This is a genomic window from Neorhizobium huautlense, from assembly GCF_002968575.1.
GTDB lineage: Bacteria > Pseudomonadota > Alphaproteobacteria > Rhizobiales > Rhizobiaceae > Neorhizobium > Neorhizobium huautlense.
This window is the reverse complement of the sequence record NZ_PVBM01000003.1, coordinates 228,577-286,247: the sequence shown is the minus strand read 5'-3', so window position 1 is coordinate 286,247 and position 57,671 is coordinate 228,577. Positions and strand designations below refer to the sequence as shown.

At 59.2% G+C, this 57,671-nt stretch carries 48 protein-coding genes and 1 pseudogene (2 of these 49 only partly in view); 20 read left to right on the top strand and 29 right to left on the bottom strand.

Annotation, left to right across the window (positions count from 1 at the left end; all coding sequences use genetic code 11):
* From C5L12_RS05330 to tssH, 13 genes are all read right to left on the bottom strand, one after another.
* A protein-coding gene (locus tag C5L12_RS05330; RefSeq protein ID WP_105370976.1) for a tetratricopeptide repeat protein crosses the window boundary here: on the bottom strand, positions 1–125 show its 5' end (the start). It extends 307 nt beyond the left edge of the window; only the first 125 of its 432 coding nucleotides appear in the window; it begins with the start codon at positions 123–125; its stop codon lies off the left edge, out of view.
* Position 126: 1 nt separating this feature from the next.
* Positions 127–576, bottom strand: coding sequence for a hypothetical protein (locus C5L12_RS05325; RefSeq protein WP_105370975.1), 450 nt, complete (start codon positions 574–576; stop codon positions 127–129).
* 257 nt (positions 577–833) lie between these two features.
* A complete protein-coding gene (locus tag C5L12_RS05320) occupies positions 834–1,280 on the bottom strand; it encodes a hypothetical protein (RefSeq protein ID WP_105370974.1) in 447 nt (148 codons plus the stop codon).
* A gap of 79 nt (positions 1,281–1,359) precedes the next feature.
* Positions 1,360–1,758, bottom strand: a complete 399-nt coding sequence (locus C5L12_RS05315; RefSeq protein ID WP_105370973.1) for a hypothetical protein — start codon at positions 1,756–1,758, stop codon at positions 1,360–1,362.
* Between the two features lie 96 nt (positions 1,759–1,854).
* Positions 1,855–2,244: a hypothetical protein gene (locus C5L12_RS05310; protein ID WP_105370972.1), complete on the bottom strand. Its 390-nt coding sequence runs from the start codon at positions 2,242–2,244 to the stop codon at positions 1,855–1,857.
* A 523-nt stretch (positions 2,245–2,767) separates the two neighbouring features.
* A complete protein-coding gene (locus tag C5L12_RS05305; RefSeq protein WP_245422772.1) occupies positions 2,768–3,505 on the bottom strand; it encodes a GAD-like domain-containing protein in 738 nt (245 codons plus the stop codon).
* Positions 3,489–5,255: a PAAR-like domain-containing protein gene (locus C5L12_RS05300; protein WP_105370970.1), complete on the bottom strand. Its 1,767-nt coding sequence runs from the start codon at positions 5,253–5,255 to the stop codon at positions 3,489–3,491. The genes C5L12_RS05305 and C5L12_RS05300 overlap by 17 nt, the downstream gene beginning before the upstream one ends.
* Entirely contained in the window at positions 5,255–6,325 is a 1,071-nt protein-coding gene (locus tag C5L12_RS05295) for a DUF2169 family type VI secretion system accessory protein (RefSeq protein WP_105370969.1), read from the bottom strand. The genes C5L12_RS05300 and C5L12_RS05295 overlap by 1 nt, the downstream gene beginning before the upstream one ends.
* A 7-nt stretch (positions 6,326–6,332) precedes the next feature.
* The gene (gene tssI, locus C5L12_RS05290) at positions 6,333–8,660 is read right to left on the bottom strand and encodes a type VI secretion system tip protein TssI/VgrG (RefSeq protein WP_105370968.1); all 2,328 of its coding nucleotides are present in this window, start codon (positions 8,658–8,660) and stop codon (positions 6,333–6,335) included.
* A 59-nt stretch (positions 8,661–8,719) separates the two neighbouring features.
* Positions 8,720–9,034, bottom strand: a complete 315-nt coding sequence (locus tag C5L12_RS05285) for a contact-dependent growth inhibition system immunity protein (protein WP_105370967.1) — start codon at positions 9,032–9,034, stop codon at positions 8,720–8,722.
* A gap of 1 nt (position 9,035) precedes the next feature.
* Entirely contained in the window at positions 9,036–9,911 is an 876-nt protein-coding gene (locus C5L12_RS05280; protein WP_157948994.1) for an RNase A-like domain-containing protein, read from the bottom strand.
* Between the two features lie 73 nt (positions 9,912–9,984).
* Positions 9,985–10,461 carry an Hcp family type VI secretion system effector gene (locus C5L12_RS05275; RefSeq protein ID WP_105370965.1) on the bottom strand — a complete coding sequence of 159 codons (477 nt, stop codon included), beginning with the start codon at positions 10,459–10,461 and terminating at the stop codon, positions 9,985–9,987.
* A gap of 36 nt (positions 10,462–10,497) precedes the next feature.
* Positions 10,498–13,275 (bottom strand): type VI secretion system ATPase TssH, encoded by a 2,778-nt coding sequence (gene tssH / locus C5L12_RS05270; protein ID WP_105370964.1) that lies wholly within the window; start codon positions 13,273–13,275, stop codon positions 10,498–10,500.
* 289 nt (positions 13,276–13,564) lie between these two features.
* Here tssH and tssA point away from each other — a divergent pair, with 289 nt between their 5' ends.
* The 14 genes and pseudogenes from tssA (at position 13,565) to C5L12_RS05200 (ending at position 32,234) form a co-directional block, all read left to right on the top strand.
* Positions 13,565–14,569, top strand: a complete 1,005-nt coding sequence (tssA, locus tag C5L12_RS05265; RefSeq protein WP_245422777.1) for a type VI secretion system protein TssA — start codon at positions 13,565–13,567, stop codon at positions 14,567–14,569.
* Positions 14,570–14,656: 87 nt separating this feature from the next.
* Positions 14,657–15,181: a type VI secretion system contractile sheath small subunit gene (gene tssB / locus C5L12_RS05260; RefSeq protein WP_105370962.1), complete on the top strand. Its 525-nt coding sequence runs from the start codon at positions 14,657–14,659 to the stop codon at positions 15,179–15,181.
* Positions 15,182–15,307: 126 nt separating this feature from the next.
* Positions 15,308–16,789 carry a type VI secretion system contractile sheath large subunit gene (gene tssC / locus C5L12_RS05255; protein ID WP_105370961.1) on the top strand — a complete coding sequence of 494 codons (1,482 nt, stop codon included), beginning with the start codon at positions 15,308–15,310 and terminating at the stop codon, positions 16,787–16,789.
* Positions 16,790–16,863: 74 nt separating this feature from the next.
* The gene (tssC, locus tag C5L12_RS05250; RefSeq protein WP_105370960.1) at positions 16,864–18,252 is read left to right on the top strand and encodes a type VI secretion system contractile sheath large subunit; all 1,389 of its coding nucleotides are present in this window, start codon (positions 16,864–16,866) and stop codon (positions 18,250–18,252) included.
* Positions 18,249–19,079 carry a type VI secretion system accessory protein TagJ gene (locus tag C5L12_RS05245; protein ID WP_105370959.1) on the top strand — a complete coding sequence of 277 codons (831 nt, stop codon included), beginning with the start codon at positions 18,249–18,251 and terminating at the stop codon, positions 19,077–19,079. Before tssC (C5L12_RS05250) ends, C5L12_RS05245 begins: the two co-directional genes overlap by 4 nt.
* Entirely contained in the window at positions 19,072–19,581 is a 510-nt protein-coding gene (tssE, locus tag C5L12_RS05240; protein WP_105370958.1) for a type VI secretion system baseplate subunit TssE, read from the top strand. Before C5L12_RS05245 ends, tssE begins: the two co-directional genes overlap by 8 nt.
* On the top strand, positions 19,574–21,358 hold the full coding sequence (gene tssF / locus C5L12_RS05235) for a type VI secretion system baseplate subunit TssF (protein ID WP_105370957.1): 1,785 nt from the start codon (positions 19,574–19,576) through the stop codon (positions 21,356–21,358). The genes tssE and tssF overlap by 8 nt, the downstream gene beginning before the upstream one ends.
* Before the next feature lie 10 nt (positions 21,359–21,368).
* Positions 21,369–22,400, top strand: a complete 1,032-nt coding sequence (gene tssG / locus C5L12_RS05230; RefSeq protein WP_105370956.1) for a type VI secretion system baseplate subunit TssG — start codon at positions 21,369–21,371, stop codon at positions 22,398–22,400.
* Positions 22,390–23,586: an FHA domain-containing protein gene (locus tag C5L12_RS05225; RefSeq protein ID WP_105370955.1), complete on the top strand. Its 1,197-nt coding sequence runs from the start codon at positions 22,390–22,392 to the stop codon at positions 23,584–23,586. The genes tssG and C5L12_RS05225 overlap by 11 nt, the downstream gene beginning before the upstream one ends.
* Positions 23,576–24,916, top strand: a complete 1,341-nt coding sequence (tssK, locus tag C5L12_RS05220) for a type VI secretion system baseplate subunit TssK (RefSeq protein WP_105370954.1) — start codon at positions 23,576–23,578, stop codon at positions 24,914–24,916. The genes C5L12_RS05225 and tssK overlap by 11 nt, the downstream gene beginning before the upstream one ends.
* Positions 24,913–26,461: pseudogene (gene tssL / locus C5L12_RS05215) on the top strand (type VI secretion system protein TssL, long form). The gene tssK and the pseudogene tssL overlap by 4 nt, the downstream one beginning before the upstream one ends.
* On the top strand, positions 26,458–29,937 hold the full coding sequence (gene tssM, locus C5L12_RS05210; RefSeq protein ID WP_105370953.1) for a type VI secretion system membrane subunit TssM: 3,480 nt from the start codon (positions 26,458–26,460) through the stop codon (positions 29,935–29,937). Before tssL ends, tssM begins: the two are co-directional and overlap by 4 nt.
* Positions 29,938–29,977: 40 nt before the next feature.
* Positions 29,978–31,330 carry a type VI secretion system-associated protein TagF gene (gene tagF, locus C5L12_RS05205; RefSeq protein WP_245422771.1) on the top strand — a complete coding sequence of 451 codons (1,353 nt, stop codon included), beginning with the start codon at positions 29,978–29,980 and terminating at the stop codon, positions 31,328–31,330.
* Positions 31,320–32,234 (top strand): serine/threonine-protein kinase, encoded by a 915-nt coding sequence (locus C5L12_RS05200; protein WP_105370951.1) that lies wholly within the window; start codon positions 31,320–31,322, stop codon positions 32,232–32,234. The genes tagF and C5L12_RS05200 overlap by 11 nt, the downstream gene beginning before the upstream one ends.
* Before the next feature lie 6 nt (positions 32,235–32,240).
* Here the strand turns inward: C5L12_RS05200 and C5L12_RS05195 are convergent, their stop codons facing one another.
* The 9 genes from C5L12_RS05195 to C5L12_RS05155 form a co-directional block, all read right to left on the bottom strand.
* Complete coding sequence (locus tag C5L12_RS05195; protein WP_105370950.1) at positions 32,241–33,377, bottom strand: polysaccharide biosynthesis/export family protein; 1,137 nt, start codon at positions 33,375–33,377, stop codon at positions 32,241–32,243.
* Between the two features lie 154 nt (positions 33,378–33,531).
* Entirely contained in the window at positions 33,532–35,025 is a 1,494-nt protein-coding gene (gene scpC / locus C5L12_RS05190; RefSeq protein WP_105370949.1) for a succinyl-CoA:acetate CoA-transferase ScpC, read from the bottom strand.
* Positions 35,026–35,129: 104 nt separating this feature from the next.
* Positions 35,130–35,852 carry an ABC transporter ATP-binding protein gene (locus C5L12_RS05185; protein WP_105370948.1) on the bottom strand — a complete coding sequence of 241 codons (723 nt, stop codon included), beginning with the start codon at positions 35,850–35,852 and terminating at the stop codon, positions 35,130–35,132.
* Entirely contained in the window at positions 35,849–36,598 is a 750-nt protein-coding gene (locus tag C5L12_RS05180; RefSeq protein WP_105370947.1) for an ABC transporter ATP-binding protein, read from the bottom strand. Before C5L12_RS05180 ends, C5L12_RS05185 begins: the two co-directional genes overlap by 4 nt.
* Positions 36,595–37,611, bottom strand: a complete 1,017-nt coding sequence (locus C5L12_RS05175; protein ID WP_245422770.1) for a branched-chain amino acid ABC transporter permease — start codon at positions 37,609–37,611, stop codon at positions 36,595–36,597. Before C5L12_RS05175 ends, C5L12_RS05180 begins: the two co-directional genes overlap by 4 nt.
* A gap of 23 nt (positions 37,612–37,634) precedes the next feature.
* Entirely contained in the window at positions 37,635–38,492 is an 858-nt protein-coding gene (locus tag C5L12_RS05170; protein ID WP_105370945.1) for a branched-chain amino acid ABC transporter permease, read from the bottom strand.
* Between the two features lie 177 nt (positions 38,493–38,669).
* The gene (locus tag C5L12_RS05165) at positions 38,670–39,848 is read right to left on the bottom strand and encodes an ABC transporter substrate-binding protein (RefSeq protein ID WP_105370944.1); all 1,179 of its coding nucleotides are present in this window, start codon (positions 39,846–39,848) and stop codon (positions 38,670–38,672) included.
* Between the two features lie 288 nt (positions 39,849–40,136).
* Complete coding sequence (locus C5L12_RS05160; RefSeq protein WP_245422769.1) at positions 40,137–41,348, bottom strand: LysR family transcriptional regulator; 1,212 nt, start codon at positions 41,346–41,348, stop codon at positions 40,137–40,139.
* A gap of 100 nt (positions 41,349–41,448) precedes the next feature.
* Positions 41,449–42,624, bottom strand: a complete 1,176-nt coding sequence (locus tag C5L12_RS05155) for an ABC transporter substrate-binding protein (protein ID WP_105370943.1) — start codon at positions 42,622–42,624, stop codon at positions 41,449–41,451.
* A gap of 713 nt (positions 42,625–43,337) precedes the next feature.
* Here C5L12_RS05155 and C5L12_RS05150 point away from each other — a divergent pair.
* Positions 43,338–44,069 (top strand): alpha/beta hydrolase, encoded by a 732-nt coding sequence (locus C5L12_RS05150; RefSeq protein ID WP_245422768.1) that lies wholly within the window; start codon positions 43,338–43,340, stop codon positions 44,067–44,069.
* 61 nt (positions 44,070–44,130) lie between these two features.
* On the opposite strand, the gene C5L12_RS05145 is transcribed toward C5L12_RS05150, so the two are convergent.
* The 7 genes from C5L12_RS05145 to panC all read right to left on the bottom strand — a co-directional run bounded on the left by C5L12_RS05145 (position 44,131) and on the right by panC (position 52,363).
* Positions 44,131–45,948, bottom strand: a complete 1,818-nt coding sequence (locus C5L12_RS05145) for a DEAD/DEAH box helicase (protein ID WP_105370941.1) — start codon at positions 45,946–45,948, stop codon at positions 44,131–44,133.
* Between the two features lie 250 nt (positions 45,949–46,198).
* Positions 46,199–47,053, bottom strand: coding sequence for a carboxylating nicotinate-nucleotide diphosphorylase (gene nadC, locus C5L12_RS05140; RefSeq protein ID WP_105370940.1), 855 nt, complete (start codon positions 47,051–47,053; stop codon positions 46,199–46,201).
* Between the two features lies 1 nt (position 47,054).
* The gene (locus C5L12_RS05135; protein ID WP_105370939.1) at positions 47,055–48,596 is read right to left on the bottom strand and encodes an L-aspartate oxidase; all 1,542 of its coding nucleotides are present in this window, start codon (positions 48,594–48,596) and stop codon (positions 47,055–47,057) included.
* A complete protein-coding gene (nadA, locus tag C5L12_RS05130) occupies positions 48,593–49,564 on the bottom strand; it encodes a quinolinate synthase NadA (RefSeq protein ID WP_105370938.1) in 972 nt (323 codons plus the stop codon). Before nadA ends, C5L12_RS05135 begins: the two co-directional genes overlap by 4 nt.
* Positions 49,565–49,631: 67 nt before the next feature.
* The gene (locus tag C5L12_RS05125) at positions 49,632–50,546 is read right to left on the bottom strand and encodes an NUDIX hydrolase (protein WP_105370937.1); all 915 of its coding nucleotides are present in this window, start codon (positions 50,544–50,546) and stop codon (positions 49,632–49,634) included.
* 123 nt (positions 50,547–50,669) lie between these two features.
* On the bottom strand, positions 50,670–51,491 hold the full coding sequence (gene panB, locus C5L12_RS05120) for a 3-methyl-2-oxobutanoate hydroxymethyltransferase (protein WP_105370936.1): 822 nt from the start codon (positions 51,489–51,491) through the stop codon (positions 50,670–50,672).
* A complete protein-coding gene (panC, locus tag C5L12_RS05115; protein WP_105370935.1) occupies positions 51,488–52,363 on the bottom strand; it encodes a pantoate--beta-alanine ligase in 876 nt (291 codons plus the stop codon). The genes panB and panC overlap by 4 nt, the downstream gene beginning before the upstream one ends.
* Positions 52,364–52,683: 320 nt before the next feature.
* Between panC and C5L12_RS05110 the strand changes: the two genes are divergently transcribed.
* From C5L12_RS05110 to C5L12_RS05090, 5 genes are all read left to right on the top strand, one after another.
* Positions 52,684–54,288: an ABC transporter substrate-binding protein gene (locus C5L12_RS05110; protein WP_105370934.1), complete on the top strand. Its 1,605-nt coding sequence runs from the start codon at positions 52,684–52,686 to the stop codon at positions 54,286–54,288.
* Between the two features lie 61 nt (positions 54,289–54,349).
* Entirely contained in the window at positions 54,350–55,366 is a 1,017-nt protein-coding gene (locus C5L12_RS05105; RefSeq protein WP_105370933.1) for an ABC transporter permease, read from the top strand.
* Between the two features lie 22 nt (positions 55,367–55,388).
* The gene (locus C5L12_RS05100) at positions 55,389–56,273 is read left to right on the top strand and encodes an ABC transporter permease (RefSeq protein WP_425350741.1); all 885 of its coding nucleotides are present in this window, start codon (positions 55,389–55,391) and stop codon (positions 56,271–56,273) included.
* Between the two features lie 28 nt (positions 56,274–56,301).
* A complete protein-coding gene (locus C5L12_RS05095; protein WP_105370932.1) occupies positions 56,302–57,159 on the top strand; it encodes an ABC transporter ATP-binding protein in 858 nt (285 codons plus the stop codon).
* Positions 57,156–57,671: the 5' portion of an ABC transporter ATP-binding protein gene (locus C5L12_RS05090; RefSeq protein ID WP_105370931.1), read on the top strand. Its footprint extends 243 nt past the window's final position; 516 of the gene's 759 nt are visible here — the first part of the coding sequence; the start codon lies at positions 57,156–57,158; its stop codon lies beyond the right edge, outside the window. Before C5L12_RS05095 ends, C5L12_RS05090 begins: the two co-directional genes overlap by 4 nt.

Here is a 57,671-nt window from a genome sequence, read left to right as displayed (position 1 = left end):
AGAGCAAGTGCCGATCGCCACACCGTAATCGCCTCGTCGTATTGATCTGCATCGAGAAAATCGTTCCCCCGCTCCGATAGATCGGAAACGCGATCGTAAATCTCGTCCGGAAGCTCGTCTTCCATGTTATTTCTGCCTCGCCGCACGCTCTTTAAGGTAGAATTCAAGATAGGGCGCGTCGTCGCCGGAAAAACCCTGACGGCCGAAGAGCTCGTGGATCCGGGAGAAAACCTCGTAGGCTTCATCGATCAAGCCAAGCTGGTAAAGTGCACGCCCCTCCAGCATCAGGACGAAATGGTCCTTGCGCTCAATATCCTCATACACGCGGTAGGTCGTCGCGATCCATTCCTTGGCAGAGGCGGCATCGCCGATCGCGGCATACTTCGTGACCATGCTGCGCGCCATGATCTGCGGATAGAAATCCCATTCTTCTTGTGGCGGCGGCAGGAGGGCCCACGCCGACTGGCCGAGCGTTATGGATTCCTCAATCTTACCTTCGCGGTTCTTGGCCCCCGCTTCCCTCAGCAAGCCATCAATCCTCTCGGAAATATCGGTGGGCAAGGTCTTTTTTTCCATCATCTCCTCACTGTTTGACTGGCGTTAGGTAACCGAACCCTACACCGTCTCACAATCTGCAGTTGGGCCATACGGCTGATAGTTTGTCGCTGATCAAGCAAGAGTAGTTTTCTCAACTCCTAATGCTCGCTACGAATCCTTCCGCTGGCGGTTGCAAAACGCATTGGTTCCACGCTGACAAAGAATATGATTTTCCAATACATTACGCGGTATCGCTTTTATGAATCCACGGCTTGGAGGAGGATTGAACTACGCCGTCACTTGAAGCTGATACTCTCGAAATCGCCCATCTTGCCGTCCCAGGTGCCGGATGAGAAAGCCGTAACCGAGTGTCCGGTACGCGGACCTTCATCCAGGCGACCCGCAGTCAGGCCGAGCTTGTCGAAAATGATGATGCCAACGGACAATCTCGCATCGCCATTCAATTCTTCTAGCCGGCGAAGAACCTCAACTCCGTTGGTCTGGAAAAGATCAATCCCCTGAAAAGTGACCGACTCCAGATCGTAGAAGGCCTCGATTTCCCTGACGCGATTTTTGTTGTAGCGCACGATCGGCGCTTTGGTACCGCGAAACTCATTGAAGGTGCCGGGCCGCAAGCCTCGCCTGGATCGATCAGGTGGACCGACAATGCCTGCGACTTCCTCAGGCGACATCCCGAAACGGATTGGCCCCATCCCTTCAAAGGACACAATTTCCCATTCCATGTTTACCGCTGCTCCTCCTGTCAGTGCCTAAGAGAAACGGACGGTTTGCATGGTCGACTTTTTTTCGATCCACTGATGATCACGCCCGAAGATCGTAATTGCTTTTTGCTCTCGCATTCCGTCCGTGGAAACCTGTCAATGCCAAGCCAAGACCGAAAAAGATGATGAACCCATGAGATTCGCGAACGTCAGAATCGTCTTCTTCCAATCGCCTCAAAACTTCGTCTTCAGGCATGACAAAAAGATTCATACCCTTATATTCGAACGGCTCGGAAACGTCCGGCAACAAGTTCATTTCGATAAACTTTCCATGCGAGAACAAGAATGGCGGCATTGACATGCTGTATTCCAGCCGCGTTTTACCGGTGTATGTTTGCTTCACCTTTCTCGGCTGACCGAGGACGCTCTCGACATCCTCGCGCTCCTGCCCAAATCGAACATTTGATATCCCGTCATAGGGAGTGAAAACCCATGGCATTTATTGTGCCTTTTTGAAGGGGCCAGCCTAAGCCCTTCCGAGAGTTCAAAGGAATGTCAGTTCTTTGAAGCGGTCGAGCCTGTCGTCCCAAAGACCTTAGGCGAAGGCGGTAATCGAATGATCGCCACGTGTTCTTTGGTCTATACAACCAGACGTGATGCCGATATTCCTAAAAAGGACGGTTCCGACGTTCATTCGGGCGCCGCCGTTCTCTTGTTCAAGGAACTGGATAATCGCCAACCCCGGCTCATCGAATATACGTCTGCCACGAAAGGACACGTTCTCCACCTCATAGAACGCCTCAATTTCGGTCACGACATTATCCTCGTATGACACGATCGGTACGTCGATCGCACGATATTCACGACGAGACTCGTCGTCTTCGTCAGCGGATTCGGGCGGCCCGATAATAGCAGCGACCTCCGCCGGCGACATCCCGAAACGGATTGGCCCCATCCCTTCGAACGAAACGATTTCCCACTCCATCTTCTGCCAATTCACCGTTCAGCCGCGCCGCGGATGGCTAGACGCCGTCTAATAAATGCGATCTCCTTGAACCGAGCGAGTCCGCTGCTAGATCATCACATCCCGCGAACCGACCGGTTTGCAGATTTCAGCGACTGTCATCGATCTCTCAACCGATTAACTTTCGTTTGCGAAGATAACCGAGATACATCGGATCGGATTCCTCAAAAATTTCCTCACCTTCGCCCATATAGGCGCGCAACAGAGGATCAGTGCTTTCTTCGTACCGACCAAGATCATAAAGGCAGATGCCTATACCGAGTTGGACGAAGCTGTTGGCATAGCCGTCGCCGCTCGCCGCAGCGTGGCGGCGACAATTTTATCTACATCGTCCCTACTCATTGGAAATCACCTCTCTACTTCGCCAGTATTGCCGAAACCAAATCCTGAAAGCTCCGCGATCTATAGGGGGGCGGAACGGGGCGATCTTCATCAGGCTGAATTCGGAAAGTCGAGCAAGGTGCTACTTATCCGAACGCATATTTCAACCGATTGGACGCACCGCCGTATATTGTCCTCGCTCCAGCCTCATCAAATGGAAGGTGCCCAGCTGGGCCAGAATGGCAAAATGCTCACGTGCTGCCACCCGCCTGATGTTTTCGACCCGCCTCGCGGGGCTATCCAGACCGACTGTCGCAATCGCAGGGAAGTAGCCGTAGCATTCGTTCCGCTCGAGATCCCCATGCATGGCACGGCAGCGCGCAAACATGGGCTGGTCCTGAGCGTCGAATTCCTCATAGTCCCGTTGATCCGCAACCAATAGCGAGCGCGCCAGCACATTCGGGTCGGTGCTTCGTTCGCGCTTCATTGTTCCCGGCGGCAGGATGAATTGCGTTGGTGCGAGCTTTCGGGATGTTATCCGCAGATCAACGAGGTCAATTTCGAATTGATCGTGCCGTTGCGACCAGCAGATCAACCGGCCAAAAGCAGAATAACCGACGACGAAGCAGTCTCTGTGGCTAAAATCGGGATCGGCTGCAAACACGAGTGAAAGAATGGGGGAAAAATCCGCCGGGTCGCAATATTGGACCTTTCGATCGAAATAATCGCCGAAGCCGTATTGAAAAAGAAACGCCATGAAGCTTGCCGGCAACTGCTTCGAAAGACGATTTTCCTGCTCGGGGGTCATCGGGACGCAGCGCTGCGGCGGACCAATTTCAGCAATCGTATCCTCAAAAAAGGAGTCTAACATTGATAGCTGCCTTTCAATGCTCTTCGCCACATATATTCAACTCGACATCCATGAGTTGGTCCGCCTGACCATTTCTCCGCATTTGGTCTGCCTCCGCACGCAATGCTTCAGCCCTGCCTTCTTGAGTCCACATCGGGCCAATTCTCTGGTTCTCCGCTCCACCACCTATACCCAACTCGCGTGGATCGCCGCCAGCAATTATATCAAGATAGTGCGTTGCGTTGACCGACGCCATCTGTTCGCGGATTTCGGCCTTCGAATAACCCGCTTCCCTCAAGGATGCCTCGAAATCGGCACGGGCTGCCTCCTGTGCCTTTCCGTCGCGCAGCAAATTGGTGAAGGAGCCTTTCTTGCCGCTTCCCGCCCACGCCTCACGAGCGTGATCGAGAACCGTATGAGCGTAGGCCATGTCGTCGGCCGTCATGTTTTTAATAGTTGCCTGCTGTTCTTTCAGCTGACGTCGGAACTCGTCGCGATTGACCCCTCGCGGCAGATCGAAACACCGCACCCTCAGTTTCCGTGTGCTTCTCGCACCGTGCGTGCCATCCTCGACCTTCGATTCGATTTTCCGCGCATCGTGGACGGTTTCCGTGACCTCTTCGGCTTTGTGCGCCTTGGCCGCGACGCCCGCGCCGATAGTCGCTGTCTTTCCGGCGGCAGTTGCCGCCCCCTTGGTTGCCAGGGCTTCGACAGCGAGTTTTACCACATCGAAGGTACCGTGACCTATGGCTTGGGACAAGCCGCCTTTCTCATAGGCTTCGCTGTAGGGATCAGCGACCGCGTGCCAGATCGAACTGGCCGTATTTTGGGTATTTTCCCATCCGCGACCGAGTGTTGCCCCGGGATCGTCATAGAGATTTTGTGCAACCTCCGCGGTCCAGTTCGCCGCACCAACTGCGCCATCCTTGACGCTTTCGGCACCGGCCGCGATCGTTCCCGTGGGATCATTCCAGAGGTCGGAAGCCAGATTTTTGGTGCCCTCCAGGACATCCGAGCCGACCTTTTTCAGCCCCTCCAATGTCTCGTTGGCATTCTCCGTGAAGCCGTCTGAAAATTTCTGCCCCTCGCTGCGGGTATCTTCAGCCTCGCCGCCGCTCTGATCTTGTTTATCTGTTCCCTCGGGAGCCTTGTGAGAGTCGGTAGCCTCCACATGGACGTATTCGCCCTCGGTATTACCTTTGTTCAAGGTGCAGCGATCGCCATGGCGCTGCACCCAAATGCCATTGGCGCGAACGATTTGCGACGAGGTGACAGGTTCGACGACATCACCGACCGTGTTGGATTTGCAGCCCAGTCCGACACCCGGCTCATCGCCATAACAGCAGGAAAACTTGGAATCCTGTCGCTTTATGATCTTGCCGTTCGAGCGCACGTCCGGAGAATAGTTCTGGTCGTCCGAAGCCTGCCCCCAGGACATGTAGGGGACCGGCTTGTCCGGCGATTTGCAGACGTCGGGCGACAGGCAAACCGCAATCGCCTTGCTCTCGTCCGGGATAAGCTCGGGCGGAGCCGGGTTCGCACTTGTCGGAGATTGTATCTTTTTCTCTTTTTCCCTCTTTTGCTCGTCTTCCTTCACCCGTTTCGCAAGCAGTTCGTCAGTGAATTCCTTCGGCGGATTGAGGCTTGTCGGGCTGTCATATTGATAGAAGTAGTCCCCCGCCTTGTTCCACATCACCGGCTGCGCTGGATCGAGCCCATGTCTGGCGATGGCGCCGGTCTCGGAAGCGGCCGCGCTGACATTGCGGACATGGCTGCCGTCAATGGCAATTTCCAATCCCATCAAGCAAGCTCCATGGCGGATCGTGCAAAGATGAGTTTAGGAATCCCGATCCTCTGAGGCCATGGAAAGCCGCAGCGCCACGTCAGGAAGACACGGCCGACACCTGGACGCATGTCGAAATGAACACCATCGAGCTTCATCTCTCCCTTCGCTAGACCCGCACCGCGGTCAATCTCGATCTCCAGCCTAATGCCAGGTAGAGCCCCCTCCAGGCGCGGATATTGCGGCAACAGATTCTCCAAGGCGAATTTCTCATCGCCTTTAAGCCAGGTCTCGGTGACGAGATGCGGATGAGCAGCCTGCCAAAAACGGAAGTCGAAATCGCTTGGCAGAAGCGGGTGGCGTTCATTCAGCCAAGCGTCGTCATATGTCCCCGCGCGCGCCACCCTATCCTCCCAAAAGGGCGATAGCAGGCCAAAACCGGCCGGGTCGGGCCTGTCGTTCACATCACGGATAGGGTGTTTCTCATCCTCGATCTGCGGCGCGGGCCATTGTGGCCGTTCCCGGAAAAGAACCTCATCGACAAGGCCGATGCCGATCGGGTTCTTCTCGACAACCTCCTTTTTGCCGGAGGTTTCAAGCCGCCCACCGAAGGCAAGTCGCCAATCCAGCGGAACATGCGTAACCGGCTCCGGATCTGTCAGGTCCCAACCGTCAAGCGCATCCTCTTGCGCCCGATCGATCAAACCTCTCCAGGTCTTGCGGGTGCGGGCCCGCCAGGCGCGCGGTCCATAGACGCGCAACCGTTTTTCGACCGGCCCGACCTGCAACCCGCACGACCAGGATCGCTCGGCTTTGCCCCCCGGCGCGCAGGCGGCGCCGAGAAATGTCACATCGGTGCCGGGCTTGAATGGAGCAAGATCGGTGCAGGCCGTTTGCGGCGTCTGGTGCGGGTCACCGTCATAGGTGTCCGACATAACCAAAGAACGCTGGACATCATCCGGAACGAGAGGGCCGCCATTGCTAAGGCGAAACGTACCGCGCGCCACCACGACGCCGAGCAAATCCCCGGCGAGATTGTATTGCCGAAAAGCCAGCGCCGGAAAGGGCGTGCGGTTGTCGACCGACATCGATCGTTCATCCTTTCGCTGTCGTGTCTGACGATGTCGGCGATGCTTCCGAGAACCCTCCACCCGGCTTGTTCAGATCCACGACCACGCCGTTGATCTGTGTCGGGCCGGATGCGGTGAAGTTGAAATGCGTGCCCAGGATGATGACGGTGCCGTCCTTGCGCATAATGAACTTGGACGCGCCGCATTCGATGACGAATTCTTCGCCAACGATCAATTTCTTGAATTTACCGACCTTCTCGAGAGAGGTCTGGCCGACATTGGTGACCTTGCTGACGCCGATCTGTTCAACCCTTGCAACACCCACCGTGTCGGATTTGAAAGAACCGACAATGGTGTTCATAATCCCGGGCAGCGGGAACAGGCTCGAGGCATCGGAGCCGACACCACTGCCGGAGCCCGCCAGCGCCGTGCCGGCGTCAGCCCGCGGGCTCGTGCCCGAAACGACGCCTTGGCGACTGCCGAGACCGGCGGCGCTGAGGAAGCCGAGTGCTGAGGAAGCAAGCGTACCGGCGAATGCGGCAAGGCCCGGTCCGCCGCCGCCCGCGATCTGGCCTGCCTGGCCGAGAAGCGTGGCCGTCTGTCCTGCCAGTCCCTGCACGGCAGACATCAGCGCCATCGCCGCCGGCCCCGTCCCGCCGACAACGGTATTCATCGATCCACCGACTTCATGCTTCTGATTGCCGCTGACCTCTACCGCCCGATTGCCGCCGACTGCTGCAACCTCGTGACGATCAACCCGCTTTATGCGGTCGTTCAGCACCCGCGTCGTCTGATCCTTCTGGGCATGGAAGAACATGTTCTCCCGGCCCGCCTCGTCCTCGAATGACATCTCGTTGAAGCCGGTGCCCTTGTGGGTGTTGGAGCGCATTACCATGCGCGTCTTGTTGGCGGGCAGGTCGTAGGGCACGGCATTGGCCGGGTTCGGCACCACGCCGGTCACCAGCGGCCGGTCGGGATCGCCGTCGACGAAGGCGACCATCACCTCCATGCCGATGCGCGGAATGGTCTGGCCGCCCCAGGTGGAGCCCGCCCAGTTCTGCGCCACCCGCACCCAGCAGGTGTCAGAACCGTCCTTCTTCGCCTTGCGGTCCCAGGGGAACCACAGCTTGATGCGGCCATACTGGTCGGGATGGATTTCCTCACCGGCCGGGCCTGCGACGATCGCTACCTGAGTGCCCTCGATCCTCGGCCGCTTCGTCTGACGATGCGGCGTCATCGGCACCCGGGATGGAATTGCCTCGAAGCTGTTCCTGTATTCCGGTTCGTTGGAATTGGTCTCGTAGGAGCGGTCGACGACGATATGCACCGCCTTGACCAGCACATGCTCTTCGTAGTGATGCTCCGGATGGGCCACTTCGTATGGCGTGAAGCGACGACCAGTTTCGAGGATGCGGGAGGTCGAGGCCCCGAAAACCCGGTCGTGATCAGCCTCGGATGCCTGCATCCTCAGCTTTTCCGCCCGCTCGGCTTCCGCCACGGTGGAGATGCGTGCCGGATATTCGTAAAGCTCGCGCTTTATGGCGTCTGGCATCTGCACGAGCGAGGGCGTCATGGTGCCGGGCACCATGCGCGGCGTTTCGAAATTCCAGTCGGCGCCTGCCCTTTGTCCGGGCACATAGGAATAGCGCCGGCTCCAGTCATTGATGTGGTTGCGATCCGACGATCCCTGCGCCAACCGGACCTTTGCCTCTCCTTGCGCCGATGGTGAGGGGCCAAGCCATCCGGAGGCGGCGTCTGCCACATGCAGCTTGTGTTTGCCGTCCTCGTGGCTGAACCAATAGAACAGCCCGTCCTCCTCGAAACGGCGGGTGAGGTATGCAAGATCCGTCTCGTTCCACTGCACCGAATAATGCTGCGGCGGTGGCGGCGTAATGATGCCCGAGGTATCCGGGGCCGGAATGCCGTGTTCGGAAAACAGCGTCTCGACGATATCGACAGAAGTTTTGTCCATCCAGATGCGGCAGTCGGAGCGGCGCGACAAAAGCCACATCTGGGGCCTCAGCACCATGGAATAGGAGCGCAGGCCGCGGGTGATCGGCGGGCCTTCGTTGAGCTCGGTCACCAGACCGTTGAACGGCCGACGCACCGCGCTGCCCTCCTCGCCATCGCCCTGCTGGACTTCGATCGACACATCCATCAGCCGGCCGATCAGTTCCTCCGGCTTGACAATCGGCTTCTTGGCCCGCGCCGAAACCCTGATCTCGAAGAGCGACGAAACACCCTCCTCGATCGTTACCCGTTCGGCCAATAGCTGATCTTGCCCAAGCGGCGAGACGATCTTCAGAATGCGGCTCGCCTGGATGAAATCGGCGGAGGATGGCTGATCATTCATGTTTCTATCCGGATCATCTCATTCATCGGAAAGATAAAGTCGGCGGCGAGGTTTTTGCTTCAGAGAAACTGCTGATAAGAATCTGGATCGATCAGAATGGCGTTCACCATTTCAAAGAATTCTCCCACCGATTGGCCAATTTCGTCGGGTGTGAAATCGCGGCCAAACCGCTGCGCAAATTCATCGGCTGCGCGGTTGTGGTACTGTTGCATGAATGATTGCATGTCCGCGACGACGCCCTCGCGCATCGGTGCGTCCGCGTGCCTTGCAAAAACGGCAATTGCCTCCGGCACGCTATCTGCCTCCAAGTCCATGTCCTGGTGTAGATAGCCGCCGATCATCTGCCGAAGAAATTCGAATTCGTCATTTGCCATGTCAGATCGGATACGCGGTCAAAATGTAATAAGGCATGCCGTTATAGGTTTCCTTTTTCAGTACGATCTTTATGCGGTTGAGACGCTGCACCTGTCCTGACGCCCGTTCAATGCCGAATCCCACCTCGCGTCCGGCGGAATATTCCAACGGTAGGTTGGTCCTGGCTCCGGATCGAGCCCAGGACTGAATAGCCACCTTATGCGCCTGCAGCCCGCGGCTGATTGTCCGCTCGGCCATTGCAAGGTCGTCGAAAGTCGAAATCATCTGCGGCGGACGCCGCATATTAGCCGTCTCCGCCAGTCGCTGCCGTAACTGCGCTTCGGTCCAGCCAACATGTTTTCTGATCGTATGTCCACCGATGCTGGACGCTTCACTCACGGCTTCATGCCGCATCAAGGAGATGCGTCCGGCCCTGATAGCGCCTGTGCGTACCGCATTGGCAAGAATGGCTCCGCTGACCGGGACCAGGATTTCTGCTGCCAGGCCCACATTGCGCGCCGCGCCCGGAGACGCTCCCAAGCTTTCTGCGAGCGAACTTGCGCCGCGGTCGGCAAATGAACGGACATCGCGACCCGTCCATATCTGCCTGCCCCCGGCAATACATTGATCAACCCCATGGGCGCCAAGTGCGACCCCGCCTGCCTTCGTGAGCATTGTAGGCTCGGGCGCCGCCAGCAGTGCGCCGGCTCCAACCAGCTCGGCTCCACAACCCAAAAGGCGCAGGCCTCCGATGAGGCGATTGCCGATTGTCCCTTCCGGCTCGATGGTTTCATTTTCCAGAACCGCAGCAAGCTGTGTGGCCGACAGAGCGATCCTCAGGCCTTCTTCCTCGTTCTCGATCATTCGCCCATCGGGGCTCACTGCCAGTCCAGCCATCGTCAGCTCCGTTTCCTCGATGAATGTTGACGGGGGCGCCGGCGAATCCGCCAGCGCCCAGCTCACATGGCAGTTAAGCCGCCTTGGTGGTGGCGAGGTCGTAGGAGGCGATCATCGGCGACTGCGGCGAATGCATGTCGTCGTATGGCGTGTACTTCACTTCCATCTTGGTGAAGTTCAGCTTCAACGTTTCGACTGGACGATCGCCGTTGGAATCGATCGAATAGCTGGCAATCAGCGTATTGGTCAGCGTATACTCGATATAGGTGTCGCCGGGGTTGCCCGTGGTCACCAGATGGATGGTCGCACGCTTGCCGGTGCGGCCCGAGCAGGCTTCCTGGAAGAGTTTGGTCGACGAGGAATCGCTGACCTTGGTCAAAATGACTTCCGAAACAGTCGGCTCGGAAGCTTCACGGTTTGCCGCGGAACCGGCAGACGTGTTCATGTTGCGGGAAACGTTCCAGTGAATGGCTTCGATATCCATCCACTTGCGATGCTGCTCGTGGGTCGCGTCGCCCTGAATACCGTCGATCTGCAGATAAATCGGCATGCTATCAGCTCTCCTGTAATGATTGCCTAGTTGCTGCTAAGGCGCATTGGCCTTTCTTGCTGCTCCTCCCCGAGAGCGCTTTCGCTTCGGGGCTTCTTCATCCGCCTGCCGGTCTTTTGCTGGGTCGGCGAATTGGGGACGAACCGCCGCGTTTTCGGCGCGAATGCCGAAACCTTGGCCGTCGTAACTGATGATCACGTCTGTGATCTTGCGGTTTTCTGCAATCGCGTCGAGGAACACGGTCGAAAGCATCGGCAAGAGGTCGCGTGCGATCATGACCTCGATCATACGCGCGCCCATCTCGCTCATCTTCGCCCGGGAAATAAGCGCTTCGCGTGCTTCCGGCGAAAGCATCAGGCCCGAGCCGTAAGCCAATCTTACGCGCTCGCGGATGCGGTCAATCTGGATGTCTACAATGCCCGACAAAGTTTCGCGGCCGAGCGGCATAAACGGCAGTACGGTGGTCCGTCCGAGAAATGCAGGTTTGAAGTGGTTTTGCAGTTCCGGCAACAGCAACGCTTCCAGCGCTTCACCCTCGGGCATCGTTTCAGGATCAGCCGAGAGGGCTGCCATAAGTTCAGACCCCGTATTCGCCGTCATGAAGATCGTCGTATTCTTGAAATCGATGTCGCGGCCTTCGCCGTCTCGAAGCGTGCCCTTGTCGAAGACCTGGTAGAAGATCTCCTGGACGCCGGGATGCGCCTTGTCGACCTCGTCCAGCAGCAGCACTCCATAGGGACGCCGGCGCACGGCTTCGGTCAGAACGCCCCCCTCTCCGTATCCGACGTAACCCGGCGGCGAGCCGAGCAACATGGAGATCTTATGCTCTTCCTTGAACTCGGACATGTTGATGGTCGTCAGATACTGGCTGCCGCCATAGAGGATATCTGCGAGCGAAAGCGCCGTTTCGGTCTTGCCTGTGCCTGACATGCCAACCAGCAGGAAGACGGCCGGCGGCCGGCGCGGATCGGAAAGACCGGCCCGGGCGGCGCGCATGGCAGATGCGATCCGATCGATCACATAGTCCTGGCCAAGCACCCGCTCCTTGAGCCGCGCATCCAGCGTCTTCACCGTCTCGATCTGGTCCGACAGGAGCTTTCCGACCGGGATTCCGGTCCATCGGGCAAGAATTGTCGCCACCACATCTTTGTCGACCACACGCGGAACAAGCGGGGTCTCCCCAGCAGCGGCAGCAAGGCCTCTCTCGGCCGCGGTCAATGCGGCTCGCGCACCCTCCAGCGTCATGGCATGCGACGGAAAGGAGGCAACGTTTGTGTTCTTCGTTTCGTCTTCGGATGCGGCGAGCGGCAGGACGGCAGCGTCCGAGGAGAAAGCTTCTTCGAGGCGGTCGGCTTCGCGCACGAGCCGCAGTTCTTCGTCGAATTTCGCCTGCGCGGCGCCAATCCTGTTCGCGATCTCGTCGCGAGCTCCGGCAATTTCTGTGAGCCGGGCGACGGTCTGGGGTGTCTGCGGCTCCCCCGCCAGCCAGTCCGCCTCGGCATCCAGCAGATCACGCTCATTCAAGAGCAGCTGCAGCGCCTCCGGCCTGGTCTGTCGAGCAAGTGCAACCGCCGCCGCAGCCGTATCCAGCAGGCTGATTGCCTTGTCGGGAAGCTGCCGGGCCGGCAGATAACGAGCCGAAAGCCGTACGGCCGCGACCACCGCCTCGTCGCGGATGCGCACTCGATGGTGCGCCTTGAGCTTTGCCGCGACCCCGCGCAGCATGCGGATCGCGGTTTCCTCGTCCGGCTCCTGCACATGCACCGTCTGGAATCGTCGGGTCAGCGCTGCATCCTTCTCGATGAAACGCTTGTATTCGCCCCAGGTGGTCGCTGCGATCGTGCGCAGTTCGCCGCGGGCCAGCGCCGGTTTCAAGATATTGGCCGCATCACCGTGACCGGCCTGCCCTCCGGCCCCAATCAATCCATGCGCTTCGTCGATAAACAGAATGATCGGCTCCGGTGACGCCTTGACGGCGTCGACCACACCATGCAGGCGCCGCTCGAATTCACCTTTGACCCCCGCGCCCGCTTGCAACAGACTGAGATCGAGCAAAAGGAGCCTGACATTCCGGAGCCGGTCGGGCACGTTCCCAGCCGCGATTTCCAGAGCCAGGGCTTCCGCCACCGCGGTCTTGCCGACGCCGGCCTCGCCGACCAGAATAGGATTGTTTTGGCGTCTCCGCGTCAGAATGTCGATGATCTGACGCAGCTCACGATCTCGGCCGATGACCGGGTCGATCCGTCCGGCGCCGGCATCTCCCGTCATGTCGCGCGTGTAGAGCCGCAGGAACTCGTTCTCGTCGGATGAAAAAACCGGCGTACTCAACGCCGGCTCCGTCACATCCGGATTGGGGGCACTCGCCTTCCGCATCTGGTCCTCGAGCATGGCTCGATTGAGACCACGCAAGGACGGAGCCACGCCGCGTATAATGGTACGCAAGGTCTGGTCGTCGACCAGCGCAAACAGCAGGTCGGGCAACGTCACCACGTTGCGGCCCCATTGAAGCGACGCAATCAGCCAAGCTTCACGCCCCAGCAACAGCAAATTCTGAGATAGCGCAAGCGAACCTCCGGCGTCACGGGCAATGTCGGCAACCGCCATATCCAGCTCTTGCCGCAGTGCGGTGCAGGAGAGTCCGAGGTCCTCAAAAAAGGTCGAAAACGCAGGAAGATCAAGCATCGCCCGGAGCCAGTGGGCAATATCGACCACGGCATGCTGCTGCCTGGCCGCAAGCGAAGCGGCTGTCTCAAGACCGACACGCAGATTTGGCTCAAGCGTTCTGATGAGACGATTGAGGTCGATGTTTGACATCCGCCAAGCCCTGTCTTTTGCGTCGAAATTCAGCGTTCTCTTAGATGCGAGGCAACAACTAGGGCGGTAACCAGGGCTTGTCCAGATCAAAAATCGCGCTATTTGCAAAATTGCTGGAATCGGGAGAAGTCATAAATTTGTCATGCTTCCAGCACGGTTGACAAGCCAGTATAGGCGCAACAAGATACCGCATAACGTACTGGACCCGGTGATTTTAGGGGGAAAATGAAGAGTGAATGTCCTCGCAATAGTAGATCCACTTGCGGAAGACAGACCTTGCGGAGAAAATCTGCGCAATAATACTTCTTTGCGGCAAATATACTATAGAATTAAGGACGCGAGGAGCGCTGCAAGGACCGCAGAACGCGGCATGGCGCCAGGGGAAATTATTGGTGTTTCTCCTGAATGGAGTGAGGTTAGCAATCTGGGATTGCACATTCTTTCTTCTCAGAGTAAAGATATCGAAGTATTGGCTTGGCTTGCAGAGGCCCAATTGAGGCTCCGGGGCTTTGAAGGATTGCGCGATGTCTACATCGCGATGATGTCGCTTTTAGACAACTATTTTGATGCACTTCATTCGATCGGAGACGAGGACCTTGACGAGCGCTTCGCCCCGCTCGCCGGCCTCAATGGTGTCGGTGGAGAAGGCACGATTATTCAGGCGATCCGACTGACTTCATTGGTTCCGGGCGGAAAATTCGGGCAACTGTCGCTTTGGGATTTTCAGCTGTCACAACGCGCAGGTGAAGAGTCCCGCCGGGAGCAACTCCAGCAGGCCGCAGCAGACGCCGGTGTCGCACGAATGTCTGCCCAGTTGAATGTTCTCATGGAATGCATCGCTGCTTTCGATCGCCTGGTCGAAATACTTGACACTCGCTGCGGCGAGCATGCCCCGCCTAGCTCGAATACACGCAGAGTGTTACATGAGGCCGCGTCCGCAATCAGGGTCATTGCAGGTCTCAGCGCCCCAGACGAGGCGGAGCCGTTCACGGCAGGTCCCGACTTGAAGGCGGCGAATGCCAATCAGGCTGAAGAATCATCAATCCCGATGCGTATTCCCCCTGCGGAGTCGATCCGCTCACGCGAGGAAGCGCTGGAGCTTCTGACGTCCATTGCCCGCTATTTTCGTCGGACCGAGCCACATTCTCCGATCTCGATGTCGATAGAGACGCTCGTCCGCCGGGCCCGGATGGATTTTTCGGAGCTTCTTGCTGAATTGCTTCCGGAACAGCAGGCGCGCAATGCCGTCCTCTCGGCGGCCGGCATCAAGCCTCTGGCTGAACGGGGAGGCTGAACGTTCTCCCAATCATGAGGGCATGGCCCGCTCATCAGTTTTACAGTCCTAAATCGCGATCCGCCGACGGCATTAAGGAGAATTCTAATGGCAAGTGTGCATGAAAAATTGGAACGGGTGCGCAAACCGCGGGTCCACATCAAATATGAGGTGGAAACCGAAGGCGCGATGGTGGTCAAGGAATTACCCTTCGTCGTAGGGGTTCTCGGCGACTTTTCCGGAAATCCGACGCAGCCCCTCAAGCCGTTCGGCGAACGCAAGTTCGTGCAGATCGACCGTGACAACTTCGATGATGTCATGCGCCGCATGACACCCGGCCTTACCATCTCGGTTGACAACACATTGCAAAACGACGGAACCCAGCTGCCGGTTTCGTTGAAATTCGAAAGCATGGAAGATTTCGAGCCTGGCTCGATCGTCAATCAGGTGCCGGCGCTGAAAGCGCTCCTGGATGCGCGAAACGAATTGCGGGACCTGATGAGCAAGGCCGATCGCTCCGAGGAGCTGGAGCGGCTCCTTGAGGACATTCTCCAGAACAAGGCGGATCTTTCTCAACTCGTTGCTCAGCTTGGCGGCAACAAAGCCGATGAAAAAAAGAACCCGGTCAATTGAATGGGGGATGTGCGGGCCGGAAACCCGGGCATCTTCAAATTCTTGCTTCTCTTTGGTTGAGCAACGGATTTCTCGGGAAAGGACCTCGTCCTTCAAAACCGCGGCTCTCAAAAAAAGGATCACGACATGAGCGCTGACACGCAATTGCAGACGAAGGAAGAGGTCGGATTCGCTCCGGATCAGGATCTGCTTTCAAAGGTCGTCGCTGCCACCCGGCAGACAGAACCCAACCGAGCCCAGGACTTGCTGCGTACCCTGACGGACCAGGCCCTCAAGGGCACCGTCACCTATGATCGCAATCTGACGATCACCCTGAACAACGCCATTGCGGAGATCGACAAGAAAATCTCCGAGCAACTTGCCGCCATCATGCAGGCGCCCGGATTCCTCAAGCTGGAAGGCACCTGGCGGGGCTTGAACTATCTCGTCAAAAACAGCGAGACGAGCGCCAACTTGAAGATCCGGGTTTTGAATGCCTCGAAGCGGGAGATCTCCAAAGATCTGGCCAAGGCGGTTGAATTCGATCAGTCACGGCTTTTCAAATCAGTCTACGAGGACGAATTCGGAACGCCTGGCGGCGAGCCCATGGGCGCACTCGTCGGCGACTATGAATTCGACAATTCGTTCGAGGATGTCCAGCTTCTGCAGGGCATCTCTTCGATTGCCGCGGCAGCCTTCGCGCCCTTTATCTCGGCGGCAAGCCCACGCATGTTCGGCTTTGAGGATTTCAGGGGGCTTGCCAAACCTCGCGACCTCGAGAAAATCTTCGAAACAGCCGAATATGCAAAGTGGCGCGGCCTGCGCGACAGCGACGATTCCCGCTTCGTAACTCTGGCCCTGCCGCGTGTTCTTGCCCGCATGCCCTACGGCCCGAAGACCAGCCCGATCGACGAATTCAACTACGACGAGACGAACGGATCGAAGACCGGTGAGTTGCCGCACGGTTCCTATTGCTGGATGAACGCTGCCTACGTGATGGGAACGCGACTGACGGAGGCTTTCGCCAAGAGCGGTTGGTGCACGGCAATCCGCGGTGCCGAAAACGGGGGCAAGGTCGAAGGCCTGCCGATGCACATCTTCTCCAGTGATGATGGCGATCTCGATCTCAAGTGCCCGACGGAAGTCGGCATTACGGACCGTCGCGATGCCGAACTAGGCAAACTCGGCTTCCTGCCGCTCTGCCACTACAAGAACACCGATTATGCTGTGTTCTTTGGGGCCCAGACCACGCATAAGCCCAAACTCTACGACCGGCCGGAGGCAACTGCAAACGCTGCCGTTTCTGCCCGCCTGCCGTATATGATGGCGACCTCGCGCTTTGCTCACTACCTGAAGGTCATGGGCCGCGACAAGATCGGTTCCTTCATGGAAGCAGAAGATTGTGAAGCCTGGCTCAACCGCTGGATTTCGAACTATGTCAACGCGAACGATGACGCGGGCGAAGAATCGAGAGCCAAGTACCCTCTAAGGGAGGCCAAAGTCACCGTGCAGGAGGTTCCCGGAAAACCCGGAGCCTACAATGCGGTGGCCTGGATGCGCCCCTGGCTGCAGATGGAGGAGTTGACCACCTCGCTTCGCATGGTCGCTCGGATCCCCTCCAAATCCTGATGTGACCGCACGCGCGGCGCCATCCCCTGCGCCGCGCGTGACCTCTCGATTCACGGATTGACCACAGGACGGCTATGGCTTCGAGCAGCACATGGCAGCGCCGCGCAGATCAGGTAATCGCCTTGATCGATGAAGCGCTTAACCAGCAAATCAACATGATCCTGCATCATCCGGACTTCCAGGCGATGGAAGCACGGTGGCGGGCGCTTGCCATGCTGGTGCGACAGGCCGGCCGCGGTGGTGACGTCAAAATCAAACTCTTAAGCGTCGGCTGGCGAGACCTTGCACGCAGTATGGAGCGCGCCGCAGAATTCGATCAGAGCCATCTCTTCGAACTCGTCTACAGCCGCGAATTCGGCATGCCCGGCGGTGAGCCTTTCGGCCTGCTGGTCGGAGACTACTATTTCTCCCCTGACGAACCGGAGGGCGCCGATGCAATCAGCACGCTCTCGCAGCTTGGCATGGTAGCAGCAGCAGCTTTCTGCCCCTTCGTAGCAGGCGCCTCGCCCGGAGCGATCGGGCTTGAAAGTTTCGACGAACTGAACCGTGTCCACGATTTTTCATGGCTCGCGAACGATCCTCGCCGAATCCGCTGGAACGGGCTTCGATCCCGCGAAGATTCCCGTTTCCTTGGGCTTGTGGCGCCGCGCATCCTGCTGCGACCGCCGCTTGAACCTTATTCCCGCCGACGTGATGACGGTTTCCCTTTCCGGGAGAGCGTCTCCGCCGACGGCAGTTCTCTTTTATGGGGCAACGGCGCATTTGCCTTTGCTACAGTCGTGATCCGCAACTTCATCGAATCCGGCTGGTTCGCAGACATTCGCGGCGTCACCCAGGATGCCATCGATGGCGGCTTACTCGGCGCCAGCGAATTGAGGCCGTATGACTTCGGTACCGAAAGCAACGGGCTTTCAGCTCAGGCGCCGGTCGAAATTCGGATCACCAGCGCCCAAGAGCAGCAATTCAGCGATCTGGGAATAATCCCGATTGCCACGACCTATCTTTCTGCTTCGGCGATCTTCAACTCGAACCAGTCGCTGCACGCGCCGGCGCATTATTCCAACGAGCACGCGCGGCAGAACGCGCGCCTGGCAGCAATGCTGCAATACGTGCTCTGCGCCTCGCGTTTCTCGCATTACCTCAAGGTCATCATGCGCGACGAGATCGGCCAGCTTTCCGATGCCATTTCGATCGAGCGGAAGCTGACGGACTGGCTTACCGGCTACACACTCGGCAACGACGATGCCGATCTGGCGTTGCGAACCCGTTTTCCGCTTCGCTCTGCCGGCATCGTTGTCAGCGAGATTCCAGGCAAGCCCGGCACCTTCTCGTGCACTGTCCGACTGCAACCCCATTTCCAGCTGGACGACGTTTCCACGAGCTTTCACCTCATCGCCGAGACCGCGACCTCCGGCAGGACCTCAACCCATTCTGCTGCCGTGCCCGAAAGGATGTCCGCATGACACTGTCCGAAAGTATCGCCAGATCGCTGGGCGACAACCTTCTTGATGACGCGCTGGAGGAGACTAGGGCGTATTTGAAGGGAAAGCCGTCCGACCAGCATGCGCGGCACCTTTACATCGACCTGCTGGTGCTCGCCGGCGACTATGAACGCGCCGACAGCCAATGCAGTCTCGCGGCGACATTCGCTCCGGAGAGCACGATGGGATTTGCTCTGTTGCGCAACGAACTTCGCGCCATGGTCGCCCGTGAGGCATGGTTTGAAAGCGGCGCGGTGCCGGGTTTGCCGCAAGGGCCGAGCGAATTGGACAAACTTGCCATCCGTCTCGGCATCGCCCATCGCCGGGGCGATGCAGATGATGCAAAGACCGCACTTGGCAGTCTGGAAGAAAGCCGCGGCGAACGGCCGATGATCTGGAACGGAAAACAGGTTTCCGATTTCCGCGACCTGGATGACCGCCTCCCGCACGGTCTGGAAGTGATCATGACCGGAGGTGCCTATCTCTGGGTCGATTTGGCCAAGATTGCAGAAGTGACCCTATCCCCCATCGCCCGACCACGCGACCTTGCCTTCCGCCCTGCCGAACTGACATTGACGGACGGTGCCGTCGCCCCCGTTCTTCTGCCGGCGATCTATTACGGCACCGGTCAAGAGGCGCAACTCAGGCTCGGGCGCGAAAGCGATTGGATCGATGAGCCGACCGGTATCACCACCGGCCGCGGCCAGCGTTGTTTCCTTGCCGGCGAGGAGCTGGTTTCGTTCCATGAAACCAATAGTCTGCAGGCAATTGCAACAACGACTGCCAGCAAGCGGGTTGCGCATGGTTGACCCGCTCGAACGCTACCGCCCGCGTGATCGCCTCTTGGCGCGGTCGATCCTCGACAGGCTGATTGATGAGGCTCCCGATCGGACCTTCGACGCGCCGAAAAGCCTGACGGTACAGACACGAGAGATGCGGGAAGCCATTCGAAGGGATCTGGAGGCCCTGCTCAACACACGCCGTTGCCCGGCGGAGGCACCCGCCTTGCTGTCTGACTTGAAGGATGCATTGGTCAACTACGGCGTCGACGGGATGGTTTCGGCCAACCTCGTCACGGACGAGGCAAAACTCCGGCTGGCGCAAATGATCGAGCGGCGCATATCGATGTTCGAGACACGCCTCTCCGACATTCGCGTAACGATTCTGAAAAGCCGGACAATGACCGAGCGAGCGTTACGGATGAGGATCCAGGCAAGTTTCCGCCTCCACGAAGGCATGCCACCGATCAGCTTCGAATCGACAATCGATCCCTCCACCCAACGCTTTCTGGTGGAGGCCGCAAATGGCTGAAGGCTTCCTTCATCGTTACAATGACGAACTCAAAGCGCTTCGCCGTCGGGCCGCGCGATTTGCCGAATCCTTTCCCAAGGTCGCCGGTCGCCTGCGCTTGACCGGAGATGTCGCCGATGACCCCCATGTAGAACGGCTTATCCAGAGTTTCGCCTATTCAGCTGCACGCATACGCCAGAAGCTCGACGACGAATTTCCGGAACTAACCGACGGTCTGCTTGAGACCCTTTATCCTCACTATCTTGCCCCTCTGCCCTCGATGAGCATCGTACGCTTCCGCCCAAGCGACACGTTGGCCTCCATACAGTCGGTGCCTCGGCACACGGAGATCCTTGCAGAACCGGTCGGGGGGGAAGCCTGCCGTTTCCGTACCACACAGGATGTGGAGATGGCACCGATCGAGATCGTGGCAGCCAAGCTATCGGGCCAGCCCATAAACGCCCCTGCACCTCCCTATTCCGGCATAGCCGGATGCCTGCGCCTGTCGATCCGCTCCCTCGACCCTCGCAGGCCGCTTGCCGATCTCAGAATGAAGCGGCTGCGCCTGCACATCCCTTCAGCATGGCAGCAGGCCGTCGCGATTTATGAATTGCTGGTAAATCAGTCTCTCGGGATCGCGCTCGCAAAGCATGCGGACGATGACCAGGCGATCTTCCTGCCGAGCAGCAACCTGAAGCCGGTGGGCTTCGAACTTCAGGAGGCGATGCTGCCTTATCCGGCGCCCAGCTTTACTGGCTACCGGCTGCTTACGGAATTCTTCGCGCTGCCGCAGAGGTTTCTGTTTATCGACATCGAGGGCCTCGATGTCTGGAAGAGCGAGACCCTGGAGATCTTCGTTTACCTGAAAGATACCGACCCCAAACTCGAGCGGATGATCTCGGCAGCCGATTTTGCTCTCCACGCCACCCCGATCGTCAATCTCTTCCGGCAGACCTGTGAGCCCATCACCGTGGACGGCACGCGGACGGAGTATCGTCTGATGCCGGACGCGCGACGCCAGAAGACCCGGGAAATCTACTCCGTCGATCGCGTATTACTAACCGGTTCGCGGGGAGAGGAACAATTCTGCCAACCTTTCTTTGGCCGCTCCCAGCGCCCTAGCGCCACAAGCAGCACCTTCTGGCAGGTTTACCGGCGTTTCGATGCGGATGACCGAACCAGCGATGTGGAAATTGCCTTCGTCGATCGAGACCGCCGTTACGCAGCGCCGATAGATGCTGTGGCGAGCATCGATACATTGTGCATCAATCGCGACCTTCCCGAACAGCTTCCTTTTGGCGGCGGCCATCCGGTGCTGGAGCTGGCATCGGGCCATGAGGCCGTCGCCGGCGCGGAAGCTCTCATTCCGCCCACTCCTTCGGTGCGAATGAACGACCAGGACGGTCGAAACTGGCGATTGATGTCGCATCTGATCCTGAACCACCTCTCGCTCTTCGACAATGAAGGAGCTGCGCTGAAGGATGTCCTCTCGCTCTATGCCTTCCGTGACAATCCGGAGACGAAACAGCTCGTCGACGCTTTGGTCGGCATCAGGGCAGAAAATTCGACCGCGCGGCTCGGCAACGGCGGCATGGTTCCCGGGACGAAGATAGTGTTGGAATTTGATCCCGCTTCCATCGATCGCCCTTCGGCTTTCCTGTTCGGGAGCATACTCGACCGCTTCTTCGGCCTTTATTCCTCCATCAACACCTTCACCCGTCTCACCGTCTCGATGAAAGGACAATCGCGCCCGATCGCGACTTGGCCTGCACGGGCTGCCGACCGCCCATTGCTCTAGGAAAGGAAAGATGGATCTCTCAACCTCGCGCCAGACTGACGCCTTACCCGACTTGCTCGAACGCGATCCAGGTCGTCTCGAGCCTGTGACGGCATTTCGCGTCGCGCAGGCGTCCGTCGAACGAGATCTCAGCGTGGTTTCCCATGTCGGCGTTTCACTGGCGCCGCTTGCCGTCAGTGGTCTTGAACGAAGGGGGTCGCAGGCTGCACTTCGGGTGGCACTGGCCGGTCCTATAGGACCGATCGGATCTTTGCCCCCGGCCTACAACGAACTCATCATGCGCGAGGAGCGCAATAAATCACGGGCTTTGGTGAGCTTCTTTGACCTGTTCACCACTCGTTTCACTGAACTCTTTGCCGACGCCTGCGAGAAGTACCGGATTGCCAGACGGCTGCGGTGGGGCCGGGACCAGAAGCGCAACGCATTTATCACAGCCCTTCTTTCGCTCACAGGCTTCGGTACCGAGCGGCTGGCAAAACAAAGCGGCTTCCATGAAGACGTGATCCTGCGGTTCTCGGGTTTCTTTGCCGCACGCACCCGCAACGCCGCCAATCTGTGTGCCATGTTGCGCGAATTCACTGGCTTGCCGGTAGAGATCGAGCTTTTCCGTGCCAGGTGGCTGACAATTCCCGAGGAAGATCGCAGTCGCATGGGACAACCCCATGGCGTCCAGCTCGGCGTGAACGCGACGGCCGGTGCCGCCATTCAAGATTTCAGCGGCGGCTTCAGGTTGGTGATCGGCCCACTCGGTTACGCCGACTATCTGGCGCTTGCTCCTGGCGGGCGCAAGATTGCCGAGCTCTTTGCGCTCACCCGTCTCTATGTCGGTTCCGGCTTCGATTTCGATGTTCAGGTGGTCTTGAAAAAGGAGGACATTCCTTTCTGCCAGCTTGGCCCAGGTGGAGCGGGAGCGGGTGACCCGCCCCGGCTTGGCTGGAATAGCTGGGCTCGCCTGGCTCCAGCGTCTCAAGATAGCGGCGATGCAATCATCGTGGAGCATCTTGCGGCACAGGTTCGGGGAGGCAGGGATCATGCGGCTTGAATTGAAGCCTCTTTCGAGCGGCTCCACAGCATTCCCCACGCGGCAGAAGTGGTTCCTCGAACGGGGCCGGCGCACATTGGGCCGCGCGCCGGATTGTGACTGGCAGGTGCCTGAAGATCAGCGCTCCGTTTCGAAGCTCCACTGCGTCATCGAGCGCGACAGTCGCGGTTATCTCCTTCGCGATCAAAGCGCCAACGGTTCCAAGGTGGACGGAGTCATTATTCACGAAGGCGAGGTGGCACGGCTAGCGGATCAATCCCGTTTGGAGCTTGGCGGTCTTGCCTTCCTGGTCGAAATCTCCGGGCAGAAAGACGCAGCAATAGAGGATCCCGACGCCAGCCTCACCGTCAGCGACGAACCGCTGACCATATCCGCGATCCTGGCTGACATCGCGCCGGGCGGGAGCATCGCCACCGGCATCCTCGGCGAGCGGCCGGAGGACGAATGGGCAGGGTCCATTTTTGGCTCAAGGGAGGGTCAGGGAAGATCTCGGCATGTCGAGATCGGTTGGAGCGGGCCGCCCGAGATACAATCCGTCTCAAAGATCATACCCGACGACTGGCTTTCCGATCTTAATCTTTCGTCGGACTATGGCAGCCAGATCGAACACGGCACCGCGACGCGTGTCTCAGTACCGATCGGCTCCGCGCGAACGGTTCCAATACGGAATACCCCCGAATATGACCCGCCATCAGCTAAGTCTGAAGACTTGCCCGCCGTTTCACCAGTCGTGCAGAGCTACATCGGGGAACGGTTGGAATCCCTTCTCGGCAGGCTGGAGGAAACGGTCGAGGATGCCTTCGCGCTTTTCGACCTGAGCGCTCCAGCTGGTCTGCCTCAACCGGAATTTTCCGACAGGGGCGCCGATGAGGCTCTAGTTAACCGCGTTGAGAGGCTGCTCGAGCACCAGCTTAAACTCAACTCGGCGCTGCAGGCTCTGGTGCACGAAGCGGGCAGGACCCTGGAGCCGAGAGTTCTCGAAGCACGGGTTGACGCCGGCAGAATGAGCCCCGCCTGGGGCCGTGACCGCCGCTATTGGCAAGCTTACCGGGCACAATTCGACAAGAACGGCAAGACACTGTCGATCCTGGAACTCCTCCGGGATGCGATGGCTCAGGCCTCCGGCAGAACCGCTGACGCAGCACCGGGAATTGGGAAGGAAGAAGGTATACCGCATGAGGAATGAGAACAGGGTAGCCTGGAGCGAAGGCATGTTTCTCCGCGTGCAACACTTCCAGCAGGCAGACCGATGGACCGAACGGCTGGTCCGTACCAGCACGCGTGGCCTCTCGCCCTATCCATGGGGTGTTCTTGAGATTGGCATCGATCGCAGCGCACTGGCAATTGGCCATTTCGCATTGTCAAACCTGCGCGGCATCCTTCCGGACGGCACTCCTTTCGAAGCCCCCATCGATACGGACCTGCCGCCGCCGCTCGAACTCGATGAAGGCGTCAGAAATTCGGTCATCTATCTCGCGCTACCGGTCAGGCAACCCGGCAAGGCAGACGTCGCGCTGAATGGCGGCGCAGCCCTCAACAGCGTACGCTTCGTGGCTTCCCACTACGAGGCACCGGATGCCAATGTCGAGACTGATTTCATGGCTCCAATCGATGTGGGGCGCCTCAAACTCCGCTACCTTAAAAGCGGAGATGAACTTGCCGGCTACGAACTCATCGGCCTTGCCCGCGTGATCGAGGTGCGTTCCGACCGAGCCGTCATTCTCGATCCGGAATATATAGCCCCGAGCCTCAACTGCGCGGCGGAAGCACGGCTGACGGAACTGATGACCGAACTCCTCGGCATCGTGCGCCACCGTGCAGAAGCAATCGCCGAGCGGATCGGTGATCCGACGATCCGGGGCACGGCGGAAGTGGGCGATTACTTCCTGCTGCAGATCCTGAACCGCGCAGATCCGATGCTGAAGCATATCCTGGCCAATGCGACGCGGATACATCCAATCGAATTCTACGAGACATGCATTCAGCTGGCCGGTGAACTCGCCACCTTCACCACCGATCGCAAGCGTTCTACCGATTTTCCGCCGTATCGACACGAGGACCTCAAGGCAACTTTTGCTTCCGTGTTCGAAGACCTTCGCATGTCGCTCTCGGCTGTACTGGAGCAGGCTGCCGTTGCCATCGAGCTTGCCGAACGCCGACACGGCGTGCGGGTCGGCACCATCAACGACCGCTCGCTGCTTAAGGATGCCGGTTTCGTCCTGGCGGTTCGGGCGGAAATGTCGGCCGAGGAGGTTCGCCGCAAGCTGCCGGCGCAGATCAAGGTCGGGCCCGTTGAGCGCATCGCGGATCTTGTCAACGTCGCGCTGCCCGGCATCCCGGTCCGGCCGTTGCCCGTGCTGCCTCGCCAGCTGCCCTATCGGGCTGGCACCATCTATTTCGAACTCGACACCAAAAATCCGCTTTGGAAGCAACTCGATACGTCAAGCGCCATCGCCATGCACCTTGCGGGCGATTTTCCTGGCCTTGAAATGGAACTGTGGGCCCTGAGAGAATGAAGAACGAACCCGCATCCTCCTGGCAGAACCTGCCGACCATCGTCGAACTCACTGACGACGGCATCAAGAAGAAACAGTCCGCCCGCAAGATGGCGGAAATGCTGGATGACGTCTTGGACTTCCCCGACGGCGCCGTGGGAACCGAAACCGACCGGACGAACTCCAGGAGTGGCTGGTCCGTCGAAGCACTGCTGCGTGATTTCAGGTTCGGTGGAGAGGAAGTCCCGACGCTTGTCCGCTCGGCAGCCCCCCTGCTCAACCTCGCGCACGCCCTCCGTTACAGTGATGATCAGCCGGATATCGATGAACTTCGGCGGTCTTCCGTCCAGGCCGTCAACCGATATGAACGCGATCTGGCAGGCGCCCGGATCAGTCCTGAACGCGCCCGCGCTGCTCATTACGTCGTCTGTGCGACGGTTGATGACGTGATCCTCAGCAAACCCTGGGGTGTACGCGCGGGCTGGGCGCGCTCCGGTCTTGTCTCCACATTCCATATGGACGTGACCGGTGGTGACCGGGTGTTCGACCTGTTGGACCATTTCCACCAGAGCCCCGGTGCAAACAGAGACCTGCTGCTGCTCATCTATCTCTGCCTGTCGCTTGCATTCGAAGGCCGCACCCGTGTTTCGCCGCGCGGCAACCTGGAGCTCGGCCGCATCCGCGACAGCCTCTACAAAACCCTCCTCGGTCAATTCGGCGTTTTCGAACGCGAACTTTCCCCACATTGGAAGGGCGTTTCTGCCCGCCACAAGCCGCTGCGAACAGCTGCTGCTCTCTGGACCCTTCTTTCCGTGCTCGCGTTGGTCTTCGCGCTCGGTTATCTCTTCTTCACGCTCTCGCTCAACAGGGCATCCGACGGAACATTTCAACGTCTTGCCAGCCTCCCGCCGCGCGAACCGCCGAGCGTATTGATCACAGCGCCCACACCGGAACCAGACCCGGCGCCGGTAGCGGTACAACCTGTGCCCGCGCCTCCGGCTGAGCCTCCCGTGGCCGCGGCACCGCCGGTGCCGAGCCGGCTCGACAACCTGCTCGCCTTCCTTCAACCAGAAGTCGACAAGAAGCTCGTCACCCTCTCGGATTCGAACGGCCGGCTTCTGGTGCGCATAAACAATTCCGGTCTGTTCGAGGTCGGCAGCGCTGAGGTCAGCAACGAGTTCCGCGACCTGCTGCAGAGAATCGGCGGTGCGCTGGCAGCCGACAAATTTCAGGGCCGTGGTTGTCGGTTACACGGACAATGTGCCGATCCGTACGATCCAATTTCCCTCGAACTGGCACCTGTCGGAAGCCCGCGCCAAGGCCGTGGGGCAGATACTCAGTTCCTTCACCGGTCCGGAGGCGATCCTCACCGAAGGCCGTGCGGACAGCGACCCGATTGCCGACAACGCCACGCCGGAAGGTCGTGAAATGAACCGGCGCACGGAAATTTTGGTCCTCACCAACCCGTCCGAGCGGCTGAACGGTTCCCCCCTCAGGGTCCCGCCTATTCAGTCTGAACGGCCGGCTGCACCCGCGGGCGTGATGACAGGAGGCGCTTCGAGATGAACCCCTTAAGCCTCTTTTATACGCTTCGCTCCTATGTGGAGGCCTATGCGGGCCTGCTCGGACGGCGTTTCATTTCCATCATCTGGGTGGCCGCCATCTGCGTCGTCATCTGGTTTTACGGCCATCTCGCCGCCTATGGCGACTTCAAGCCGCTCGCAAGCGCCAACGCCCGCCTCACGCTGATCGCTGTCGTGATCGCAGGCTGGGTTGCATATCTTGCCTACACGATCATCCGCGACCGGCGCCGGGACAAGCAGCTCGTCGAAGGTATAGAGCGGGATGCCGCGGCCGAGGCCGCAGCCAGCCAGCAGGCGGAAATCGGCGAGATCCACAGCCGCCTCAAGGAGGCCCTGCAGCTCCTCCGTCGCATCACCCGCAAGCGTTTCGGCTACATTTATGAGCTTCCGTGGTATGTGATCTTCGGAGCACCCGGCTCCGGCAAAACGACTGCTCTTACCAACTCCGGGCTCAAATTTCCGCTTGGTGACGCGCTCGGAAGCAATTCCGTGCAAGGTATCGGAGGTACGCGTCACTGCAACTGGTGGTTTGCCGATGAGGCAATCCTTATCGATACTGCCGGACGTTATACGACCCAGGACGATCTGAACGGTGCCGCCAAGGCGGGTTGGGAGGGTTTCCTGGGGCTTCTGCGCAAATATCGCCCCTCCCAGCCGATCAACGGCGCATTGGTGACGCTCTCCGTCGACGACCTGCTCACACGCGATGCGGAAGCGCAGCGCGAGGAAATCAGGATCATTCGCCAGCGGCTTTCGGAACTGGACGAGTTTCTGCAAGCCCGCGTTCCGGTCTATCTGGTGCTAACAAAAGTCGATCTTCTGACCGGTTTCGTCGAGTTCTTCGATAGTTTCAATAAAAGCGACCGCGAACAGGTCTGGGGAACCACATTTGGATTAGAGGAGAGTTACAAAGCCACCACCCTTCCCGATCGTTTCCTCGAAGAATTTGCAATGCTGCAGGAACGCGTCGGCGCCATGCTGATAGAACGCCTGCAACAGGAGCCGAACCCGGAATTGCGGGGCCGGATTTTCCGTTTTCCCGCTGAACTAGCCTCGCTGAAGGAACGCCTGCACGAGGTTATGACGGAGCTGTGCTCCGGTTCAAAACTGATCGAGCCACCCTTGCTGCGGGGGATCTACTTTGCCTCCGGCACGCAAGCGCAAGCCATGGCCTCAGCGGGTGCTCCACGCTCGCGGCGCAGCTATTTTCTATCCCGCCTCTTCAAGGATGTGATCTTCGACGAGGCTTCGCTCGTCGCTCGCGACAAGCGGCTGTCCAGCCGACAAGTCTTCCTCCGTCGCACCGTCTATGCCTGCGCAGTTGCGCTGCTTGCCGTGGTCCTGACGAGCTGGATCGCGACCTATTTCCAGAACACCTCGGCGCTCGCAAGCGCTGAACAGCGCATCGACGCCTATGAGCAGCTCGTGCGGGACGTGCCGGTGCGCGAGGTCACCGATACTGATTTCCTGCGGGTGTTGCCGGCGCTCGACAACCTGGCCGCGGTGACGACGGACTTTTCTCAAGCACGCGTCTGGCCTCTCAGTTTCGGCCTCGACCAGGAAAGCAAAGTTTCAGGCCGACAGCGTGATGCCTATCAGCGGGCTTTAAACGCACTCCTGCTGCCACGCATCCTGGTCCAGCTCCAAAAGGAGATGACGGGAACAACGGAAGTCTCCAAAGTCTTCAATGCGCTGAAACTCTATGCAATGCTCGGCGGTCTCGGCCGACTGGATCCCGCCTTCGTTACCGCAAAAGCCGAAGACATGTTCACGGCTTTATACCCCGGCGAAGGACGTGCCTCAGCGCGGCAAGCCCTGATTGCTCACACCAGCGCGATGGCGACCGGTTCGCTGCCGCCGATCGAGCTTGATGGTATCCTGATTGCCAAGGCTAGGGAGACCATTCGCTCGCAAAGCATCGCTGCCCGTGCCTACGATATTCTCGCAGACTACCCGCAGGCGCGTGCGCTCCCAGCCTGGGCTCCCGCCACTGCGCTTGGTCCCCTCGGCGAACAGGCCTTCGAGCGAAGCTCCAGAATCCCTTTGAGTGACGGCGTTCCAGGCTTATTCTCCAGTACGGGATATCGTCTGGTCGTGTTGCCGAAGATTACCGAGGCCGCGCGTGAGGCACTGGATGAACACTGGGTACGAGGCGTCGCCAACCCTGCCGGAGCCACCGTCGACACGATTAGCCAGGCCGCTCTGCAGCTTTATTTCGGCAGCTTTCAGCAACGATGGTCTTCGCTGCTCGCCGACATGCGGGTGAAGCCGTCTCAAACTATAGCCGACGCGGCCGAAACCACGCGTATCTTGGCCGGGGACTCAAACCCGGTGGAAACGATCGTCAAGTCGATCGCCGCTGCTACCGATTTGCGCGTCCCCGGCAAGGAGGTCGCTTCTGCGGCTGATATTCCCCTTCCGGCGTCCACTACAGGACTCGACGGCGCTGCAGATGCACCGGATCTTTTCGGTTCGCTACGCGAGGCCCTCGAGCCGCCTGCGGGTCAGACATCACCTGCCGATCAAAAAGACGTACCGAAATCCCGGATCGCCCAGCTCAAGCCGGTGTTGCAGAAGGTCCACGAACAGCTGTCGCGGGCGACCACCTCCACAGCCGAAGTGGCAAAGGTCTTTGATGTCGACAGCCAGCTTACCGACGCCAATCAAAACCTCCTGCAGCAGGCTCGCCGTCTTCCCGCGCCTGTCGATACGTGGATGGCCGGTGTCGCAGCCGATGTCGGCTCTCTTGCCGTGAAATCGGCTCGCTCTCGTATGAGTGACGCTTGGGCCGCCCAAGGTGGGGCTTTCTGCTCCAATGTGGTCAGTGGCCGATATCCCTTTGACCGCGAGTCTCCCCGTGACGTAGCGATGAGCGACTTCGTTCGCCTGTTTGGCCCGCAAGGCCTGTTCAAGACATTCTTCAACGAGAAACTGGCGGCCTTCGTGGATACGACATCAACTCCCTGGGGATGGAAGGGCACCTTCGGTGCCCCCAGTATCCCGAGCGAAGCGATCGCCCAGTTTGAAAATGCCGACAAGATCAATCGGGCCTTCTTTCCGGCGGGTAGCGAAAATCCGGCAATCACCATCAACATCAAGCCTGTCTCGTTATCGAACGATGCCAATGCTGTGATGCTGGAGATCGAGGGACAGCGGGTGGTCTATTTCCATGGGCCCGTCCAATCCAAGTCGATTGTCTGGCCGTCGACTGAAGCGAGCAATGTCTCGCGTCTGGCTTTTCAGCCCGGCGGCTGGCAGCAGGCCCTGACGGAAAACGGCGACTGGTCGCCCTTCCGACTTTTCGACGACGCAAATATCACCCTGCAGGGCGACGACCTCTTCCGCGCAAAATTTCAGCAGAACGCTCAGGCGGCGGAGTTCGACGTCCAGTTCGGCTCGGTGCTGAACCCCTTCCGGCTGGAGGCACTCAGCGCCTTCTCATGTCCCACGCAGTTCTGATCGCTCCGCCATGAACGAGCACGCCGCCCTTGATCACACTATGACCGACGCCGACCGGATCGGCTTTTTCGGCAAGCTGCCAACGCATGGCGATTTCGTCTCGACGGGCCTAAGCCGAAATGTGCAAGTCGCCCTCGACAGCTGGCTCCAGGCAGGTCTTCAGGCTACACAGCAAGAGATGGGCGAGGAGTGGGAAGACCGGTTCCGGTCGATGGCCGCCTGGCGCTTCATCATCGAACGCGGCCTTTGGGGACCGGTGACGCTTGCGGGTGTCATCGTTCCGAGTACGGATCGCGTCGGGCGTAGCTTTCCGCTGGTCATCGCCGCTCAGCTTTACGGTTTTATGGACCATCCGCGCAGGCTTTACCTCGATGCCCCTTGGTTCACCGCGTCCGAAGCTATCGCTGAAAGTGCTGCCAAGCGTGACTTCGATATCGCTCGTTTCACCACAAGCCTTCAGCGGCTGAGGAACCCCCGACCAGCCGACGCCGACGAAGGCGAGGTGGATCCAAATCCTGTCTCCCGGCGAGGAACGCTGTGGTGGCGCATCGATTCGACAGACCTTCGTGCCAAAGGCTTTCGCTCGGAAGGACCGCCGCAACCGGCGATTTTTCCGAAGCTGATATGCCAAACCGATGTCTCAGTTCCAATACCATCAGACGCTCCGCCGGTTGAAACTCGCCAACAAAAATTGGTTCATCGGGTCGAACCACGCCGTGGCCTAAGCCTCACCCACAGCTATGCCAGCCATCCTGGGACACGCCTGGCGCTAAACGCAGATTCACTGCTCATCTCGCGAAACCCACCGCTATTCGCAATCGCCGATGGCGTCGGGGATGACACCGGCGCGGTCGAAGCCGGACGCATCGTGACCAGCGCGCTGAAAGAAGCTGCCCCGCAGGAGACCATCGAAGCACTCGCGCACGAGATCAAAGGCAAATTGGGCCGCGCTCATGGCCTTCTCCAGTCAACCCACCTTTCATCGGCCCGGGAACCGGCCTCGGCGAGTGTCGTGGTGCTAGCAAACACCGACGACCGTTTTGCAGTCTTTTGGGCCGGCGATGCGCGATGCTATCTTATCCGTGAGGGCATGATGCGTTGTTTGACCCGCGATCACGTCGAAGTCGGCCTGCGGCGCAGGCTCTCCCGCGGCGTCGGGATCAGGGGCCAGCTCAGTCCCGAGCTAAGTTTGGACAAGCTGCTTTCGGGCGATCGGTTTTTGCTGTGCAGCAGCACCCTTCCCCGCGTCCTGCCTGAGCGGACCATCGCCGAAATTCTTCTGTCCGTAAACCTCGATGAGGTGTCCGCAGTCCTCGCGCAAGAGGCGCTGATTGCCAATTGCCGCGAGAATGTCAGCGCCATTGTAATCGACGCCCTGGCCAATGATCGCTGACGAACCTGACGAGCACGTCGAAGAGCTTGCGCGTCGCTTCTCCGATCTATGGCAAGCCCTCATCAATGGGGAAAAAGGACCGCATTCTGAAGATCACAGAACAATGCTTGCGGATCGTATCCGTGACGCACTGGATCGCGGCATGGACAAGCTCGATACGTCGGACAAGAACATCATCGCCAACAGTTTTACATTGGAGGCTTTGGTCCACAGCGGTACTGCCACCGATGTTTTTCGCGCCCGTCATCGGGATCTCGGCACATACCACGCGATCAAGATGCTTCGTGCGGACCATTCCCACGACCCGATTGCGCGCAGGCTTCTGCTGCGCGAAGCGCAGATCGGGATGATGTTGCGCAATCCTCGCATTGCGGCAACCCAGACGGTATTGCGCCTGTCGGACGGAAGGCCAGCGCTTGTCACCGAATGGATCGATCAGCGGATTGCAGACCTTTTGCCGGGGTCGCTTTCGCTCAAAGACGTGGCGACGATCATGGCTGCGGTGCTGTCGGCTCTCACCGCCGTGCATGCCGCAGGTTTTGTCCACTGCGACCTGTCGCCTTCAAACATCCTTCACGGAAACGGGATTCGGGATATCAAAATCGTCGATTTCGGAATTGCGCTGGAAATCGGCCGTAGACATAACGAGCTCGATCTTGCTTTCGCCGGTCAACCGGATTTCGCCTCGCCGGAACAAATCGCGGGAGAAGCACTGGATCCGCGCTCGGACCTCTACGCCGCCGGGCTTTTGCTGTCGCTGCTTCTGCGGAATTTTCGCGAAACAGGCGAGAAGGCAGAAGAACTGAAGACTCTCGCGATCCGATTGTCGCAACGGCGTCCGGAAGACAGACCGGAAAGTGCGGAGGCCGCCCTGTGTCTGCTAGGCGACCTGAAAGAGCTGTGACGATCTCTAGTTCGAGCCTGGAAGCGGAGCCGCCGCCGTCGGCGCACTCTTCTGGTATACGGTAAACAGCTTTGCGAAATCCACCAGGCCGGAATTGCTGGCGTATAGAATGTCGCCATCCATGACTTTGAACTGCTGCATCAGCGCCAGATTAGAGACATCGTTCAGATCTACCCGGTAGATCGCCGGCTTGTTGGTCACGAAGGGCGCACCAGGATTTTTGGCGGCATTCACCGCTGCGGCCTGGGTGAAGACGGGCTGATTGCGCAGAACGTAAAAATTGCTCGCGTCAGCGCGATCGTCGAGCAAGCCGCCGGCTCGGCCAAGCGCCTGTGCCAACGTCAGCTTGCCCGGCTCGAATTCGAATTCGCCAACACTCTTGAACGCGCCGAAGGCGGTAAAGGTCACAGCGTCCTTTCCGATGTAAAGCTGATCGTCGGGCAGGAGATGGACGTTCTGCCGGTCCTCGTTCAACACCCGCTCAAGCGGTGCGCTGGCACGCTGCTTGCCGCGAATAAGCGTCACTGTTGCAGCGCTTGGTGCAGACGATGCTCCCCCGGCAAGCGCGATCGCATCGAGCACCTTTTCCCTGCGGGCCGTGAGGGGGAAGCGTCCGGCCGAGCGGACATCGCCATTGACGGTAAAGCCGCTCGTCGGTTTGTCGACAACCGTAACGATTGCCTGCGGGTTGACGGCCGATCCTTTTAGTCCGGTAACAATGCGTGCCTGCAGGGCCTCGGGCGACGATTCGAGCACACGTTGCCGCCCCACAAATGGGAGAGTTACAGTTCCGGCCGAGTCGACTGTGAAACGACCAAGATTGAGGGTTTTGCTCTGGGTCGAGGAGAAAAGTCCCTCTTCACCGGTGTCGAGAATCGTCACCTCGATGACGTCGCCGCGACGCAACCGGTTGTCGGCAAAACCGCCGGAGCGCATAACACTAAGGCCCGGATCCGCCCCCGAATAGGCAAGCGGAGATACGGCCACGGGATCCATCGGCGCGTCGGCAAGCCTGACGACACGGATTTTTTCATTCGTTCGGGGATCGGTAGCGCTATAGAAACTGCCGGCCGTCGGGCCATCCGATGGGCGTGCGCACGCAGCGAGAACCGCGACAAAGACGAAGGGCACCAGCTTCCGCATCACCTATCCTATGGCAGTGTTCTGATGATTCAGAGAAATACCAATCTGGATTCCGGCGACAACATCTGGTTGCTAAAAAAATTGATTTGTGACGACAACAAGGCATTGAATGTGGCTTATCGGCAACCCTACCGAGCGGGGAACCGAGACCTCTTCACCCGAGGCGCATCGTACCGGTTTTACGGCTTTGCTCATGCCATGCGAAAGCTTCGTCGAGGAGATGAGGAGTTTGCCCGCCTCTAGCACAGGCACGGGTGAAATAGTCTGATAGACGGTCGCGGAAATCGGGATGGGCACAGTTGGCGATGATCCGCTCCGCGCGTTCGCGTGGCGCCAGTTCTCGTAAATCCGCCAGCCCATGTTCGGTCACGATGATATCGACATCGTGCTCGGTATGATCCACATGGGGCACCATTGGAACCACGGAAGAAATGCGACCTCCTTTCGCCACGGACTTGCTGACGAAGATGGAAAGATACGCGTTGCGGGCAAAATCGCCGGAGCCGCCGATGCCGTTCATCATGTGCGTGCCATTCACATGGGTTGAATTGACGTTGCCATAGATATCGACCTCGAGAGCGGTGTTGATGCCGATGACCCCCAGCCGGCGGATCACCTCCGGATGATTGCTGATCTCCTGGGGGCGAAGCACCAGCTTGTCCCTGTATTTGTGGAACTGCCCAAAAACTCTCTCGGCACAGGCGGCCGACAGGGTAATGGAGGAGCCGGACGCGAAGGTCAGTTTCCCGGCGTCAAAGAGATCGAAGGTGCTGTCCTGCAGCACCTCGCTATACATCCGCAGATGGTGGAATGGCCCGGCGGCCAGCCCGGTCAGAACTGAGTTTGCGATCGTGCCGATCCCGGCTTGCAGAGGCTGCAGCGTCAGGTCCAGACGCCCGTCCTTGATCTCCTGCTCCAGAAAACGAATCAGATGCTCGGCAATCGCATCCGTGTCGGCATCGGCAGGCTCGACCGTCGAGAAACTGTCCTTCTCGTCGGTTACAACGATCGCTACGATCTTCTCCGGATCGATAGGCACATAAGGGAAGCCTACACGGCTATCGCAGGCGACTACCGGGATAGGCACGCGGGACGGTCGCTTTGTCGGCGTATAGATGTCGTGCAGGCCTTCTAACTCGGCGAGTTGGCTAAGATTGATCTCGACAATGATATTTTTTGCCAGGATGGCGAAACTTGCGGAGTTGCCGATCGAAGTGGAAGGGACGAGATAGCCTTCCTCGGTAATCGCAGCCACTTCTACAACCGCATAGTCGATGGGACCAAGCTGGTTCGACCGCAGGTGTTCGACGGTTTCCGAAAGATGCTGATCTATGAACATCACCTCGCCGCGGTTGATAGCGGCGCGCAGTGTCGCATCGGACTGGAAAGGGATCCGGCGAGCCAGAACGCCCGCCTCCGTCAGCATGCGGTCGATATCGTGACCCAGCGAGGCGCCGGTGATCAAGGTAATCTTGAAGGGATCGGTTTTCGCCCGCTCCGCCATCGCGATCGGCACAGCTTTGGCATCGCCGGCGCGGGTGAAGCCACTCATGCCGATGATCATGCCATCCTTGATCAGGCTGGCTGCCTTTTGCGGCGTGGTTATACGATCGAGAAGCGAGGGGCGGCGAATACGGGTTTCGAGCATGGCAACATTCTGATGACTGAACGGCGAGACCTTTAGACAGCTTGTCTATGCCTCTCATTGACCAACGTCAAAGCTGAAGCAGGCTCGCTTAGCCTCATATTCCTTCAGTGCCTTGCACCACCCTTCTCCACTCCGAGATGCTGGCCAAGCACCGCCTCGTCGGCAAGCAACTCGGCGCTGGTGCCCTGGTAGACGATTGCGCCGCGATCTAGAATGACTGCCTCGTCGGAAAGAGGCAGGACCTTGCGTGCCTTCTGCTCGATGATGATCGCCGACATACCCTCGCCCTGGGTAATTCGCTGGATCGCAGCGAGCAGCTCGTCGACGATGATCGGCGCCAGACCTTCGGTCGGTTCGTCAAGCAATAACAGTCTGGGATTGACCATCAAGGCGCGGCCGACTGCCAGCATCTGCTGTTCTCCGCCGGACAGCTGATTGCCAAGGTTTTTGCGCCTCTCCTTCAAGCGGGGAAACATGCCGTAGACACGCTCGACATTCCACACCCCGGGACGCGCGATTGCGGTGAGATTTTCCTCGACTGTCAGAGACTTGAAAATGTTGCGCTCCTGCGGCACCCAGCCGATGCCTGCGGCAGCTCTCCTATCGGCCCTGAGCTTGGTGATATCGCGGCCCATCAGATGGATCGACCCGGAATGATGTGTCGTAACCCCTGCAAGCGTATTGACGAAGGTCGTCTTTCCTGTGCCGTTACGGCCGAGCAGCGCCAGTGTCCGACCTTCGGCAATCGTCAGGCTTATGCCGGCAAGCACACTCGCCTCACCGTAGCCCGCAACGAGTTTTTCTGTCACCAGAACCGGCGCGCTCATGCATTTTCCCCGAGATACACGGCCTTGACGCGCGGATCGGCGGAAATTTCCGCGACCGTGCCTTCTGTGAAGAGCGCGCCAGCAACCAGAACAGAAATGCGGTTGGCAAACGAGAAGACCAGATCCATATCGTGCTCGATCAGAAGCACCGTCACGTCGCTCGGCAGGTCCGAGACGATCGCCAAGACCTCGTGCCGTTCGTCTTCGGGCACGCCGGCCGCCGGCTCATCAAGCAACAGGACGCGCGGCCTGGAAGCGAAGGCGAGCGCGATTTCCAACAGACGCTGCTTGCCGTATGGCAAAATTACGCTTCGCTCGCCCATCACCGAAGCAAGACCAAAACGAGCCAGAAGCGCTGCCGCTTCATCCACGACGGCGCCGTAGCCAGCAATCGAAGTCCACAAATTGTGGCCGATCCCTTGCCGTTCGGCGATTGCCAATGCGACCGTCTCAAGTGGGGTAAAGTCGTTAAAGAGCTGATTGATTTGAAAGGTCCGGGTTAGTCCACGCTTGACCCGGCGGAAGGACGCGAGCGAGGTGATATCCTCCCCTTCCAGGAAGACCTGCCCTTCGGACGGCGGCAGAACACCCGTCAACAGATTGATCAGGGTAGTTTTGCCGGCCCCGTTCGGTCCGATGAGGGCGTGGCGGGCGCCACGTTCCACCTTGAGGCTCACGTCATTGGTTGCGAGGAATGCCCCGAAACTGCGCTTCAAGTTTCTGGTCTCGAGAACGATATCGCTCATCTGCCTTCCTCCTTCGATTTCGAAAGATGCTCCGGCAGATACTCAATCCACCGCGCCAGGCGGTCGCGACCGACCAAAACCAGAACGACAAGGATCAGCCCGATATAGAACATCCAGTACTGCGGTGTGACGATCGAGAGCCAGTCTTTCACCAAGGTGAATAGAACCGCCCCGAAGATGCCTCCGTAGAGGTAACCGGTGCCGCCGATCGTCAGCACGAGCAGCACGTCGGCAGAGCGGTGGAATGCCAGCACGTCCGGCGACACGAAGCTTGTCGTCTGGGCCAGCAATGCACCCGCCATGCCCGCGAACACGGCAGCGATGGTGTAGACCGTCACGATGCGCTTGCGAGCCGGGATTGCGATCATTCCCGCCCGCATCGGGTTTGCCTTGATGGCCTTCAAGGAGAGCCCGAACGGCGAAAAGGCAAGGCGTCGCATCAGCATCGTACCGACGAACAGAACGACAAGGCAATAGACATACCCGGTCTTGCCGAAGAGATCGAACTCGAACATCCCGAGAATTGGGCCAAGCGAAAAGCCGCTGAGGCCGTCCGCACCACCGGTCAGCCATGCCATCTGATTAGCCATTTCCGCCATCATCAAGCCGATGCCAAGCGTCGTCATCAGGCGCGTCAGATCCGAACCCCGCAGAATCAGAAAGCTCGTAATGAAGCCGAGCAGACCGGCTCCGATGCCCGCCGCCAAGAGCCCCACCACCGGCTCCGCCACGTAATGCAAAGCAACCAGGCCGGCGATATAGGCTCCCAGGCCGAAGAACGCGGTATGACCGAGCGACACGATACCGGCAAAACCGAGAACCAGATCCAATGAGACGGCAAACAACGCCAGGATGGCGATCTCGGTCAGAATCAACATCTTCGACGGCAGCACAAAAAAGGCGGCAATCGCGGCAAGCCAGACGATGATTTCATAAAAGCGCACGCGGCTCCTGCGCTTCATCAGCTTGGCGGCACGGCTCGCTGCCGCAGTCGGGGATGACGTCGCAACCATGGTCGCTTCCTGTGGGAGAACACTCATCGGCCACCTCTGGCGAAGAGACCGTTCGGACGAACGATCAGCATCACGATCATCAGCGCGTAGATCACAAACGGCCCGATGGCGGGAACGTAATATTTGCCGGCAACATCGGCGATACCGAGCAACATGGCGGCAAGGAACGGACCGGAGACGGTCGAGGTACCGCCAACCGATACGACGATCAGAAAATAGATCATGAACTTCAACGGGAAATTCGGATCGAGACCCAGAATTTCCGCACCCATCGCGCCGCCGAGCCCGGCCAGACCGGAACCGAAGGCGAAGGTCAGCGCGAAAACCAGCGGCACATTGATGCCAAGCCCCATTGCGACCCGGCGGTCGTCGACAGCGGCGCGCAACCGGCTTCCAAAGCGGGTCTTGGACAGGATGAGCTGCAGGGCGAGAGCAAGGGCTGCGCAGACAATGATGGTGAAAAGCCGATATCGACCAACTCCTACACCGAATACGTCCATCCTGCCGGAAAGCTCCGGCGGAAGATTGATAAGCTGCTGCTGGCCGCCCATGAAATAGTCGGTCGCCGCAACCGCCATGAACACGATCCCGATCGAAAACAGAACCTGATCAAGATGGCTGACCTGATAGAGCCATTGGTAGAGCGTCCGCTCCAGCACCAACCCGATCAGCGCCGAGACGATGAAGGCTGCCGGCAAGCACCAATAAAAGGATATGCCATAGCGGTTCATCATTACGACGGTTACATAGCCGCCCGCCATGGCAAAGGCACCATGTGCGAGGTTGATGAAATTCATCAGGCCAAGCGTCACCGTCAACCCGCAGGCCAAGATGAACAACAACATACCGTAGGCGACGCCATCGAACAGGATTGTCAGCATTTGGATCTTCTTTGGGACCGATCATTGACGCTTTCAGGAAGCCTATGATCGCAGGATTTAGCGCGACCGACCATGGCCCTTATCGCCGGAGCCACGGTCGTGATCGAAGATGGCAGGCTTCGCGGCAAAGGGAAGAAGCTGCGGCTCCAGTCCCGCCGCCTGCCGCTGAAGCAGAACTTATTTCGCTTCTGCCTTTTCCGGATCCTTAAGCGCGGCAAATGTCTTGAACTCGACGTTTTGCAGTTCGCCGTTCACGTCCTTGACTTCCCGTATGTAGATATTCTGGATGATGTCGCGGGTATCGGGATCGATCGAGACGGGGCCGCGAGGGCTCGTCCAGGAAAGCCCCTTGACGGCTGCCATGAAAGCCGGGCCGGTCGCATCGCCCTTGGTCTTTTCGAGCGCCGCATAAATCAGCGCCATGCCATCATAACCGCCAACCGACATGAAGTTCGGCCGCATGTTATTGTTGGCCTTCTTGAAAGCTTCAACATAGGCCTTGTTTTCCGGGCTGTCATGCGCGGTGGCATAAAAGTGGCCCGTGATGGTGCCGATCGCCGGTTTGCCCATGCTGTTGAGGATGTCGTCGTCGGTGACGTCGCCAGTTGCAATCAGCTTGATGCCGGCCTCGGCAAGGCCACGGTCGGCGAACTGTTTCATGAACAGCGAGCCAACGCCGGATGGCAGGAAAACGAAGACTGCGTCAGGCTTTGCATCGCGCACCCGCTGCAGGAAGGGCGCAAAGTCCGGATTCTGCAACGGGACCCGCACCGCTTCGACGATTTCGCCGCCCTTGGATTTGAACTCCTTGGTGAACCACTTTTCCGCATCGATGCCCGGACCGTAGTCCGTTACGAGCGTCACCACCTTCTTGATACCGTTTTCGGCCGCCCAGGTTCCTACGGGAAGGGAATATTGAGGCAAGGTGCCCGAGGTGCGAGTGATGTATTCCGATGCCTTGGTGATCGAGGCCGTACCGGCGGCCATCACCACCGTCGGCACCTTCGCCTGGGTCGCGACCGGTGCGACCGACATCGCAAGTGGCGTCAGACCGAACCCGGCAAGCACTTTCGCGCCGTCATTGACGACCAGTTCCTGCGCAATTCTGCGCGTCTGGTCGGCGACCCCGGCATCATCGCGGATGATCAACTCGATCTTCTTGCCCGCAACCGTATCGCCATGAGTTTCGATGAAAGTCTTGACGCCGGCCGAAACCTGCCTGCCCGTCGATGCAAACGGGCCTGTCATCGGCAGGATGAGACCTATTTTTACCGCTTCCTGCGCCGCTGCCGGAAACTGCGCAAGGCAAGCAAGTGCCGCGCTCGCAGCAGCAAGCAATGTTCTTCTGTTGAGCATACCTTCCCTCCTCCTCTTGAATGCTTAGATCCCGTGCAGACACCCAAGGACTGCCGAAAACGAACCAGTTGGTAAACCTGCAGCTCCCTCGCGGGCTTGTCCGAGATTGGTGGCGGCAGTCACCGCAAGATGCTTTGATGCCCCACTATCTTTACTTTCCTCAACTTAGCAACCCGAGAGATCACCGCTTGGCAGATTGTGTCGGCATCATCCGAATTTCTTCCGTTCATCCTAAACGCGCGTTTCATTTCTCGTTAATCAGATCATCTGCCCGGGCATAATTTTTCGTTATAGATCCCTTTCCGGCGGCGTCGGCAAAAGTTCCAGAAAAGTTCTCTGAGCGGCCGTGGGCAACCAGTCTTTACGCACGGTCACCCCAATCGGTCGAGACGTCTTGCTCATATCAAACGGCAGGGCCTGCATGAGGCCTCGCGCTATCTCCGCTTCCGCCTGAAGTCGGGACGTGCAGCCCAGATGTTCGGAAGTGTCCAGGAGTTCACGCATCAGGATAAGTGATCCCGTCTCCACGATATTCTTTGGCGCCCCACCTTCGGCATCGGAAAAAATCTGGTCGAAATAGCGCCTGATGGGCGTTCCCTTCTGGGCCACGACCCAAGGGAAGCTCGTCAAATCTTCGATTGCAATTTCACGCCGACCTGCCAGCGGGTGGCTGCAGCCTGAAACGAGTACGATCGTATCATGAAACAGCACTTTTTGTTCCACGTCGCCGATGGGTGGAGGATCTCGCAAGGCTCCGAGCAAGAAATCGACATCCCCACGGCGAAGAGCGGTTAAAAGATCGCCGTAGGGGCCTTCCTGTATCTGAATGGGCAGATTGGGGCGAAACTTCCGAAAGCTTGCGATCGCTTTCGGCAGCAGGTAGGATTTTGCCAGCGGAGTTGCCCCGATAACAATCCGTCCGATCTCGGCGGCAGTCAATTCGGCAAGATCGGCATCGGCCTGCTCCAATTCAAGCAACGCGAGCCGGGCAGCCTGCGCCAGAGCTTGCGCCGGTCGTGTCGCGACGAGGCCATAGGGGGTTCGCTCGAAAAGCGGGCGAGCCGCCACTTCCTCAAGCTGGCTTACTGCGCGATATACCGCAGGCTGGCTGAGGCCCAATTGCCGGGCGGCCAGCGTGAAATTTTCCGTTTCCCTCACCGCGATCAAGGCTTTCAGCTGGGAAGTCGTCGCCGTGACACGCAGTCTTGGCGACAGTTCCGATAACGCAGGGTCCAGATAGCCAAAGGCACGCTCGACACGCCTGGCGAGCACCTCCCCGGCCGAATTGGCAAAAATACGCTGTGGCGTGCGGGAAAACAGCATCAGCCCAGCCGTCTTTTCGATCTTCGACAGGGCTTGCGTAACAGCAGGCTGCGATACGAAACAGAGTTCAGCAGCCTTTGTAATCGAACCGGTATCGATGACCGCGAGAAACGCCCTGAGATGCCGCAGGCTGTGCTGCTGAATCTTGGATTCAGAGAGGATGGGCGGAGACATCATGGCGCCAATCATCTACGGGAACTGCCGTCCAGGCTCAAGCAGCGGCGCATCCTCTTTCATCGATCGGATGGCGGCAGACCCGCCATCCGATTGCGCTGCGTTACTTGGCCGCCGCATTGGGATCCTTGATCTTGGGATAAGTCGCAAACTCGACATTGTAGAGTTCGCCATTCACGTCCTTGACCTCACGCATGTAGATATCTTGAACGATATCACGGGTATCCGGATCAATCGCGATCGGGCCACGCGGGCTTGTCCAGGACATGCCCTTCATGGCATCGACGAGCTTTGCCCCATCGGTGTCGCCATTTGTCTTCTTGAGGCTTTCATAAGCCAGATGGATGGCATCGTAACCGCCGACCGACATGAAATTCGGCCGCATGCCCTTGTTGGCCTTTTTCACCTGCTCGACGAAGGCCTTATTTTGCGGGCTGTCATGCAGAGCGGAATAGAAATGGCCGGTGATCACACCCTTTGCGGCCGCGCCAATTCCGTTCAGCAGGTCGTCGTCCGTGATATCACCGGTACCGATCAACTTAATCCCCGCATCCGCCAGACCACGCTCGACGAACTGCTTCATGAAAAGCGAACCGACACCCGACGGGACAAAAACAAAAACGGCATCCGGCTTTGAGTCACGGACGCGCTGCAGGAAGGGAGCGAAATCGGGATTGGCAAGCGGAACGCGCACGGCTTCCACGATCGTGCCGCCTTCCTTTTTGAACTGGTTGGTAAAACCCTTTTCGATGTCGATGCCCGGACCGTAGTCGGAGACTAGCGTCACGACGCGCTTCAGATTGTTCTGCACCGCCCAGGTGGCGACCGGGACCGCCGATTGCGGGCCGGCCATCGAGGTGCGGACAAAATACTGCGACTGCGGCATGATCGCCGAGGTCGTGGCCGATGTGATGATAGCCGGGACCTTGGCCTGGTTAAGGACCGGTGCAACCGACATGGCAAGCGGGGTCAAACCGAAGCCCATCAACATCTTGACCCCGTCGTTGACAACGAGTTCCTGGGCAATACGGCGCGTCTGATCGGCAACGCCGGCATCGTCGCGCAGCACGACTTCAACTTTCTTGCCTGCCACGGTATCGCCGTTGAGGGCCATGTAGGCTTTCACGCCCGCCTCGACCTGGCGGCCGGTGGATGCGAACGGTCCGGTCATCGGCAGGACGAGGCCGATCTTGACCACCTCCTGGGCGACGGCCGGCAGAGCCGCCATCGTGCCCAGCGCAACGCCTGCAGCGGTAATAAGTGTTCTTCTGGTAATCATCTTCTTCCTCCTCCTAAGACGAACCATCGAAAGCTCTTGTCGGGCGGCATCCTCCTCAAGAGCGCCCTTTAGATTGCCCCAACAGACGCCGCATGCTCAACGACGATCGATTGGGCATGGGAATAATGGCGTCGACGCCGGCATCCTCATCCTATTCTGTAGACACCGCTCTTTGTATACACACCCCCGTAATCTTCCTCCGCAACAGACCCCGCAAATTCATGCAACTCCGTCTTTTCCGTAGACTCGTTGCGAACGAAATCTCGCGGGAACATCATCATGGCCGTCCGTGGGTGCCCAAGCAGCTTTCATTTCCTCACATTTCTTCCAAAGACTTAAGTCTGTATACATGAAGTGTCAATATTGACCTTTGGCGGGTGCTTTGCGCTCAAACGCATCCACCGTCGGGAACATTCCGATGACCTGCCTGTTGTCGAAGGCGATATTGGAAGGCTCATCAGGCGAATGCTGGAGCTGGAATGGAAACTGCGCCAGGGGCGATCTTTGACCAACGCGACATCCGGCGAGCGCAGATGCTAAACCGCGCGCTTGGTCTGCTTCCCCGTTATCACCCGGGCCGACGGGTAAATGCGTCCATCCTAAATACTCTGATTGGAGCGGGCCAGCGCGTTTTCCCGAAATTCCGTGCGGCTCGAGGCGTCAAGTTCGAAACGGTTGCTGCTGAAACGGGCCAGCGAAGGATAATGCTTCGAGTGCTTCGCGGCCACAGCGGCTCCGCACCGCGCGGCGTCTATCTTCATTTCCATGGAGGAGCCTGGGTTCTCGGCAACGCGCGCCTCGACGACGGGTGGAATGCCGACATGGTGCGGGCCTGCAACGTCACCGCCGTTTGCGGCGACTTTCATCTGGCTGTCGATGATCGGCTTGAGCAAACGATAGAGGACGCCGTTGCGATAACGCGGTGGGTCCTTGACCACCTTCCCGAGCTCCAGGCGGAGCGCATCATTATTGGAGGCGAGTCTTCCGGTGCTCATCTTGCCGCCATCGCGCTCATCCGTCTTGCCGCCAAGCGATCAATAAATCCGGTCGCAGGCTTCCTCTCCTTTTGCGGGGCATTCGACATGCAAGGGTCGGCAAGTCTCAGGGCGGCAGGAGAAACAAGCCTTGTTATCGACGCCCGCTCGGCACTCGAGAACCTCAAGCGGCTGACGCAAGGCATGTCGGATCACGCGCACCGTTCTGCCGAGCTTTCCCCCTGTTACGCTGATCTCAAGAAAATGCCGCCGGCGCTTTTCATCGCGGGAGCGCTCGATCCAATAGTCGATGATAGCCGCAAGATGTATGAGCGGTGGCAGGAATTCAATGGCAACGCCGAACTCATCGTCGTGCCCGAAGCTCCTCACGGATTTGAGCGCCTTCCCACATGCCTCGCATCCAAAGCCAAAGCTTATGCTCGAGAGTGGATGAAGGAACGGCTTACATAGGAGCGAGCACTCCGCCAGAAGCCTTCACTGGGTATTATGAGAACGGCATGCGAAAACAGGCCTATTCTCCTCGTCCACCTGTTTTTGGCTTCTTCTTCTGAAAGGGACGGGTGGGGCCGGGACGCTTCCCGGCGTTTTTGTTGGGCTTGCCCTTTTGCTGGAAGTCAGCCTTCGGACCTCCGGAAAATGCTTTCTTCGCCTTGGGTTGCGATCCCGCCGAGCGATCAAAATCGGGAATGCCGGGCAGTTTCACGACCTTGATGCCGCGCTCCAGCGTCTTGTCCTTGCCGATGGACTGCGCGAAGCTCTCGGCGTGATCCGCTGCGATCTCGACAAAGGTTTCCTCCGCCTGCATCTTGATGGCGCCGATTTCTGACTTGGTAAGATTGCCGTTGCGGCAGAGCATTGGGATGAGCCAACGCGGCTCGGCATTCTGCTTGCGGCCGACCGACAGCGAAAACCAGACTGCCGGGCCGAACTCTGCGCGCGGCGTGCGGGGCGTGCTGGGGAATTCGGAAGCATGACCGCCGCCTTCGCGCGGCTTGCGAGCCGCTCCCTGCTGAACCGAAATCTCTAGAAGATCTTCCGGCGCCGACTGCTTCGCGCGGTAGAGATTGACAAAGGCGGCCGCAAGCTTCTCCGCGCCGTAGGCGGACACCAATCTCGCGACCAGGTCCTGCTCTTCCTCACGCGGTGCCTCATTGAAGATCGGATCGGCCAGCAGGCGCTCCTGGTCTCGCGCGATCACCTCTTCCGCCGACGGCGGCCGCGCCCAGGTCGGCGTGATTTCGGCCCCCGCCAACAGGCGCTCGGCCTTGCGGCGAGCATTGACCGGCACGATGAGGGCGCTGATACCCTTTCGGCCCGCACGACCCGTACGACCGCTTCGATGAAGCAGGGTTTCGGAATTGGTGGGCAGGTCGGCGTGGATCACCAGATCGAGACCGGGCAGATCAATACCACGTGCGGCGACGTCGGTTGCGATGCAGACACGCGCACGGCCGTCGCGCATGGCCTGCAACGCATGGGTACGCTCATTCTGCGTCAGTTCCCCGGAAAGGGCGACTACGTCAAAATTGCGGTTGTTGAATCGAGCCGTGAGATGGTTGACGGCGGCACGCGTCGAGCAGAAGACGATGGCGTTGGTCGCATCGTAGTAGCGCAACACGTTGATGATCGCATTCTCGCGATCGGAAGGCGCGACGGCCAGGGCACGGTATTCGATATCGGCGTGCTGCTTTTTCTCTGTCGTCGTGGAAATGCGAACGGCGTTCCTCTGATAGCGCTTCGCAAGTTTGGCGATGCCGGCCGGGACGGTGGCCGAGAACATCAATGTGCGGCGATCATCGGGCGCCGACTCCAGGATGAACTCCAGATCTTCGCGGAAGCCAAGATCGAGCATCTCGTCCGCCTCGTCCAGCACCGCGACCCTCAGGTCGGAGAGATCGAGCGCATTGCGGCGTATGTGGTCGCAAATTCGGCCGGGCGTGCCGACGACGATATGGGCTCCGCGTTCGAGCGCACGCCGTTCGTTGCGGATGTCCATGCCTCCGATGCAACTGGTAATCACAGCACCAGTCACCTCGTAAAGCCAGTCGAGCTCGCGCTTCACCTGCATCGCAAGTTCCCGGGTCGGCGCTATGACGAGCGCCAGGGGATTGCGAGCCTGCCCAAAACGCTCCCGCTCGGCAAGCAAGGTCGGCGCCATGGCAATGCCGAAGGCCACAGTCTTACCCGAACCCGTTTGGGCCGAAACAAGCGCATCGGAGGCGACAAGCGCAGGATCGAGCATTGCCTGCTGAACAGGGGTAAGCGTTGAATAGCCGCGGCTCGACAACGCCTTCGCAATCGCCGGAACGGCGCCGTGGTGATCGGACATAAATTAACTTTCGGATCTAAGGCGCATGCGCCGGCGCCGCAAAGACGCGGCTAAACTTTAAGCACCTCCTACTCGGGCAACCAGCCAATGTCAAAGAGCGACTTTTGCCTATGGCAGAGCAATTCAGGTCAGCTTGATGCGTCAGCCAGTTATCTGCGATAAAACCTCGTTACTGACAGCTCGAAAACATGACCCTTAAGCGGCTCGGAGGTGCCGCCCGAGTGGTCATGATCATGCAACCGTTGCGTCTTCATGCTTCGACGAAGTCAAGTCCGATGTCGAGCGTTGGCGCGCTGTGGGTGATCCAGCCTAAGGAGAGCAGGTCGACGCCGGATGCCGCGACGGATGCCGCCGTTTCAGGCGTAATGCCGCCCGAAGCTTCGGTAATAGCGCGCCCGGCGACGAAATGCACCGCCTCGTGCAGTTGGGTCGGCGTCATGTTGTCGAGCAGCACCGCATCCACCCCGACTTCCATTGCCTCCCGAAGCTGGTCGAGCGTATCGACCTCGACTTCGACTTTTACCATATGGCCTGCGACAGACTTTGCGCGCCGGATGGCTTCGGAAACGCCCCCGGCAATGGCTATATGATTGTCCTTGATCAGAATGGCGTCATGCAGGGCGAACCGGTGGTTCATACCACCACCCGCCCGGACGGCGTATTTTTCAAGAGCCCGCAAACCCGGTGTCGTTTTGCGGGTGCAGACCACTGCGGCCTTCGTATCTTTGATCGCGCCAACGATCTTAGCCGTCACCGTGGCAATACCCGAGAGATGACCCAGGAAATTGAGCGCCGTGCGCTCGCCGGTCAGGAGTCCCCGCGATGGCCCTTCGAAGGTTGCGATGACCTCGCCCGGCTGGACGCTGCCGCCGTCCGGAACGTGGCGCGTTACCGAAATCCTGGAATCAACCAGTGCGAATGCGAGTTCAACGGCATCGAGACCGGCGACGACACCGCATTTGCGGGCAGCCATGACGACAGTCGAGCGATGATCTTCGGGTATCACCGCCGCCGAAGTCAGGTCGCCGGCAAGCCCGAGGTCTTCCATGAGAGCTGCGCGAACGGCAGGTTCGACGACAATGCGGGGAAGAGCAGCAAGGTTCATGTTACGCAGTCCTGGCAAGCGGTTGGCGGACGGTGAAGCGAGCAACATGCAGCGCTTCGGCAAGGCTCATCCTGCGCCGCTGTGTATCGGCAAGCTTGGCTGGAAAATCGGTGCGTGCGTGCGCGCCGCGGGATTCTTGTCGCAAGCTTGCAAAAACTGCGATCAGCAATGCAACAATTGCCGGGTCGGCGCCTGTCCCTTCGCTCTCCACTAGCGGCAGCAGGCTGGCGATGGCGCTGTTGATGGCCTCGGCGTTACGCAATACCCCGAGATGGCGGGACACGATCGGCCGGACGGCGGACAGATCCGGTGGCATAGGCAAAGTGGCAGGCGCAACAGTTGCGACCTCGGTTGCCGGAATGCTCGCAACGTCATGTGCCGCCCGCATACCCATGACGGCTGCTTCGAGCAGCGAGTTGCTGGCAAGCCGATTGGCACCGTGAAGCCCCGTGCACGCGGCCTCCCCAACGACCCACAGCCCGTCAACCGAGCTCCGCCCGCTGTTATCCGTTGCAACGCCGCCCATGTGGTAGTGAGCGGCGGGCCGGACCGGGATGAGTTCACATGACGGATCGATGTCTGCCTCTTGGCAGAGGGCGGCAATTGTTGGAAAACGGCTGGCGAAGCGACTTCCAAGCGCCCGCCGGGCGTCCAGGAAGGCGCGGCCGCCGCGCGCGATCTCGCCCGCGATGGTACGCGCCACGATATCCCGTGGCGCAAGTTCAGCGCCTGGCTCTCCGACAAGAAAACGGTCCCCGCGTTCGTTGACCAGGATCGCGCCCTCGCCGCGAACCGCCTCGCTGACCAGCCCAAGCGGTCGCCGCGATGAATCAAGCGCCGTCGGATGAAACTGCACGAACTCCATATCGGCAAGTAGAGCACCGGCACGAGCCGCCAGCATAATGCCCTGACCGAAATTGCCGAGCGGGTTCGTGGTCGCATCATAAAGGCCACCGAGGCCGCCGGTTGCCAGAACGACGCGCGACGTCCGCAAGACCGCAGGGCCCCGGCCGGTCGCACAAAGCAGTCCGGCGACCACTCCGTTCTCCATCAGAATGCGGCGCACCTCCATATGCGCGAGAACGGTAATGGACGGCGTTTTCAGAACCGCTTCGACGAGCACTTTCATAATCGCCGCGCCGGAACCGTCGCCCGCCACATGCACTATCCGCCTGCGGCTATGGGCTGCTTCAAGTCCAAGCGCATAACCGCCGCCATCCGCTCGATCAAACCGGACCCCGTGGCGCTCCAGCGCCGCGACGGCAAGCGGTGCATCCCGGAGGATCGAACCGGCAATGGCCCGGTCGCAGAGACCGTCACCCGCAGCAAGCGTGTCGGCAAGATGCAGCTCGGCACTGTCGTCATCGGCAAGGCTTGCCGCCATGCCACCCTGCGCCCAGCCGCTCGAAGTCGCTTGGCCAAGTCCGTCTCTGGTCACCAGAACCACAGGCTGCGGAGCGAGCGTAAGTGCCGCCATCAGCCCCGCCAGCCCGCCGCCGACGACGGCGACCTGTCCGCTGAGGTGCCTGATCTCGTCGATCATATCGCGAGCATCCTTTCGACCGAGCGACGGGCGGCCGCCGCGATCGCCGGATCGACGGTGACCTCGTGGCGATTCTCCTCAAGCGCACGGCGGATATTGGAAAGCGTGATGCGCTTCATATGGGGGCAGAGATTGCAGGGGCGGATGAATTCTACATTCGGATGGTGTACCGCGACATTGTCGCTCATCGAGCATTCCGTCAGCAGCACCACCCTTGCCGGTTTCTTCTCGGCGACATAATCCGACATGACGGCCGTCGACCCGGCAAAGTCGGCCTCCGCAACCACGTCCGGCGGGCATTCAGGATGGGCCAGGACCGTGATCCCCGAATGAGCCTCTCGAAGGTCGCGGACATCCTGCGCACTGAAGAGTTCGTGAACCTCGCAATGCCCGTGCCAGGCGACGACCTCGACATTCGTCTCGCGGGCCACGTTCTGCGCCAGATATTCATCGGGGATCATCAACACCTTCGGCACGCCGAGCGACTCAACGACCCGCTTTGCGTTTCCGGATGTGCAGCAGATATCGGAAGCAGCCTTTACGGCAGCCGATGTGTTGACATAGGTGATAATGGGCACGCCCGGATGCGCCTGCCGGAGCAAGGCAACATCCTCTGGCGTTATCGACTCCGCCAGCGAACAACCTGCCTCCATATCGGGAATCAGCACCGTCTTTTTTGGATTGAGGAGCTTGGCGGTCTCGGCCATGAAATGGACGCCCGCGAGAACGATCACGTCGGCATCCACCTCGGCGGCCTTGCGAGCCAACGCGAGACTGTCGCCGATGATATCGGCAACCCCGTGGAATATTTCCGGCGTCTGGTAGTTGTGGGCGAGGATGACGGCGTTGCGCGAGCGCTTCAAAGCCAGGATTGCATCGATATCTTCCTCAAACGTCATCCATTCGGCCTTGGGAATGACGCGACTGACGCGATCGTAGAGTGAGGATGCGGAAATCGAAGGGTGCACGCGCTTTCTCCTTATACTCTGGATGAGTATATCATGGGCAGAGAGATATTCTCTATTCGAGTTTATGTCAATTGCGCGAGAGAGGAAGTTTCGAGCCGGACAGAGCACGTTCCTCGAGCACGGCGTGACGGTAGCGGAAGAGCTTCGCCGGACGACCGCCGGTTTCGCTGGTGACCTCGCCGGTTTCCTCGATCAGTTGCTGCTGGTCGATCAGGCGACGGAAATTCGGCTTATGCAACGTCAGGCCGGCAAGCGCTTCCACAGTGCGCTGCAACTGCAGGAGCGTGAAGCTTTCCGGCATGAGCTCGAAGACAACGGGACGGTATTTGATCTTGACCCGCAAGCGGGCGATTCCGGTGGCGAGAATGCGGCGATGGTCGGCAAACATCGGACGTCCACTGGAGATCTCGGCTGCTCCATGACCCGCCTCGGCGACCAGTCCGGCTTCATACATCAATTCGTAGCGCTGCAAGGTGAGATCCTCGTTCCACGCCGCATCGTGAAGGCCGAAGGCGAACTCCACGCGGCGCTTCCGATGCTCGCGGCGAGGCAATTCCGCAGCCGCCCAGGCCTGGAGCTGATCGGAAATGTCGGACAGGATCGCGGGCCTGCCGTTCCGGTGATCCTCCCAGGGGAAATATTCGTACCAGCCATGCCAGCCCGGCTTTCCGGCACCGGGAGCCGCTTGTTCGCGAACAAGACCGAGATAACTGATCGAAATCGAGCGCCGCTTGGCGCTCTCGTGAGTGCGGTCTCGATCTGCAAATGTGTAGAGCTGCTCCAGGTATCCGACGGGATGACCGGTCTGGTCCTGAACCCACTCCCGCAGGCCGGATTGCAGGCTTCGGTGGCCGAGCTCGAACGGACCGGAGGGCAGAGCCTCCCCTCGCCTCACCGTCATGACCTTGGGCTCCCCTTGGGTCACGGCGGTCAGCACGGCTATGAGTTCAGCAAGGGCAAGGCCGACCGTCACGCGGATCATCTCCAACTGGTATCGGCCGCCTTTATAACCAGCAGCGCACGAATTGGTAGAGCTGGAGGCGTCCCGGCATTCGTAAACGCAGTGGCGAACGAAAGCTTTCGAGGCCCTGGGAGGCGGAGAGTATTATGGCCGAGCCTTAAACGTATGTTGCTCCGCCGGAAATTCCCGCGCACGAACCTCCCGGGCATATTCCTCGACAGCCTTCGATACTCTTTGGCCAAGCTCGTCATATCGTTTGACGAACCGCGGCGTGAAGTCGTTGAACAGTCCCAGCATATCATCGGAAACCAGAATCTGGCCGTCACAGGCGGAAGATGCGCCGATGCCAATCGTCGGGATATCGATCAACCCGGTCAGCTCGCGGGCGAGAGGTTCAACCGTACCCTCGACGACGACGGCGAAAGAACCTGAAGTGCCGATGGCGGCCGCGTCACGCCGAAGCTTTGCACCTTCCTGTTCGGAATGTCCGACCGACCGGTAGCCGCCTGCAGTGTGCACCTGCTGAGGCATCAGGCCGATATGACCAAGGACCGGGATCCCTCGCGCAGTCAGGAAGGCGATTGTATCGGCCATTTCCGTTCCACCCTCCAGCTTGACGGCGTCGCACCCCGTTTCCTGAAGGACACGAGCAGCATTTCTAAACGCAACTTCCTTCGATTCTTGATAGGTCCCGAACGGCATGTCGACTACGACACAGGCATTGGCTGCGCCCCGCATCACCGCCTGTCCATGGGCAATCATCATATCCAGCGTGACGCCGAGCGTGGTCGGCATCCCGTAAAGCACCATGCCGAGCGAGTCCCCCACGAGCAGCAGGTCGCAGTGCGTATCGAGCAACCGCGCCATCGGTGTGGTGTAGGCGGTCAGGCAAACGATCGGATCGCCGCCTTTCATCGCCCGGATGCGCGGGGGTGTCAGCCGCTTCTGTCCTCCCACAGCGCTCATTCGACAATTCCTTCCAGTCTCTTTCGAGGGCCTGAGATAACCCTGTTGTCTAGCAATCGGGTGGAGCCGAAGCGGACAAAAAGAGCCACGACAACCGGTTCGTCGATTGAACTGACGGGGCGCAATGTCGAAGCGTCTCTCACTGCGACGACTTCAGTATATGCCAAAGGTTCGCGCGCCAAGAAAGCGCGCAGTTTTTCCTCAAGCTCATTCGGGTCCCCCAAGCCGGCCGCAACCAGCCGTTCGGCTTTGGCAAGCGCCTGCGGCACGATGACTGCCGCAGCTCGTTCCGCTTCAGTGAGGTAGACGTTGCGCGACGATAGCGCCAACCCGTCTTTATCCCGCACCGTCGGCACGGCAACGATACGGACCGGCAAGGCGAGGTCTTCCACCATTCGTTTGATGATGATGACCTGCTGATAATCCTTCTCGCCGAAATAAGCCGCCTGCGGCTGGACGATGTTGAAAAGCTTGCAAACGACCGTCGCAACGCCGGCAAAGTGCCCAGGCCGAACCGCGCCTTCAAGTTCGCCTCCGAGCCCTGGGACGTCAACCACGGTTTCCATCGGGCGCGGATACATATCCTGAACACCCGGGGCAAACAGGATATCGACGCCCGCTTCTTCGAGCATGCCGCTGTCGCGCGGCAGGTCGCGGGGATATCTCGCCAGATCCTCGTTGGGACCGAATTGGAGCGGGTTTACGAAAATAGAGGCAACAACGACCTCGTTTTCCGCTCTCGCACGCTTCACAAGTTCCATATGGCCGGAATGTAGATAGCCCATGGTCGGAACGAACCCGACACTTCTTCCGGTCGCCGTAAGCTGCCGGAGATGTTCCCGCAGCTCGCCAATGGCACGAATGACACGCATAATCCCTCCATGATCAAGCTTGGCCAGGGCGCGTAATACCAACCCCTGCCTTGGTCAATGCACGCGGGGTATTAATAACGATTAGCACCGGCCGCCTATTCGCTTGAAGAGCAATGCGCGTTGTCGCTGCCTGGCAGAGCGCCACTCGCTGCGCCTGTGGCGAGTGCACTTGGCGCTTGGCCGAAAATCTCCCGCCGTCCTGCTGAATCATCACACGGCCGCCCAGACGGCAGGTTGACACATGTCATAAGACGTCATATCACAATTAGGACATTTGAAGCTGCCGGTGAGGAGACCTGCAGCGCAAGGGAGGATCGATCATGAAGTCACTTCTCAAACTGGTTGCCCCGGTTTTGCTGGGCTCTACACTGCTTTCGCCACCGGTGCATGCAGAAACCCCACCGAACATGCTGGTCGTTGGTTTCTCGATGAACAACATTCTCACGCTCGACCCAGCGGCTATTACCGGCAAAGAAACCGTACAGGTTCTCACAAACATATATGATAACTTGGTTGCGCTGAATGCCACCAACCGGTCCCAGGTCGATCCGCAGCTTGCGGAGAGCTGGACCATCAGTGACGACAATTCCGCAATCACCTTCAAACTACGCAGCGGCGCGACATTCGCTTCCGGCAATCCGGTCACCTCGGCCGATGTGATCTGGTCCTTCAAGCGCCTGATGAAACTCAATCTCGCCCAGGCGTCGTTCCTCAAGACGCATGGCTTCTCCGCTACAAATGCGGACGCAAGCTTCACCGCCCCCGACGACCAGACCGTGGTCGTCAGGCTGCCAAAAAAGGTCGATCCGCAGATCATCGTCCAGACGCTCGGCATCGTCGGTCCCGGCTCCATTCTCGACAGCAAGGCCGTCATGGAGCACGACAAGGATGGGGACATGGGTGCTGCCTGGCTCACCAACAACTCGGCCGGTTCGGGTCCCTTTACGCTCGGTCAATGGCAATCCAACGAGCGGGTCACGCTGGAACAAAATCCGAAATATTGGGGCGAGAAGCCCGCGATGCGGCGCATCATGATGCGGCATCTCGCTGAATCGCAGAGCCAGCGGCTGATGCTCGAAAAAGGCGACATTGATATCGCCTATTCCATGTCGGCAGCAGACCTGAAGGCACTCGAGTCAAACAAGGACGTGAAGATCCAAACCAACGGCGGCAGCGGCTTCTATTACCTCGCGGTGTCGATGAAAGATGAGAAGTTCCAGAAGCCCAAGGTCCGCGAGGCGCTTCGCTATCTGATCGATTACCAGGGGCTGAATGACAGCGTATTGCCCTATTTCGGCAGGCTCCGTGACCGCCCTATCCAGACGGGCTTGCTCGGCGCCCTTCCCAATGCGGGCTACAAGCTCGACGTCGCCAAGGCCAAGGCCCTGTTGGCCGAGGCAGGTTATCCGGACGGCTTCTCGACGACGCTGAGAGCAATCTCGGACGTCCCGTTCATGAATGCCGCAACGGCGATCCAGGCTACGCTCGCTCAGGCAGGCATCAAAGCCGAGATCATCACCGGCGCCGGCGACCAGATCTATGGTGCGATGCGTGAGCGCAAATATGAGCTGATCGTCGGTCGCGGCGGCGGCGGACAGCTCCCGCATCCAGACTCCAACCTGCGTGCAATCGTCTACAATCCCGACAATTCGGATCAGGCCAAGCTGACTAATTTCCAGGGCTGGCGCACGTCGTTCTACGATGAAAAGATCAACAAGATGGTCGACGAGGCTCTCATCGAGGGCAACAAGGATAAACAGCTCAAGAGCTACCAAGATATCCAGAGCTATTACGCGGAGATGGTACCGGCAATCCAGCCATTCTCCGAGGTCGTCGACAGTGTCGGCTTCCGCGCAGATATTAAGGGGCTGGAACTGAACCCGTCCTGGTCTACGCAGCTCCGGACGGTCAAAAAAGAGCGGTAATCGCAGATGCCGTAGCGCCGCCGGCGCTGCGGCTTTTCACAATACGCTATCGAGGTGCCCCATGGGAAACGAGCGTCTATCCGCCTTCACGCGGCAGGCCGGCACGATATTGGCGACTCTTGTGGGCCTGCTGATCCTGACGTTCTGCATCGGTCGGCTCATGCCGGTCGACCCGGTGCGCGCGATCGTTGGCGAAGAGGCCGATCAGGCCACCTATGAGATGGTCGCAGAGCGGATCGGCGCCAACCTGCCGCTCTACCAGCAGTTCATCCGCTACATGAACGACCTTCTGCATGGCGATTTCGGCATCTCGATCCGCACCGGGCAACCGGTGATCAACGACATATTGCATGTCATGCCGGCAACGATCGAACTTGCCACATTTGCCATTCTCTTTGGCGCCGGCATCGGTATCCCGCTCGGCATCCTGGCGGCGGTGCGCCGCAATCGGCCGGTCGATCATGTGATCCGCTTCGTCACCCTCATCGGTCATTCTATGCCAATCTTTTGGACCGGCATGATCGGATTGATCGTCTTTTATGCGGTATTGGATCTGGTCGGCGGCGGTGGTCGCCTATCGGACTATTACATCGGCCTCGTGCCGGAGACCACAGGCTTCCTGCTGATCGATGCCGTCCTGGCAGGCGATTGGGAAGTCTTCTGGGACGCCGTCAACCATCTGCTTCTGCCCGCAAGCATCCTCGGCTATTCGTCGATGGCCTATATCACCCGCATGACCCGCAGTTTCATGCTCGACCAGCTGAACCAGGAATACATCATCACCGCCCGTGTCAAAGGTCTGTCGAAGGGGCGCACCGTCTGGCATCATGCCTTCGCCAACATTCGCGTGCAGCTCGTCACCATCGTAGCACTCGCCTATGGCAGTCTGCTTGAAGGGGCGGTGCTCATTGAGACCGTGTTCTCCTGGCCGGGCTTCGGTCAATACATCACCAACAACATGCTGATCGGCGACATGAACGCGGTGATGACCTGCGTGCTTCTCGTCGGCATCATCTTCATTGCGCTCAACCTGCTCTCCGATGCGCTCTACAAGATTTTTGATCCAAGGACGCGGTGAGATGACAGTCAGCTTTCTCTCCATGCAGGATGTCGCCATGCCAAACCCCCGTTCACACCGAAATTCGGCCTTTCACCGGCTGTTGGCGGTCATCCGTGAGCTTCTCGGCAACCCATCCTCCGGTTTCGGCTTCATCGTCATCAGCATCCTGCTCCTGACAGCGCTCGTTGCGCCGCTGATCGCTCCTTACGACCCCAACGTTATCGATCTCGGGCAGACGCTACAGGCGCCGAGCGCCCAGCATTGGTTCGGCACAGATGAGCTCGGCCGCGACATCCTGAGCCGCATCATCTACGGCACCCGTATAAGCTTGACGATCATCACCATCGTGTCCGTCATCGTCGGGCCTGTCGGCCTCGTCGTCGGAACGACCGCCGGTTATTTCGGCGGCTGGTACGATACGATCATGATGCGTATCACCGATATTTTCCTGTCCTTCCCGAGCCTCATTCTGTCGCTCGCCTTCGTCGCTGCCCTCGGGGCGGGACTCGAAAATGCGATCATCGCCATTGGCCTCACCGCCTGGCCGCCGATCGCCCGTCTGGCGCGCGCCGAAACGCTGACTTTTCGGGGCGCGGATTATATCTCGGCATCCCGCATGCAGGGTGCTTCCCCGCTGCGCATCATCGTCAAGTCGATCATGCCGATGTGCCTTCCTTCCGTGCTTGTCCGCATCACACTCAGCATGGCGACCGTGATCCTGACCGCTGCCGGCCTCGGTTTCCTCGGTCTCGGCGCTCAGCCGCCGCTGCCGGAATGGGGCGCGATGATCGCGACCGGCCGGCGCTATATGCTGGACAACTGGTGGCTGGTCGCTTTCCCGGGCGGCGCCATCCTGCTCGTCAGCCTCGCCTTCAACCTTCTGGGCGACGGCCTGCGCGACGCGCTGGATCCCAAGCAAAGATAGGCCCGAAACAGCGTTAGGATTTTCCGCCATGGACAACAGCCAAACTCTCCTGCGTGTTGAAAACCTCCGCGTCAGCTATCGTGCTGGCAAGGCTTACAACACGGTCGTCAGAGGCGTCTCCTTCGATCTCGGCCGCGAGCGCCTCGGCATCGTCGGCGAATCCGGCTCTGGCAAGTCGACCATCGGCCGCGCGCTGCTGAAGCTTCTACCGACGGCGAAAATCGAAGCCGACCGCATGGACTTCAGCGGCACCGACCTTCTCGCCGCTAACGAAAGGCAGATGCTGTCGATCCGCGGCCGGCGCATCTCGATGATCCTGCAGGATCCGAAATTTTCGCTCAACCCCGTCCACCGGGTCGGCGACCAGATCGCCGAGGCCTATCGGGTCCACTACCGGGCCTCCGCCCAGATCGCCCGGCAGAAGACGCTCGAAATGCTGGAGGCGGTGAAGATCCGCGATCCGGAACGGGTGTTCGGTCTTTATCCCCATGAAGTGTCCGGCGGCATGGGCCAGCGCATCATGATTGCCATGATGCTGATCCCGGAACCGCAGATCATCATCGCCGACGAGCCGACATCCGCTCTCGACGTTACCGTGCGCATGCAGGTTCTCAACATCCTGAACGAACTGGTGACAAACAAGGGTATCGGGCTCATCATGATCAGCCACGACCTCAATCTGGTCCGCAATTTCTGCGACCGCGTGCTGGTCATGCGCTACGGCGAAGTCGTTGAGGAACGTGCCGCTCGCGACATGAGGAACTGCACCCATCCCTATACCCAAGGACTGCTCGCCGCCCAGCCCCATATCGGCGGCAGCCGCAGGCCGCTTCCGGTCTTGAGCCGTGAGACCTCTCCAGCCGTCGTCAAGGAGGTGCGCCCATGACCGCCATCGATGTCAGCAATCTCTCGATCGATCTCGGCTATGGTTCGGCGAAGAAGCGAATCCTGGGAGATGTCTGCTTTTCGGTCGAAGCGGGGGAATCCTTCGGCCTGGTCGGCGAATCCGGCTCAGGCAAGTCGACCATCCTGCGATGCATCGCCCGCCTCCTCACGCTGTGGGAAGGCGACATCGAGCTCGAGGGCCGCTCTGTCAAGAACATGCCGTTTGCCGAATATTGCCGGATGGTCCAGATGGTTTTCCAAGACCCCTACGGCTCCTTGCATCCCCGTCAGTCGATCCGCACCGCGTTGCAGGAGCCGCTGCGCATCCATCGCATGGACCGGCAGATGGACCGCATGGAGCGGGCATTGGTCGATGTCGGGCTCAATCCGGATTTCCTGTCGCGCTATCCCCACGAACTGTCCGGCGGCCAGCGGCAGCGCGTGGCGATCGCCCGCGCGCTCATCCTCGAACCGCGCATCCTGCTTCTCGACGAACCGACCTCGGCGCTTGAC

Bases quoted from the DNA above. Each gene is read 5' to 3' on its own strand.
- C5L12_RS05325 (WP_105370975.1), bottom strand. From the start codon at position 576: ATGGAAAAAAAGACCTTGCCCACCGATATTTCCGAGAGGATTGATGGC.
- C5L12_RS05320 (WP_105370974.1), bottom strand. From the start codon at position 1,280: ATGGAATGGGAAATTGTGTCCTTTGAAGGGATGGGGCCAATCCGTTTC.
- C5L12_RS05315 (WP_105370973.1), bottom strand. From the start codon at position 1,758: ATGCCATGGGTTTTCACTCCCTATGACGGGATATCAAATGTTCGATTT.
- C5L12_RS05310 (WP_105370972.1), bottom strand. From the start codon at position 2,244: ATGGAGTGGGAAATCGTTTCGTTCGAAGGGATGGGGCCAATCCGTTTC.
- C5L12_RS05300 (WP_105370970.1), bottom strand. From the start codon at position 5,255: ATGGGATTGGAAATTGCCATTGACGGCAGCCATGTCCGCAATGTCAGC.
- C5L12_RS05295 (WP_105370969.1), bottom strand. From the start codon at position 6,325: ATGTCGGTCGACAACCGCACGCCCTTTCCGGCGCTGGCTTTTCGGCAA.
- tssI (WP_105370968.1), bottom strand. From the start codon at position 8,660: ATGAATGATCAGCCATCCTCCGCCGATTTCATCCAGGCGAGCCGCATT.
- C5L12_RS05285 (WP_105370967.1), bottom strand. From the start codon at position 9,034: ATGGCAAATGACGAATTCGAATTTCTTCGGCAGATGATCGGCGGCTAT.
- C5L12_RS05280 (WP_157948994.1), bottom strand. From the start codon at position 9,911: ATGGCTGGACTGGCAGTGAGCCCCGATGGGCGAATGATCGAGAACGAG.
- C5L12_RS05275 (WP_105370965.1), bottom strand. From the start codon at position 10,461: ATGCCGATTTATCTGCAGATCGACGGTATTCAGGGCGACGCGACCCAC.
- tssH (WP_105370964.1), bottom strand. From the start codon at position 13,275: ATGTCAAACATCGACCTCAATCGTCTCATCAGAACGCTTGAGCCAAAT.
- tssB (WP_105370962.1), top strand. From the start codon at position 14,657: ATGGCAAGTGTGCATGAAAAATTGGAACGGGTGCGCAAACCGCGGGTC.
- tssC (WP_105370961.1), top strand. From the start codon at position 15,308: ATGAGCGCTGACACGCAATTGCAGACGAAGGAAGAGGTCGGATTCGCT.
- tssC (WP_105370960.1), top strand. From the start codon at position 16,864: ATGGCTTCGAGCAGCACATGGCAGCGCCGCGCAGATCAGGTAATCGCC.
- C5L12_RS05245 (WP_105370959.1), top strand. From the start codon at position 18,249: ATGACACTGTCCGAAAGTATCGCCAGATCGCTGGGCGACAACCTTCTT.
- tssE (WP_105370958.1), top strand. From the start codon at position 19,072: ATGGTTGACCCGCTCGAACGCTACCGCCCGCGTGATCGCCTCTTGGCG.
- tssF (WP_105370957.1), top strand. From the start codon at position 19,574: ATGGCTGAAGGCTTCCTTCATCGTTACAATGACGAACTCAAAGCGCTT.
- tssG (WP_105370956.1), top strand. From the start codon at position 21,369: ATGGATCTCTCAACCTCGCGCCAGACTGACGCCTTACCCGACTTGCTC.
- C5L12_RS05225 (WP_105370955.1), top strand. From the start codon at position 22,390: ATGCGGCTTGAATTGAAGCCTCTTTCGAGCGGCTCCACAGCATTCCCC.
- tssK (WP_105370954.1), top strand. From the start codon at position 23,576: ATGAGGAATGAGAACAGGGTAGCCTGGAGCGAAGGCATGTTTCTCCGC.
- tssM (WP_105370953.1), top strand. From the start codon at position 26,458: ATGAACCCCTTAAGCCTCTTTTATACGCTTCGCTCCTATGTGGAGGCC.
- tagF (WP_245422771.1), top strand. From the start codon at position 29,978: ATGACCGACGCCGACCGGATCGGCTTTTTCGGCAAGCTGCCAACGCAT.
- C5L12_RS05200 (WP_105370951.1), top strand. From the start codon at position 31,320: ATGATCGCTGACGAACCTGACGAGCACGTCGAAGAGCTTGCGCGTCGC.
- C5L12_RS05195 (WP_105370950.1), bottom strand. From the start codon at position 33,377: ATGCGGAAGCTGGTGCCCTTCGTCTTTGTCGCGGTTCTCGCTGCGTGC.
- scpC (WP_105370949.1), bottom strand. From the start codon at position 35,025: ATGCTCGAAACCCGTATTCGCCGCCCCTCGCTTCTCGATCGTATAACC.
- C5L12_RS05185 (WP_105370948.1), bottom strand. From the start codon at position 35,852: ATGAGCGCGCCGGTTCTGGTGACAGAAAAACTCGTTGCGGGCTACGGT.
- C5L12_RS05180 (WP_105370947.1), bottom strand. From the start codon at position 36,598: ATGAGCGATATCGTTCTCGAGACCAGAAACTTGAAGCGCAGTTTCGGG.
- C5L12_RS05175 (WP_245422770.1), bottom strand. From the start codon at position 37,611: ATGGTTGCGACGTCATCCCCGACTGCGGCAGCGAGCCGTGCCGCCAAG.
- C5L12_RS05170 (WP_105370945.1), bottom strand. From the start codon at position 38,492: ATGCTGACAATCCTGTTCGATGGCGTCGCCTACGGTATGTTGTTGTTC.
- C5L12_RS05165 (WP_105370944.1), bottom strand. From the start codon at position 39,848: ATGCTCAACAGAAGAACATTGCTTGCTGCTGCGAGCGCGGCACTTGCT.
- C5L12_RS05160 (WP_245422769.1), bottom strand. From the start codon at position 41,348: ATGATGTCTCCGCCCATCCTCTCTGAATCCAAGATTCAGCAGCACAGC.
- C5L12_RS05155 (WP_105370943.1), bottom strand. From the start codon at position 42,624: ATGATTACCAGAAGAACACTTATTACCGCTGCAGGCGTTGCGCTGGGC.
- C5L12_RS05145 (WP_105370941.1), bottom strand. From the start codon at position 45,948: ATGTCCGATCACCACGGCGCCGTTCCGGCGATTGCGAAGGCGTTGTCG.
- nadC (WP_105370940.1), bottom strand. From the start codon at position 47,053: ATGAACCTTGCTGCTCTTCCCCGCATTGTCGTCGAACCTGCCGTTCGC.
- C5L12_RS05135 (WP_105370939.1), bottom strand. From the start codon at position 48,596: ATGATCGACGAGATCAGGCACCTCAGCGGACAGGTCGCCGTCGTCGGC.
- C5L12_RS05125 (WP_105370937.1), bottom strand. From the start codon at position 50,546: ATGATCCGCGTGACGGTCGGCCTTGCCCTTGCTGAACTCATAGCCGTG.
- panB (WP_105370936.1), bottom strand. From the start codon at position 51,491: ATGAGCGCTGTGGGAGGACAGAAGCGGCTGACACCCCCGCGCATCCGG.
- panC (WP_105370935.1), bottom strand. From the start codon at position 52,363: ATGCGTGTCATTCGTGCCATTGGCGAGCTGCGGGAACATCTCCGGCAG.
- C5L12_RS05110 (WP_105370934.1), top strand. From the start codon at position 52,684: ATGAAGTCACTTCTCAAACTGGTTGCCCCGGTTTTGCTGGGCTCTACA.
- C5L12_RS05105 (WP_105370933.1), top strand. From the start codon at position 54,350: ATGGGAAACGAGCGTCTATCCGCCTTCACGCGGCAGGCCGGCACGATA.
- C5L12_RS05100 (WP_425350741.1), top strand. From the start codon at position 55,389: ATGCAGGATGTCGCCATGCCAAACCCCCGTTCACACCGAAATTCGGCC.
- C5L12_RS05095 (WP_105370932.1), top strand. From the start codon at position 56,302: ATGGACAACAGCCAAACTCTCCTGCGTGTTGAAAACCTCCGCGTCAGC.